This is a genomic window from Streptomyces sp. NPDC017936, assembly GCF_044328485.1.
Lineage (GTDB): Bacteria > Actinomycetota > Actinomycetes > Streptomycetales > Streptomycetaceae > Streptomyces.
The window spans coordinates 61,346-117,886 of the sequence record NZ_JBIRHK010000002.1; the positions used below are offsets into that span (position 1 = coordinate 61,346).

General features: G+C 75.1%; 50 protein-coding genes and 1 pseudogene (1 of these 51 running past the window's edge). 29 read left to right on the forward strand and 22 right to left on the reverse strand.

All coding sequences use genetic code 11. From position 1 onward, the window contains the following. Nucleotides 1-156 precede the first annotated feature (156 nt). The 3 genes from ACH4F6_RS03855 to ACH4F6_RS03865 form a co-directional block, all read right to left on the reverse strand. Complete coding sequence (locus ACH4F6_RS03855) at nt 157-948, reverse strand: S1 family peptidase (protein ID WP_397958269.1); 792 nt, start codon at nt 946-948, stop codon at nt 157-159. 261 nt (nt 949-1,209) lie between these two features. After that, nucleotides 1,210-4,029, reverse strand: coding sequence for an AAA family ATPase (locus ACH4F6_RS03860; protein ID WP_397958270.1), 2,820 nt, complete (start codon nt 4,027-4,029; stop codon nt 1,210-1,212). Between the two features lie 185 nt (nt 4,030-4,214). Continuing rightward, nucleotides 4,215-5,012 (reverse strand): response regulator transcription factor, encoded by a 798-nt coding sequence (locus ACH4F6_RS03865; protein ID WP_397958774.1) that lies wholly within the window; start codon nt 5,010-5,012, stop codon nt 4,215-4,217. Nucleotides 5,013-5,169: 157 nt separating this feature from the next. On the opposite strand from ACH4F6_RS03865, the gene ACH4F6_RS03870 reads away from it, so the two are divergent. After that, a complete protein-coding gene (locus ACH4F6_RS03870; RefSeq protein ID WP_397958271.1) occupies nt 5,170-6,840 on the forward strand; it encodes an AMP-binding protein in 1,671 nt (556 codons plus the stop codon). Between the two features lie 334 nt (nt 6,841-7,174). On the opposite strand, the pseudogene ACH4F6_RS03875 reads toward ACH4F6_RS03870, so the two are convergent. The 3 genes and pseudogenes from ACH4F6_RS03875 to ACH4F6_RS03885 form a co-directional block, all read right to left on the reverse strand. Beyond that, nucleotides 7,175-7,327 (reverse strand): annotated as a pseudogene (locus ACH4F6_RS03875) (S26 family signal peptidase); the annotation flags it as partial. A gap of 25 nt (nt 7,328-7,352) precedes the next feature. Beyond that, on the reverse strand, nt 7,353-7,982 hold the full coding sequence (locus ACH4F6_RS03880) for a TIGR04222 domain-containing membrane protein (RefSeq protein WP_397958272.1): 630 nt from the start codon (nt 7,980-7,982) through the stop codon (nt 7,353-7,355). Between the two features lie 134 nt (nt 7,983-8,116). Beyond that, nucleotides 8,117-8,362, reverse strand: a complete 246-nt coding sequence (locus ACH4F6_RS03885; RefSeq protein ID WP_397958273.1) for a hypothetical protein — start codon at nt 8,360-8,362, stop codon at nt 8,117-8,119. 540 nt (nt 8,363-8,902) lie between these two features. On the opposite strand from ACH4F6_RS03885, the gene ACH4F6_RS03890 reads away from it, so the two are divergent. The 6 genes from ACH4F6_RS03890 (at nt 8,903) to ACH4F6_RS03915 (ending at nt 12,955) form a co-directional block, all read left to right on the forward strand. Further along, complete coding sequence (locus ACH4F6_RS03890) at nt 8,903-9,154, forward strand: hypothetical protein (RefSeq protein WP_397958274.1); 252 nt, start codon at nt 8,903-8,905, stop codon at nt 9,152-9,154. Next, nucleotides 9,151-9,519 (forward strand): helix-turn-helix domain-containing protein, encoded by a 369-nt coding sequence (locus tag ACH4F6_RS03895; RefSeq protein ID WP_397958275.1) that lies wholly within the window; start codon nt 9,151-9,153, stop codon nt 9,517-9,519. Before ACH4F6_RS03890 ends, ACH4F6_RS03895 begins: the two co-directional genes overlap by 4 nt. 134 nt (nt 9,520-9,653) lie before the next feature. Next, nucleotides 9,654-10,163, forward strand: a complete 510-nt coding sequence (gene uraD, locus ACH4F6_RS03900) for a 2-oxo-4-hydroxy-4-carboxy-5-ureidoimidazoline decarboxylase (protein WP_397958276.1) — start codon at nt 9,654-9,656, stop codon at nt 10,161-10,163. A gap of 16 nt (nt 10,164-10,179) precedes the next feature. Continuing rightward, nucleotides 10,180-10,620 carry a hydroxyisourate hydrolase gene (gene uraH / locus ACH4F6_RS03905; RefSeq protein ID WP_397958277.1) on the forward strand — a complete coding sequence of 147 codons (441 nt, stop codon included), beginning with the start codon at nt 10,180-10,182 and terminating at the stop codon, nt 10,618-10,620. A 4-nt stretch (nt 10,621-10,624) separates the two neighbouring features. Further along, a complete protein-coding gene (pucL, locus tag ACH4F6_RS03910) occupies nt 10,625-11,554 on the forward strand; it encodes a factor-independent urate hydroxylase (protein ID WP_397958278.1) in 930 nt (309 codons plus the stop codon). A 27-nt stretch (nt 11,555-11,581) separates the two neighbouring features. Then, the gene (locus ACH4F6_RS03915) at nt 11,582-12,955 is read left to right on the forward strand and encodes an 8-oxoguanine deaminase (RefSeq protein WP_397958279.1); all 1,374 of its coding nucleotides are present in this window, start codon (nt 11,582-11,584) and stop codon (nt 12,953-12,955) included. A gap of 27 nt (nt 12,956-12,982) precedes the next feature. On the opposite strand, the gene ACH4F6_RS03920 is transcribed toward ACH4F6_RS03915, so the two are convergent. Continuing rightward, nucleotides 12,983-13,585: an exonuclease gene (locus tag ACH4F6_RS03920; RefSeq protein WP_397958280.1), complete on the reverse strand. Its 603-nt coding sequence runs from the start codon at nt 13,583-13,585 to the stop codon at nt 12,983-12,985. Nucleotides 13,586-13,692: 107 nt separating this feature from the next. Between ACH4F6_RS03920 and ACH4F6_RS03925 the strand changes: the two genes are divergently transcribed. Next, a complete protein-coding gene (locus ACH4F6_RS03925) occupies nt 13,693-15,330 on the forward strand; it encodes a serine/threonine-protein kinase (protein ID WP_397958281.1) in 1,638 nt (545 codons plus the stop codon). 259 nt (nt 15,331-15,589) lie between these two features. Here ACH4F6_RS03925 and ACH4F6_RS03930 read toward each other — a convergent pair whose 3' ends face one another. The 4 genes from ACH4F6_RS03930 to ACH4F6_RS03945 all read right to left on the reverse strand — a co-directional run bounded on the left by ACH4F6_RS03930 (nt 15,590) and on the right by ACH4F6_RS03945 (nt 18,828). After that, nucleotides 15,590-16,012 (reverse strand): acyl-CoA thioesterase, encoded by a 423-nt coding sequence (locus tag ACH4F6_RS03930; protein WP_397958775.1) that lies wholly within the window; start codon nt 16,010-16,012, stop codon nt 15,590-15,592. A 75-nt stretch (nt 16,013-16,087) separates the two neighbouring features. Next, nucleotides 16,088-16,717: a hypothetical protein gene (locus tag ACH4F6_RS03935; RefSeq protein WP_397958282.1), complete on the reverse strand. Its 630-nt coding sequence runs from the start codon at nt 16,715-16,717 to the stop codon at nt 16,088-16,090. 277 nt (nt 16,718-16,994) lie between these two features. Continuing rightward, nucleotides 16,995-17,600 carry a histidine phosphatase family protein gene (locus ACH4F6_RS03940; protein ID WP_397958283.1) on the reverse strand — a complete coding sequence of 202 codons (606 nt, stop codon included), beginning with the start codon at nt 17,598-17,600 and terminating at the stop codon, nt 16,995-16,997. Between the two features lie 19 nt (nt 17,601-17,619). Further along, entirely contained in the window at nt 17,620-18,828 is a 1,209-nt protein-coding gene (locus ACH4F6_RS03945; protein WP_397958284.1) for a pyridoxal phosphate-dependent aminotransferase, read from the reverse strand. Between the two features lie 81 nt (nt 18,829-18,909). Between ACH4F6_RS03945 and ACH4F6_RS03950 the strand changes: the two genes are divergently transcribed. Then, complete coding sequence (locus ACH4F6_RS03950) at nt 18,910-19,539, forward strand: winged helix-turn-helix transcriptional regulator (RefSeq protein WP_397958285.1); 630 nt, start codon at nt 18,910-18,912, stop codon at nt 19,537-19,539. 256 nt (nt 19,540-19,795) lie between these two features. Here the strand turns inward: ACH4F6_RS03950 and ACH4F6_RS03955 are convergent, their stop codons facing one another. From ACH4F6_RS03955 to ACH4F6_RS03965, 3 genes are read right to left on the reverse strand one after another with little or no spacing between them, the layout of a single operon-like run. Further along, nucleotides 19,796-20,602 (reverse strand): hypothetical protein, encoded by an 807-nt coding sequence (locus ACH4F6_RS03955; RefSeq protein WP_397958286.1) that lies wholly within the window; start codon nt 20,600-20,602, stop codon nt 19,796-19,798. Beyond that, nucleotides 20,602-21,864 (reverse strand): VWA domain-containing protein, encoded by a 1,263-nt coding sequence (locus ACH4F6_RS03960; protein ID WP_397958287.1) that lies wholly within the window; start codon nt 21,862-21,864, stop codon nt 20,602-20,604. Before ACH4F6_RS03960 ends, ACH4F6_RS03955 begins: the two co-directional genes overlap by 1 nt. Before the next feature lie 55 nt (nt 21,865-21,919). Then, on the reverse strand, nt 21,920-23,452 hold the full coding sequence (locus tag ACH4F6_RS03965) for an IucA/IucC family protein (RefSeq protein ID WP_397958288.1): 1,533 nt from the start codon (nt 23,450-23,452) through the stop codon (nt 21,920-21,922). 74 nt (nt 23,453-23,526) lie between these two features. Between ACH4F6_RS03965 and ACH4F6_RS03970 the strand changes: the two genes are divergently transcribed. From ACH4F6_RS03970 to ACH4F6_RS03985, 4 genes are all read left to right on the forward strand, one after another. After that, a complete protein-coding gene (locus tag ACH4F6_RS03970; protein ID WP_397958289.1) occupies nt 23,527-25,089 on the forward strand; it encodes an IucA/IucC family protein in 1,563 nt (520 codons plus the stop codon). A 366-nt stretch (nt 25,090-25,455) separates the two neighbouring features. Further along, a complete protein-coding gene (locus ACH4F6_RS03975) occupies nt 25,456-26,727 on the forward strand; it encodes a lycopene cyclase family protein (RefSeq protein WP_397958290.1) in 1,272 nt (423 codons plus the stop codon). Further along, complete coding sequence (locus tag ACH4F6_RS03980) at nt 26,724-27,455, forward strand: methyltransferase domain-containing protein (protein WP_397958291.1); 732 nt, start codon at nt 26,724-26,726, stop codon at nt 27,453-27,455. Before ACH4F6_RS03975 ends, ACH4F6_RS03980 begins: the two co-directional genes overlap by 4 nt. Beyond that, nucleotides 27,452-29,020, forward strand: coding sequence for an FAD-dependent oxidoreductase (locus tag ACH4F6_RS03985; protein WP_397958292.1), 1,569 nt, complete (start codon nt 27,452-27,454; stop codon nt 29,018-29,020). Before ACH4F6_RS03980 ends, ACH4F6_RS03985 begins: the two co-directional genes overlap by 4 nt. Nucleotides 29,021-29,023: 3 nt before the next feature. Here ACH4F6_RS03985 and ACH4F6_RS03990 read toward each other — a convergent pair whose 3' ends face one another. From ACH4F6_RS03990 to ACH4F6_RS04005, 4 genes are read right to left on the reverse strand one after another with little or no spacing between them, the layout of a single operon-like run. Further along, complete coding sequence (locus ACH4F6_RS03990; protein ID WP_397958293.1) at nt 29,024-30,037, reverse strand: DUF5914 domain-containing protein; 1,014 nt, start codon at nt 30,035-30,037, stop codon at nt 29,024-29,026. Continuing rightward, complete coding sequence (locus ACH4F6_RS03995) at nt 30,034-31,029, reverse strand: phytoene/squalene synthase family protein (protein ID WP_397958294.1); 996 nt, start codon at nt 31,027-31,029, stop codon at nt 30,034-30,036. The genes ACH4F6_RS03990 and ACH4F6_RS03995 overlap by 4 nt, the downstream gene beginning before the upstream one ends. Then, on the reverse strand, nt 31,016-32,578 hold the full coding sequence (locus tag ACH4F6_RS04000) for a phytoene desaturase (RefSeq protein ID WP_397958295.1): 1,563 nt from the start codon (nt 32,576-32,578) through the stop codon (nt 31,016-31,018). The genes ACH4F6_RS03995 and ACH4F6_RS04000 overlap by 14 nt, the downstream gene beginning before the upstream one ends. Next, nucleotides 32,575-33,717: a polyprenyl synthetase family protein gene (locus ACH4F6_RS04005; protein ID WP_397958296.1), complete on the reverse strand. Its 1,143-nt coding sequence runs from the start codon at nt 33,715-33,717 to the stop codon at nt 32,575-32,577. The genes ACH4F6_RS04000 and ACH4F6_RS04005 overlap by 4 nt, the downstream gene beginning before the upstream one ends. Nucleotides 33,718-34,263: 546 nt before the next feature. On the opposite strand from ACH4F6_RS04005, the gene ACH4F6_RS04010 reads away from it, so the two are divergent. Beyond that, the gene (locus tag ACH4F6_RS04010; protein WP_397958297.1) at nt 34,264-35,244 is read left to right on the forward strand and encodes an LLM class F420-dependent oxidoreductase; all 981 of its coding nucleotides are present in this window, start codon (nt 34,264-34,266) and stop codon (nt 35,242-35,244) included. A gap of 11 nt (nt 35,245-35,255) precedes the next feature. Here the strand turns inward: ACH4F6_RS04010 and ACH4F6_RS04015 are convergent, their stop codons facing one another. From ACH4F6_RS04015 to ACH4F6_RS04030, 4 genes are all read right to left on the reverse strand, one after another. Next, nucleotides 35,256-35,753: a MarR family winged helix-turn-helix transcriptional regulator gene (locus ACH4F6_RS04015; protein ID WP_397958298.1), complete on the reverse strand. Its 498-nt coding sequence runs from the start codon at nt 35,751-35,753 to the stop codon at nt 35,256-35,258. Between the two features lie 239 nt (nt 35,754-35,992). After that, the gene (locus tag ACH4F6_RS04020; protein ID WP_397958299.1) at nt 35,993-37,195 is read right to left on the reverse strand and encodes a cytochrome P450; all 1,203 of its coding nucleotides are present in this window, start codon (nt 37,193-37,195) and stop codon (nt 35,993-35,995) included. Between the two features lie 15 nt (nt 37,196-37,210). After that, nucleotides 37,211-38,374, reverse strand: coding sequence for an acyltransferase family protein (locus tag ACH4F6_RS04025; protein ID WP_397958300.1), 1,164 nt, complete (start codon nt 38,372-38,374; stop codon nt 37,211-37,213). A 166-nt stretch (nt 38,375-38,540) separates the two neighbouring features. Further along, entirely contained in the window at nt 38,541-39,239 is a 699-nt protein-coding gene (locus ACH4F6_RS04030) for a LuxR C-terminal-related transcriptional regulator (RefSeq protein WP_397958301.1), read from the reverse strand. A gap of 263 nt (nt 39,240-39,502) precedes the next feature. On the opposite strand from ACH4F6_RS04030, the gene hutH reads away from it, so the two are divergent. The 15 genes from hutH to ACH4F6_RS04105 all read left to right on the forward strand — a co-directional run. Then, nucleotides 39,503-41,158 (forward strand): histidine ammonia-lyase, encoded by a 1,656-nt coding sequence (gene hutH / locus ACH4F6_RS04035; RefSeq protein ID WP_397958302.1) that lies wholly within the window; start codon nt 39,503-39,505, stop codon nt 41,156-41,158. Next, a complete protein-coding gene (locus ACH4F6_RS04040) occupies nt 41,142-42,575 on the forward strand; it encodes a phenylacetate--CoA ligase family protein (protein ID WP_397958303.1) in 1,434 nt (477 codons plus the stop codon). The genes hutH and ACH4F6_RS04040 overlap by 17 nt, the downstream gene beginning before the upstream one ends. Nucleotides 42,576-42,588: 13 nt before the next feature. Beyond that, entirely contained in the window at nt 42,589-44,424 is a 1,836-nt protein-coding gene (gene asnB, locus ACH4F6_RS04045) for an asparagine synthase (glutamine-hydrolyzing) (RefSeq protein WP_397958304.1), read from the forward strand. 171 nt (nt 44,425-44,595) lie between these two features. After that, nucleotides 44,596-45,579: a carbohydrate kinase family protein gene (locus ACH4F6_RS04050; RefSeq protein ID WP_397958305.1), complete on the forward strand. Its 984-nt coding sequence runs from the start codon at nt 44,596-44,598 to the stop codon at nt 45,577-45,579. 155 nt (nt 45,580-45,734) lie between these two features. Then, nucleotides 45,735-46,778 (forward strand): carbohydrate kinase family protein, encoded by a 1,044-nt coding sequence (locus ACH4F6_RS04055; protein ID WP_397958306.1) that lies wholly within the window; start codon nt 45,735-45,737, stop codon nt 46,776-46,778. Between the two features lie 29 nt (nt 46,779-46,807). Then, nucleotides 46,808-48,175, forward strand: coding sequence for a class II 3-deoxy-7-phosphoheptulonate synthase (locus ACH4F6_RS04060; protein ID WP_397958307.1), 1,368 nt, complete (start codon nt 46,808-46,810; stop codon nt 48,173-48,175). Next, nucleotides 48,172-49,338 (forward strand): chorismate synthase, encoded by a 1,167-nt coding sequence (gene aroC, locus ACH4F6_RS04065; protein WP_397958308.1) that lies wholly within the window; start codon nt 48,172-48,174, stop codon nt 49,336-49,338. The genes ACH4F6_RS04060 and aroC overlap by 4 nt, the downstream gene beginning before the upstream one ends. Continuing rightward, a complete protein-coding gene (locus tag ACH4F6_RS04070; protein WP_397958309.1) occupies nt 49,335-49,847 on the forward strand; it encodes a shikimate kinase in 513 nt (170 codons plus the stop codon). The genes aroC and ACH4F6_RS04070 overlap by 4 nt, the downstream gene beginning before the upstream one ends. Next, nucleotides 49,844-50,473 carry a hypothetical protein gene (locus ACH4F6_RS04075; RefSeq protein WP_397958310.1) on the forward strand — a complete coding sequence of 210 codons (630 nt, stop codon included), beginning with the start codon at nt 49,844-49,846 and terminating at the stop codon, nt 50,471-50,473. The genes ACH4F6_RS04070 and ACH4F6_RS04075 overlap by 4 nt, the downstream gene beginning before the upstream one ends. Then, entirely contained in the window at nt 50,470-52,254 is a 1,785-nt protein-coding gene (locus tag ACH4F6_RS04080; RefSeq protein ID WP_397958311.1) for a GH3 auxin-responsive promoter family protein, read from the forward strand. The genes ACH4F6_RS04075 and ACH4F6_RS04080 overlap by 4 nt, the downstream gene beginning before the upstream one ends. Continuing rightward, complete coding sequence (locus ACH4F6_RS04085; RefSeq protein ID WP_397958312.1) at nt 52,251-53,117, forward strand: class I SAM-dependent methyltransferase; 867 nt, start codon at nt 52,251-52,253, stop codon at nt 53,115-53,117. Before ACH4F6_RS04080 ends, ACH4F6_RS04085 begins: the two co-directional genes overlap by 4 nt. After that, nucleotides 53,114-54,493: an NAD(P)/FAD-dependent oxidoreductase gene (locus ACH4F6_RS04090; protein WP_397958313.1), complete on the forward strand. Its 1,380-nt coding sequence runs from the start codon at nt 53,114-53,116 to the stop codon at nt 54,491-54,493. Before ACH4F6_RS04085 ends, ACH4F6_RS04090 begins: the two co-directional genes overlap by 4 nt. Then, a complete protein-coding gene (locus ACH4F6_RS04095) occupies nt 54,490-55,596 on the forward strand; it encodes a hypothetical protein (protein WP_397958314.1) in 1,107 nt (368 codons plus the stop codon). Before ACH4F6_RS04090 ends, ACH4F6_RS04095 begins: the two co-directional genes overlap by 4 nt. Then, complete coding sequence (locus ACH4F6_RS04100; RefSeq protein WP_397958315.1) at nt 55,593-56,306, forward strand: DUF6182 family protein; 714 nt, start codon at nt 55,593-55,595, stop codon at nt 56,304-56,306. The genes ACH4F6_RS04095 and ACH4F6_RS04100 overlap by 4 nt, the downstream gene beginning before the upstream one ends. Then, nucleotides 56,306-56,541: the beginning of a LysR substrate-binding domain-containing protein gene (locus ACH4F6_RS04105; protein WP_397958316.1), read on the forward strand. Its footprint extends 388 nt past the window's final position; 236 of the gene's 624 nt are visible here — the first part of the coding sequence; its start codon is at nt 56,306-56,308; the stop codon falls past the right edge of the window. Before ACH4F6_RS04100 ends, ACH4F6_RS04105 begins: the two co-directional genes overlap by 1 nt.

Consider the following 56,541-nt stretch of genomic DNA (forward strand, 5'->3'; position numbering starts at 1 on the left):
CGCCCCCGCGGGGGTGGGGGCCCGCGGCGCGCCGGGCCGGGGGGGGGGGGGGGGGGGGGGCCCGGGGGGGGGGGGGGGGGGGGGGGGGGCGGGGCGCGCCCCCCCCCCCCCCCCCCCCGGTATGTCACCTGAGGGATGCTCAGGAGAACTCTCTGGTCACGAGTTGACCTGTGCGGTCACGAGGCTGGAGAAGGTGGTCAGCCGGGTGTACACACCCGGGTACCCCGCTTCCGCGCAGCCCTCGCCCCAGGAAGTGATCCCTGCCAGGACGCCCCCGATGAGCAGGGGACCGCCGCTGTCGCCCTGGCAGGTGTCTACGCCGCCGGAGGTGTATCCGGCGCACACCATGTCGCTCGCGACGAAGTCGGAGCCGTACGAGCTGCTGCAGCTGGAGTTCGACACGATCGGGACGGTCGCCGTGCGCAGCTGGTTGGAGGAGTTGCCCCCCGCGGAGGTGGTGCCCCAGCCGAGGATGCGGGCGGTCGTGCCGGCCGCGTACACGCTCGTCTGGGAGGAGGAGACGTACGACGCCTTGGTGTACGGCATCGACGTCGACAGCGTCAGGACCGCCACGTCGTCGCCGTTGGTGGCGTCCGTGTAGCTCGGGTGGATCCAGATCCTGCTCACCCGGCTGACCGTGCCGTTCGTGCCGTTGAGGTAGGTGCGGCCGCCGACGACCCTGACGCTGCCGGTGGTCTCGCCGACCATGCAGTGGGCGGCGGTGACCACCTTGGTGGGCGCGACGAGGGTGCCGCCGCAGAACTGGTTCTGCGAGGCGTCCGTGATCTGCATCATGAACGGGTACGCCGTCGTGGTCGTCGTCGTACCGCCGACGATCGGCTGGGGCGCTGCGACAGCGGTGGGGGCGCTGAGCAGGGCCGACGTCACGGCGGCGGCGGTCGCCGCGACGAGGGCCGCGGTTCTCCTGGCACGGTCGAGCCCGAACATGGATCTCCTTGGGGAAGCTGCCGGTGGGGGGTTCGCACGGGCGTGGGGGGTGCACGGGGGTCGCGGGACCGACCCCCGTGTGCCCGGGCGAGCGGCACGTCCCTTAAGCTAGGGGCCGGGACCCTTGCCTCCCAATGAGGGAACCCCCTAGGGGAGTTGAGGCAGGGAAAACCCTCGGTCGGCCCTCGGCCGGCCCCGTGCGGGGGACTTGCGCCGCGCGCCGCGCCATGAGCCCGCGCGGGCAGTTAACCCGCGGAATCCCTACTTCGCGTGACGCCCCGCCGCCAGTCGGACGATGTCCACCCGCGAGCGGATCCCCAGCTTGCGGTAGACCCGGGTCAGGGTCGCCTCCACCGTCTTGACGCTGATGAACAGGCGCGCGGCGATCTCCCGGTTGGTCGCGCCCTCCATCACCAGCGCGGCGACCTGACGCTCCATCGAGGCCAGCCCCTCCAGCGCGTCCGACGCCGGGACCGGCGCCGGCGGCGCCGGCGGATCCGCCGGGACCCCCTCGGCCGCGGCCGCGTCGACCTGCCGCAGCCACGGCAGCGCCCGGCACCGCCTGAACAGCCGCGCCGCCTCGTCGTACGACGTCGGCCCCGGCCGCCGGGAGCGCAGCCGGGCCAGCGCGAACGCGGCCCGCGCCTCCTCCAGGCCGTACCCCAGCTCGGCGAGCCGGTCCTGGGCGGACGTCAGACGGGCCACCGCGCCCTCCTGGTCGCCCTGCGCGGCCCGCACCAGCGCCTCCGCCCGGTCCAGCACCGCCAGGACGCTCTCCCGGCCCAGCCGCAGCGCGTGCTCGCGGGCGACGTCGATGACGTCCTGCGCCTCGCCGGGCTCCCCGACGCGGACCAGCGCCTCGGCGAGGTCGCCCTGCCAGCGGCCGCGCGCCGGGTCGGTGATGCCCAGGCCCTGCTCCAGCTCCCGCACCTGGCGCAGCGAACCCACCGCGCCCGCCGCGTCCCCCGCCACCAGCTGGGCGTAGCCCAGCGCGGCCAGAGCCCGGGAGAGGTACATCTGGTCGCCGTCCTCCTCGGCGCGGTCCACGGCCTCCCGGGCCAGCGCCAGCGCCCGGTCCACGTCGCCGCCGGAGGCCTCCGCGAGCGCGGTGAGCATGGCGGAGGCGCCCAGGCCGATGCCGGAGTCGCGGGCCAGCCGCAGGCTCTCGCGGGCCAGGTCGAGGGCGCGCCCGCAGTGCCCGGAGCGCAGTTCGGTGTCGGCCAGGAACCGCTGGAAGTGCACCTCGCTCTCGACCATGCCGCGCCGGCGCACCTCGCGCAGCAGCGCCGTGATGGTCGAACGCGCCTCGGGCAGCTGGTCGCTCATCAGCAGCCAGCGGAAGCGGGCCATGCCGGCGCCGTTGTGGTGGCAGGCCACGTACGGGTCCTGAGGCTCCTTCAGCGCCCGCTTGATGGTGGCGGGGGCGTCCGGGTGCCCCATCAGGATCTCCGTCGACGCCTGGAAGGAGAGCGCCATGAGCTCGGCGCGCCGGTCCTCGCCGCGCGCGGCCAGCTCCGCCGCGTGCGCGGCCTGCTGGCGGGCCTCGGCGAAGTCGCCCTCGACGACCAGGCCGCGCCAGGCCAGCTGGTAGTGGACCCGGGCGAGCAGCCCGGGGTCGTCGCCGGCGTCGGCGAGCACCTGCGGGTAGACGGTGTCCACGTCGCCGAGGGCCTGCCCGGCCGCCTCGATCACCACCATCCAGGCCCGCACCCGCTCGGCGGGCGCGGTGGCGCGGGTCAGCACCTCGCGGGCGACGTCCCTGGCGAGGTCCACCTCTCCCGCGGTGATCGCGTCCTCCGCCGCCTGCAGACGCCGTTCGTCGGGCGCCGGACCCTCGTCCGCCGGGGTGTGACGGGCCGCGAGCAGCCCGAGCGAGGCGGCCACCGACGGCGCGCCGCGGTCGCGGGCCAGCGCGGCGGCCTCGGCGAGCCGCGCGGCCACCTCCGGGTCCGTGCCGGTGGTCGACAGCGCGAGGTGCCGGGCCCGCTCGATCGGGTCGGAGGCGGCCGTGGACAGCGCGGCGTGCGCGGCCCGCCGTTCCCGCGCGGGCGCCTCCGCGTACAGCGCGGCCGAGATCAGCGGGTGCGCGAACCGTACGGCGGGTCCCTCCGGCTCCGTCGCCAGCAGGCCGAGGGCCGCCGCCTGGGCCGTCTCGGCCTCGGCGTTCTCCCGGCCGGCCGCGTGCAGCAGCGTCAGCGTGGGACGGGCTCCCGCACTGACCACGAGCAGGGTGCGGCGGGCCTCGTCGGAGAGCATGTCGAGGCGGCTGAGCACGAGGTCGCGCAGCGACGTCGGCACGGGCAGCGGCTCGCCGGGACGCGGCGCGGTCGGACGCTCGCCCAGGGCGCGGCCCAGTTCCAGGGCGAACAGGGGGTTGCCGCCGCTGGTCCGGTGGATCTCGCGGACCGTGGAGCGGGGCAGGTCGGTGTAGCCGCGGTGGTCGAGCAGGACGGAGACCTGGGCGCGGGAGAGGGGGTTGAGGCGGACGGCGAGGGTGTCGGGCGGGGACGCGCGTAGATGGCGGTCGTACTCCTGACCCTCGGTCCGGACCGCGCACAGCAGCTGGACGGGGGTGTCGCCGAGGCGGCGGGCGGCGAAGCCGAGGAGCTCGGCGCTGGCGGAGTCCAGCCACTGCAGGTCGTCGGCGACGACCAGGACGGGGCCCGCGGCGGCGAGGGCGCGCAGCGCGGAGAGCACGGCCAGCCGCAGGGCGAGGCCGTCGCGCTGCAGGGTCGATTCGCCGCGCCCGGTCAGGGCCGACTCCAGGGCGGTGCGCTGGGCGGCGGGCAGCCGGTCGGAGATCTCGTCGAGGACCAGACCGAACAGGTCGGCCAGGGCCAGGAAGGGGAGGTGGGATTCGGACTCGGTGGCCGAGCAGCGCAACACGGTGCGGGCCGACTCGCCGTAATCCGCGGCCAATGCCCGCAGCACGGTCGACTTTCCTATTCCGGCGGGGCCGTGGAGCAGCACGCTGCCGCCACGGGACAGCTGGTCACGGGCGGCCGTGAACAGCTCGTCCCGGCCGATGACCAGGTCGGGGCGGCATCGGGCAGACTCCTGGAAGTCCCGTCGCACGGTCACCGCTCCCCTCCGTGTGTCGTGTTCGGGCCAAATTCTAGGCAACGTCTCCGGGGAATTCGGAGGGACGGGGTGGTGAGGGAGATAACAGCGGGGGCACAGGGAAATTCATCGAGGTGGCCGGTGAATGGACGGTCGTCGCGCGCGGCCCGCCCTGGCTCGATCCGAGCGCTCCGCCGCCGCACGCCCTACGGCAGCAGCCCCGCCCTCCGCGCCGCGACCACCGCCTCCCCGCGCGTGCGGGCACCCAGCCTGCGCATCGCCGAGCGGAGGTAGCCCTTGACGGTCTCGGGGCGCAGCCCCAGCCGTTCGGCGGCCGCCGCGTTGGTCGCCCCCGACGCCACGCACGTCAGGACGTCCAGCTCGCGCGGGGCCAGGGCCAGCGCCGGCGTCCCGCGCCCCGCCGCCAGCAGCCCGCAGGCCGCGAGGAGTTCGGCGCGCAGGGCCGGGTCGGTGATGCGCGGGGCCAGGGCGCGCAGGGCCGCGTGCGCCTCCCGGACCTCCTCCCGGCCGGCCGCCGCCGCACCGGTGCCGGGCTCCGGGCGGGCCGCCGCCAGCAGGTCACGTGCCTCGTCCCCGACCACCAGGGTCTGCTCCACGTCCCGTGCCACGTCGACGGCGGCGTTCAGGGCGCGGTCGCCCAGCGGCTGGGCCGTGCGCAGGGCGCCGTACAGCACGCCGCGCACCCGGCGGCGCACGACGACGGGGACCGCGAGGACCGAGCGCAGGCCCTCCCGCGCGACCGCCGCGTCGTACTCGTGGCTGATCTGCCGGGAGAGCGAGTAGTCGGTCACGGCACACGGGCGGGCCAGCGCGACCGCCCTGCCGCCGAGGCCGGTGCCGGAGGTCACCGCGAGACCGCGCAGCGCGGGCGTGGCCGCGCCGCTCAGTTCGCTGATGCGCATCCGCTGCCGGCCCTCGACCAGCCCGCCGAAGGCGACCGGCAGCCCCGTCGCCCGGCGCAGCCGTGCCGGCGCGCCACGCATCTCCACCGGCCCGGCCGCGTCCGCTCGTGTCACCTGCCCGCCCTCCTTCGCGGCCCGTCGTCGCGGTGACCCCCCGTTCGGGGGTAGTGGGACCCGCATCACGGATTACACGATGGCAGAGAGCCGCCCGGCAATGGTCCGGCACCGAGGAGGACAGATGACGACGGCGACAGAGCTGTTCCGCAGGGCACGGGACTTCCTGCTGGAGCACCGCGAGGACTACGCCACGGCCTACGAGGGGTTCGCCTGGCCCCGGCCCGAGCACTTCAACTGGGCCCTCGACTGGTTCGACGTCATCGCGGACGGGAACGACCGCACGGCCCTGCACATCGTCGAGGAGGACGGCTCGGAGGTCCGGCTCTCGTTCGCCGAGCTGTCCGAGCGGTCCGACCGGGTCGCCAACCTGCTGCGCGAGCGCGGCGTCGAGGCCGGGGACCGGATCCTCGTCATGCTCGGCAACCAGGCCGAGCTGTGGGAGACCGCCCTGGCCGCGATGAAGCTGCGCGCCGTCGTCATCCCCGCCACCCCGCTGCTCGGGCCCGCCGACCTGCGCGACCGCGTGGAGCGCGGCGGGGTGCGGCACGTCGTCGTCCGCGCCGGGGACGCCGGCAAGTTCGACGAGGTCCCCGGCGACTACACGCGCTTCGCCGTCGGCGGGGTGCCGGAGGGGTGGCAGCCGTACGAGGACGCGTACGCCGCCCCCGCCGGGTTCCTTCCCGACGGGCCGACCCTCGCCGACGACCCGCTGATGCTGTACTTCACCTCCGGCACGACGGCCCGGCCCAAACTGGTCGAGCACACCCACGTGTCGTACCCGGTGGGGCACCTCGCCACCATGTACTGGGTCGGTCTGCGGCCCGGTGACGTGCACCTCAACATCTCCTCGCCCGGCTGGGCCAAGCACGCCTGGTCCAACCTCTTCGCCCCGTGGAACGCGGAGGCGACCGTCTTCCTGTACAACTACACGCGCTTCGACCCGGCCCGGCTGATGGAGCAGATGGACCGGGCGGGCGTGACGACCTTCTGCGCGCCGCCCACCGTCTGGCGCATGCTCATCCAGGCCGACCTGACCCGGCTGCGGACCCCGCCGCGCGAGGCCGTGGCCGCCGGGGAACCGCTGAACCCCGAGGTCATCGAGCAGGTGCGGCAGGCCTGGGGGGTGACGGTCCGCGACGGCTTCGGGCAGACGGAGACGGCCGTGCAGATCTCCAACAGCCCCGGACAGCCCCTGAAGACCGGCTCCATGGGCCGCCCCAGCCCCGGCTACCGGGTGGAGCTGCTGGACCCGGTGACGGGTGCGCCCGGCGCGACGGAGGGCGAGATCGCCCTGGACCTGTCGGCGCGGCCGGTCGGCCTGATGGCGGGGTACCACGGCGACGCCGGCCGGACGGCGGAGGCGATGGCGGACGGCTACTACCGCACCGGCGACATCGGCGAACGCGACGAGAACGGATACATCACCTATGTCGGGCGGAGCGACGACGTCTTCAAGGCCTCCGACTACAAGATCAGTCCCTTCGAGCTGGAGAGCGCGCTGCTGGAGCACGAGGCCGTCGCCGAGGCCGCCGTCGTCCCCGCCCCGGACGACCTGCGGCTGGCCGTGCCCAAGGCGTACGTCGTCCTCGCCGAGGGCTGGGAGCCCGGACCCGACACCGCGAAGGTGCTGTTCGAGCACTCGCGGAAGGTCCTCGCCCCCTACAAGCGCCTCCGCCGCCTGGAGTTCGCGCCGCTGCCCAAGACCGTCTCCGGCAAGATCCGCCGCATCGAGCTGCGCGAGGCCACGGCGGCGGGCTCGGCCGGCGAGTACCGCGAGGAGGACCTCCGGTGACCTCCTGCGCCCACGGCGCCGGCGCGAGCGCGCTCCCCGGCGACACCACCGGCGCCGGCCCGGCCCGGACGGCGGGGCGGCCGGACCCGTGCCGCCCGTGAGGCCGCCCCGCGGCGGCCGGCCGTGCCCTCGGCCCCGGCCGGCCCCGGCCCGGCGGGCGTGGCGGAACACGCGCACCAGCACGCGGCCGAGCAGGCCGGAGTCGGCGAAGCAGCCGGTGTGCCGGGAGTCCTGACTCCGCTCGGGGTCGTCCCCGAGCAGGACCGGTTCGCCGGGGCACTCGCCGCTCCGGGACGCGGGACAGCGCCGGGACGCGGTCCCGCGGCACCGGATCGCCGGGGACGGCGGGCACCCGCTTGATCGCGAAACCCCCGTCCCCGCGCGGGCCGGCGACCACGACCCGGTCGCGGAGGGCCGTGGTGCCACGCGCCACCAGAACCCGGTCCCGGTGGTGGTGGGTGGGCTCCGTGCTCCGGCCGTCCCGCAGGAGGGGCCGCTCCCTTCGCGCGCGGTCAGTCCGTGCCGCCGCCCCCGCCGCAGGAGTGGTGGTGCGCGGTGCCGCCGGTGCCGCCGCCCCGGGGCCGCCCGTGGAAGCCCTTGTCGGCCACCTCCGCCCGGGCGAGCAGGCCCGCCCGCAGGGCGAAGCGGGGGACGAGCGCGCGCAGGGCCGCCTCGCCGTGCAGCGCGACGAGGAGGAGCTTGTCGTCGTCCGTCAGGCCGTGCCGGCCGGCGGGGAGGGCGTGCCGCTCCCGCAGGGCCCGCACCCCGCGGCGGGCGGCGCGGGTCGGGCCGAGCAGCGGGTGGCGCAGCAGGCCGGCCTGCGCCAGCGGGATCCGCATCAGGGCCACCGCCAGGCGGACGTCCGGCCGTCTCACCAGCTTCCGCGGCCCACAGGGCTCGTGCAGGGAGGCGTGCACCGCGCTCTCCAGCGGTGGGAGGGAGGACGGGGGCGGGTGCCCCGGGAGCGCGTCGGCGACGGCCGCCTCCCGTGCGCGCAGCGTCCCCGGCCGGCCGGCCTCCACCGCACCCCGCAGGTGGAGGCCGACCACGGCCACCGTGACGGCGGCGCGGGGGCCGCCCCGCAGCAGCGCGATCTCGTGCGGCCGGAGCGGGTCGGTCGGGTCCTCGCTCGTGGCGCTCATGGCTCACCCCCCGGCGCGGGGTCCGCCGCCCCCGTGCCGGCGGGCCCCGCGTGACCACCATGCGCCTGCGGGCGGCGGTTGTTGAAGTCCGCCGAACCATGTTCAGAGGTTGATTTGAGGTTGACGTACCCGGTCTACGCCTCGTGCGGTGAGTGGTGCTCCGACAGCCCCGGCCAGTCCTCGGGGCCGCCGCCCTGCCATTCGACGAGGTCGCTCTCCTCCACCTCGATCTCGTCCAGGTCGGCGAGCCGGAGGATCTCGACGACGTCGTCGAGGTGCGTGGCGATCCCGAGCGGGACGTCACCCGCGGTGACCCGGCGGGAGCCGTCCAGGGCCGGGGGGTGGACCACGATGTGCGGGTACTGCGTCGGATTGCCCATGCCTTCAGGCTGCTGCGGGCGGGCCGGATCCGCACGCCGACGGGGAACGCGCCCGGGGCTCCCCGCCGGTGAGGTCCTGGCGGGGATGTCCCGGGAGGTCCCGGGCGGTCGGTCCGTCCGGCGGCGCCGGGCCGGGCGCGACGGGTCGTGCGCGCCGCCGGACGGGTTCCGGGTACGGCCGGGACCGCGGCGGGCGCGGCGGAACCGGGTGGGGGAGGTCCGGGAGGAACCGGGCGTTGCCGGGGCCGGGGCGGCGTCGCCCCGGCCGCCGTCGCCGTCGCCGACGGGAGCCCGGAGCCCGGACCGCCCGGGGGCGGGGCCGTCGGCCCGGGGGCGCCGCGGCTCGACCGCGGTGAGGCCGGTCGCGGCGGCGGCCGCCGGGCGTCGTGGGAAGCCGTGACGCCCTGCTGGCCGGGCGGGCGGTCCGTTAGGGTCGGGGTCCGGGGGCCGGGACGCCGGCTCGCGACGGCATCCTGTGCCCCGGACCCGCCTCCCCCCGGGGGGCGTCATGACGCGCAGGTCGGAGAGGCATGGGGCGCGATGCGACTGAGAGTTGAGTTCACCACCGAGCCCTTCGACCTCGACGAGGCGCCCGCGCACGCGCTGGTCGCCCGCGAGGTCGTCGAGGCCGCCGACCTGGACGCCGTCGACGTCGGCCCGTTCGGCAACACCGTGGAGGGCGGTTCCGACGCGGTCCTGAGCGCCGTGGACGTCCTGCTGCGCCGCACCCTGGCGGCCGGCGCCACCCGGGTCTCGCTCCAGGTCAACGTCCTCGCGGAGGGCGAGAAGTGACCGGCGCCGGGGACGAGCCGTTCATCACCGCCGTGAAGCCGCTGGTCGACGCCATGGGCGGCGAGATGCTCCCGCCGGACGAGGCCGGCCCCGACGACGTCGTCCTCGCCTGGGAGGGCGCCGACGTCGTCGCCGTCCGCCTGCCCCAGCTCGCCGACTCCCTCGACCACATCCTGGCCGCCATGGAGCGCAAGAAGGGCAAGCCCCTCGCCGACCTGGACCGCAAGGCCAAGCAGGAGGTCGTGCGGATGCTCGAGGCGCGCGGCGCCTTCTCCGTCCGGCACGGCGTGGAGACCGTGGCGAGCGCGCTCGGCGTGAGCCGCTTCACCGTCTACAACTACCTCAACCGCGAGAAGGGGAACTGAAGGGGCGGACGGGCCGCGTCGCCCGGGTTGTGTAACCCGGAATTTTCAACAAAGTGTTGACGGCCTGTCGCGGGAAGGCGTTAGCTGGCCGCAGTCCGCTCAGCACGACGGCCCTCGCGGCCACGGAGGCTCCCGTGACGTCGACTTCCCCGCCCGCCGGCCTGACCCGCCTCAACGCGCTCGAGGAGTCCGCGGCCCGCGCCGTCCTCCACGAGGCGTGCGCCTGCACGGCCTGGGTGGACCGGCTGCTCGCGGCCCGCCCCTACGCCACCGTCGACGCCCTGCACGCCGCCAGTGACGCCGCCGTGTCCGGGCTGACCGAGGCGGACCTCCGGGAGGCGATGGCCGGGCACCCGCCGATCGGCCGTCCCCGGCCCGGCGACCCGGCCTCCGCCCGCGAACAGCGCGGCATGGCCGGCGCCTCCGGGGAACTGAGGACGGACATGCTCGAACTGAACCTGGCCTACCAGGAGAAGTTCGGCCACGTCTTCCTGATCTGCGCCACCGGCCGCACCGGCGAGCAGATGCGCGACGCGGTCAGGGAGCGGATCGGGAACGCGCCGGAACGGGAGCGGGAGATCGTCCGCACCGAACTGGGCAAGATCAACCGTATCCGGCTCGCCCGGCTCGTCGAGGACGACTGAAGAGGACGCCCGCCCCATGAGCACCCGCACCACCGCCTCCGTGTCCACGCACGTCCTGGACACCAGCCGCGGCCGTCCCGCCGGCGGCGTCGCCGTCCGCCTGAGCGCCCGCTCCGGGCGGGAGGCGCACTGGCAGGCGCTCGGCGGCTCCACGACCGACGCGGACGGCCGGTGCAAGGACCTCCCGGCCCTGCCGGAGGGAACCACCCACGTACGGCTCGACTTCGCGGTGGAGCCGTACTTCGAGAGCACCGCGGACACCGAGAGCACCGCGGACACCGAGAGCACCGCGCAGAAGCGAGCCGAGGCGCAGCAGGACGCCCCCGCGAATCGGGACAGCGGACCCGGAGCGTTCTTCCCGGAGGTGGCGATCACGTTCGCCGTCGTGCCGGGCGAGCACTACCACGTACCGCTGCTGCTCAACCCGTTCGGCTACTCCGTATACCGAGGGAGCTAGCGAGATGACAGACACTTCCCGCCCTGCCCGCCCCGCCGTCCTGGGACAGAACCAGTACGGCAAGGCCGAGAACCGGGTCGTCAGGGTCACGCGGGACGGCGCCACCCACCACATCAAGGACCTGAACGTCTCCGTGTCGCTGAGCGGCGACATGGAGGAGGTCCACTACTCCGGCTCCAACGCCAACGTCCTGCCGACCGACACCACCAAGAACACGGTGTACGCGTTCGCCAAGGAGCACGGCATCGAGTCCGCCGAGCAGTTCGGCATCCACCTCGCCCGCCACTTCGTGTCGAGCCAGGAGCCGATCCACCGGGCCCGGATCCGCATCGAGGAGTACGCCTGGGAGCGCATCGAGCACTCCGGGAAGGGCGCGCACTCGTTCGCCCGCCAGGGCCGGGAGACCCGCCTCACCCAGATCACCTTCGACGGTACGTCGTGGGAGGTGGTCTCCGGCCTCAAGGACCTGGTCGTGATGAACACGACCGACTCCGAGTTCCGGGGCTACGTCAAGGACGCGTACACGACGCTGAAGGAGGCCCGCGACCGCATCCTGGCGACCCGGGTCTCCGGCCGCTGGCGGTTCGGCTGGACCGACGACGCGCAGCAGGCGCCCGACTGGGAGCGGTCCTACGAGCAGACGAGGAAGCACCTGCTCCAGGCCTTCGCCGAGACCTACTCCCTCTCGCTCCAGCAGACGCTGTACCAGATGGGCGCGCGGATCATCGACCACCGCGACGAGATCGACGAGGTCCGCCTCTCCCTCCCGAACCAGCACCACTTCCTGGTGGACCTGGAGCCGTTCGGGCTGGAGAACGACACCGCCGACGGAGCCGTGTACTTCGCCGCCGACCGCCCCTACGGCCTGATCGAGGCCACGATCCTGCGGGACGGCTGCCAGGCGAGGATCCCGGTCGACCTCAGCAACCTCTGACGCGGACACGAAAGCGAAGGACCCACCATGACCCAGCGCATCGTCATCGAGAACGCGGCGATCGCCACCGTGGACGCGCAGGACACCGAGTACGCCTGCGGGCACGTCGTCCTGGCCGGCCACCGCATCGAGTCGGTCGGCGCGGGCCGGGCCCCCGAGGACCTGGAGGACGTCACCCGCCGCATCGACGCCACCGGACACCTGGTCACCCCCGGCCTGGTCAGCACGCACCACCACTTCTACCAGTGGATCACCCGGGGCCTGGCCACGGACCACAACCTCTTCGACTGGCTCGTCGCGCTCTACCCCACCTGGGCCCGCATCGACGAGCCGATGGTCCGCGCGGCCGCGCAGGGCTCGCTCGCGATGATGGCCCGCGGCGGCGTCACCACCGCCATGGACCACCACTACGTCTTCCCCCGGGGCGCCGGCGACCTCTCCGGCGCGATCATCGGCGCCGCCCGCGACATGGGCGTCCGCTTCACCCTCGCCCGCGGCTCCATGGACCGCGGCGAGAAGGACGGCGGCCTGCCCCCGGACTTCGCCGTCGAGAGCCTGGAGGACGCCCTCACCGCCACCGAGGAGACCGTACGGCGTCACCACGACGCCTCCTTCGACGCGATGACCCAGGTCGCCGTCGCGCCCTGCTCCCCGTTCTCCGTCTCCACCGAACTGCTCCGCCGGGGCGCCGAACTGGCCCGCGGCCTCGGGGTGCGCCTGCACACCCACGGCTCGGAGACGGTCGAGGAGGAGAAGTTCTGCCACGAGCTGTTCGGCATGGGCCCGACCGACTACTTCGAGTCCACCGGCTGGCTCGGCGAGGACGTGTGGATGGCCCACTGCGTCCACATGAACGACTCCGACATCGAGGCCTTCGCCCGCACGCGGACGGGCGTCGCGCACTGCCCGTCCTCCAACGCCCGGCTCGCGGCCGGCATCGCCCGCGTCCCCGACATGCTCGCGGCCGGCGTCCCGGTCGGCCTCGGCGTCGACGGCACGGCCTCCAACGAGTCCGGCGAGCTCCACACCGAACTGCGCAACGCGCTCCTGATCAACCGTCTCGGGGCGCACCGCGAGGCCGCCCTGACCACCCGCCGGGCGCTGCGGCTGGGCACGTACGGGGGCGCCCGGGTCCTGGGCCGTGCCGCGGAGATCGGCTCCCTGGAGCCGGGCAAGCTGGCCGACCTGGTGCTGTGGCGGATGGACACCCTCGCCCACGCCTCCATCGCCGACCCGGTGACCGCGCTGGTCCTCGGTGCGGCCGCCCCGGTCACCGCCTCCTTCGTGAACGGCCGGCAGATCGTCGAGGACGGCCGCCTGCTCACCGCCGACGAGGACGCCATCGCCCGCGTCACCCGCGAGGAGGCCCAGCGGCTCGCCCGGATCGCCGCGCGGGGCTGAGCCACCCGGCGGAGGCGGGGGAGGAGGTCACCGGGACGTCCAGGGCCCCGGCCACTCCATGAGGTTCGCGAACAGCTCGGCCTGCTCGACGGCGTCGTCCAGCGCATGGTGGGTGTGACGGCGCCCCGGCAGCAGCTCGCGCGGCATCGTCCCCTTCGCCACGGCCCGCAGGGGCAGTCCGGCCTTCGTCGCGTACAGCGTCTTCATGTCCAGGCAGCCCGAGTGGCCGAAGGGGCTCGCGCCGGTGAAACGGATCAGGTACCAGTACAGGAACGTCCAGTCGTACGACGCCGGGTAGCCGCACATCACCGGCTGCGCGTCACCGCAGACCTCGCGCACCCAGCTGGTGAACTGCTCCATGGCCAGGGTGGGATCGAGGCCCTCCCTGCCGAGGCGCTCGCGGTCGAGTCCGCTCACCGCCAGTGCCTCGGGCACGAACTCCTCGCTGATCGGGCGCAGTTCCCGGTAGAAGGTGTGCCGTTCCGGGTCGGCCGCGGTGAACCCGCCGGCGTCCTGCACCCCGGCGACCGCCGCGCCGAGGCTGAGCATGGAGTACGGACCCGGGATCGGCCCGTCGGCCTCGATGTCCACGGAGAGGTAAAGACTGGGTTTGACGCGTCGTGCGGCCATGGAGCGGGAGCATCCCAGGTGACCGGAGCGTGCCGCATCCGAATTCCGCCTAGGCTTCTGCCCCGGTCGACTCACGGTCGGCCAGGGGACGAGGGGGAAGCGGGCCGATGAACAACGCGACAGAGGTGTTCCAGCCGTTGCAGGCGGACGATCCGCCCGTCGTGGCCGGTTACCGCCTCGTGGCCCGGCTCGGTGCGGGCGGCATGGGCCGGGTCTACTTGTCGTACACGCCGGGCGGCCGGCCGGTGGCGATCAAGGTGGTACGGCCGGAGCTGGCCGACGATCCGGCCTTCCGGCGGCGGTTCCGCCGGGAGGTGCAGGCGGCCCGGCGGGTCCGGGGCGCGTACACCGCCGAGCTGATCGACGCCGACGCGGACGGCGTACCGCCCTGGTCGGCCACGCTGTACGTGCCCGGGCCCTCCCTGACGGAGGCCGTCGCCCGGGGCGGCCCGCTGCCGGTGCCGGCGGTGCTGCGGCTGATCGCGGGGGTGGCCGAGGCACTGCAGGCCATCCACGGCGCGGGCATCGTGCACCGGGACCTGAAGCCGTCGAACGTGCTGCTGGCCGCCGACGGGCCACGGGTGATCGACTTCGGCATCTCGCTGGCCTCCGACCTCAGCTCCCACACCGCCACGGGCTCCACCGTCGGCACGCCCCACTTCATGGCTCCCGAGCAGGCGTCCGGAGGTGAGGTCACGGCGGCGACCGACGTCTTCGCGCTCGGCCAGACGGCGGCGTTCGCGGCGCTGGGCCGGCCGCTGTACGGGGACGGTTCCGCGGTGGGCGTGCTGTACCGGATCGTGCACGCGGAGCCCGACCTGTCCGGTCTGCCCGAGCAGCTCCGTCCGCTGATCGCCCGGTGCCTGGCCGCCGTCCCGGAGGAGCGGGCCACCCCGGCCGAGATCGTCGAACGGTGCCGGCAGCGGCTGGGCGCGGACGCGGGCGCGGGGCCGGCCGTCTGGCGGGAGGTCACGGGGCCGGAGGTGACGGTCCCGGCTCCGGTCCCCGACCCCACCCTGGTGCGTACGGCGCCGTCGACCGTCACGCGACCGCAGCCGACGGCGCCGGACGCGCGCCGGACGCGCGGACGGCGTGCCGCGCTGATCACGACCGCGGCCGTGACGGCGGGGGCGCTGGTCCTGACGGGCCTGACCTGGACGGTCACGGACGCGGGGGACCGCTTCCGCGACTGGGTCGCGGGCGCACCGTCGACGCCCGGTCCGGAGGAGTCCGCACGGTCGTCGACGGCGTCGCCCCCGCCGTCCGCGTCGGCTGCGGGGGCCGGTGGCGGGCGATCCGGGACCGACGGCGGGACACCGGGGGCGTCGCGGTCCTCCCCGGCCGCGTCCCGGTCACCGCAGACCGTCGCGCACCCCCTCCTGCAGCTGGACGCGAACACCTCGCTGAGCTTCGACGAGCCGGTCCAGCGCGAGGACCGCAAGGGGGACATCCGCTTCGGCTGCGAGGAGGCCGGCTGCGCCCTGGAGAGCGACACCAGCGTGTTCGTCCAGATGTTCGGCGAGCCGGGGACCACCCTCGACGACTGCCGTCTGTTCACCCGCTCCGCCGACAGCCACCGCCTGCCGCTGGCCGCGGCGGCGAACGGCAGCGAGATCTGCGTCAAGAACCCCGCCGGGGACATCGCGCTGCTCGTGCTCCAGACGAAGTCGACCGCGCTGCCGGAACTCGCCTTCCTGCAACTGGACATGACGGTCCGGCGGACGGCGGCCGGGGAACCGTCGTAGTCAACGGCGGTCGGGGACCCGACAGGGCTGCGCGACGGGCCGGTGACGAGGACCGTCCACCCGACGGCGCCGCCGGAGGCGGAGCACGAACCCACCCCGGTCGCCCGCGAGTCGCACGAGCCCCTGCGACGCCTCACCGACCGGGCCGAGCGCAACCGGGTCCACGTCGCCGCGTCGCGGGCGGCCCACGACACCGAGCACGCGCCGGAGCCGGCGGGCGCGTCGGCCGCGTCCCGCCGTCCCCGCGGTCCGAACGTCCCTACAGTCCGAACAGGCCGGGGTCCGTGGCCAGTTCCTTGAAGCGGTCCTGCGGGTTCGCCACCATCCGCCGCTCCTTGAGGTCCAGCAGCCCGCCGACCGCCGTCAGTTCGGCGGCCACCGTGCCGTCCGTCCTGCGGATGACCTGCTCGATGCGGAACGTCTTGCCGCCGCCCCACTCGAAGGCGCACGTCACGTCCACCTCGTCGCCGGCGAGCAGTTCGCGCCGGTAGCGGATGGTGGTCTCCAGGGCGACCGGTCCGATGCCCCGGCCGATCAGGCCGGCCTGGGTGATGCCCGCCGCCCGGAGCAGCGACCAGCGCGCGTGCTCGGCGTAGTTGATGTACACGCTCTGGTTCACGTGGCCCTGGACGTCGGTCTCGTAGCCGCGGACGGTGACCCGGACGGAGAACGGCTCGCTCATTGCTTCCTTCTTCTCGTCGACGGGAACCGATGCCATGGCCATCGATCCCTTCCTGCCCCGATCTTGGCACGTCCCTCACGCGCGGCGGGGGGAAGCCAGCAGATAGCGGTCCCTCCGGCGGGGATCGGTGTGCTCGCCGACCTGCCAGCCCGCCTTCTCCAGGGTCGCCGCGCAGGCCCGCAGCGTCCCGTCGTCCGGTCCGTGCACGGCGACGGCCTCCGGCTGCGGGGTCGCGCGCACCCGGTAGCCGTCGCCGTCCGGTCCGGCCGGGTGGTGCCCGGCGGCCTCCAGGGCGAGCGCGGCGGCCCGCACCAGATGCGTGCGCTCCCAGCCGCACGGCCGGTCCACGGCGCCGTCCGGGTTGGTCATCCGGCGCAGCTCGAGGAGCCCTTGCCAGGCGCTGCGCACCTCCCGCGCGCGGGACGGCCGGGTGTCCGGCCGTTCCTCGCCCCCGGTCCGCGCGGCGAACACGCCGGTGTCCGCCTCCGCCTCGGGGGCCCCGGCGGCGGCCGGTCCGGGCGCCGCCTCCCGTATGCGGTGCCCGGCCGGGGTCAGGAAGTGGTCGTGCGGCGGGCGCGGGTGCCGGAAGGCGAGTCCTCGCCCGACCAGCGCCGCGAGCTGTGCCTGCGTGCCCCTGAGGCGTCCGGTGGCGGGGTCGGCGGCGTCGATGACACGCCGCTGGGCGGCGGTCGGCGGTCGGGTCACGGCGTGCTCCTTCCCGGCGGTCCGGATCGGGTCGTCCCACCGCTTCGAAGGCTACGACGGGGGTCTGACAACTCCGGCCCGGCCGGACCCCGGGCGGGGGAAGCCGCCAGGAGCGTCACGCCGCCCGGCCGCGACGCCCTCGTGGGCCGTCGTGCCGCCGGGACCGTCACGGCCTCGGGGCCGTCGTACCGACAGGGGCGGCGGGCCCTCGGCGGGCGGCGGGCCGTGGGGGCCCGCGCGCCGCCAGGTCGCCGGGACCGCCGCGCCGCAGGGGGCGTCAGCCTTCCGGCCGGATGTTCCACCCGGCGATCACCGGCCGTCCGTGCTCCGTGCCCAGCCGGCACACCGTCCCGGTCGCCAGCTGGAACAGGGCGCCCGCGGCCGGCGGCAGCCCGAGCCGGCGTGCCGTGAGGACCCGCAGGAAGTGCCCGTGCGCCACCAGCACCACGCACCCCTCGGTGTTGGCGAGCGCCGCGTCCACCTTGGCCAGCATCCGGTCGGCCCGCTCGCCGACCTGCTCCGGCGTCTCCCCGGGATGCTCCGGCGGCCCCGGCGCCACCCCGTCCGTGAACAGGAACCAGCCCGGCCGCTCACGCTGGATCTCGACGGTGGTCACGCCCTCGTACCCGCCGTAGTCCCACTCCCGCAGGTCGGCGTCGACCCGTGTCCCGTGCGTCCCGAGCCCGATCAGGTCAGCCGTCTCCCGGGCCCGCTGCAGCGGGCTGACGAACGCGGCCCCGATCCGGTGCGAACGGATCAGCGGCACCAGCCGCCGCGCCTCGTCCCGGCCGTGCTCGGTGAGCGGGACGTCCGTGGATCCGGTGTGCCGGCCGGAGCGCGACCACTCGGTCTCGCCGTGCCGGACGAGGAAAAGATCACCCATGGTCCCAGGCTACGAGAGGTCACTGGCGGTACCCGCCCAGGAAGCGCCCGATCCGCCCGATCGCCGCCTCCAGGTCCTCCGCGTGCGGAAGGGTGAGGATGCGGAAGTGGTCCGGCGCGGGCCAGTTGAAGCCGGTGCCCTGGACCACCTGGATCTTCTCCCGCAGCAGCAGGTCCAGGACGAACTTCTCGTCGTCGTGGATCGGGTGCACCTCGGGGTCGATCCTCGGGAACGCGTACAGCGCGCCCTTGGGCTTCACGCACGACACGCCCGGGATCTCGTTGAGCTTCTCCCAGGCCACGTTCCGCTGCTCGTGGAGCCTGCCGCCCGGCGCGGTGAGGTCGCGGACGGACTGGCGGCCGCCGAGCGCGGCCTGGATGGCGTACTGGGCGGGCGCGTTGGCGCACAGCCGCATGGAGGCCAGCATGGTGAGGCCCTCCAGGTAGTCCCTGGCGTGCTGCTTGGGCCCGGTGACGACCAGCCAGCCCGAGCGGAAGCCCGCCACGCGGTACGTCTTCGACAGACCGCAGAAGGTCAGGACCACCAGGTCCGGCGCGAGCGCGGCGGCCGAGTGGTGCACGGCGTCGTCGTAGAGGATCTGGTCGTAGATCTCGTCGGCGAAGACCATCAGGCCGTGCCGGCGGGCGAGGTCGAGGATGCCCTCGACGATCTCCTTCGGGTAGACGGCCCCGGTGGGGTTGTTCGGGTTGATGATCACGACCGCCTTCGTGCGGTCGGTGATCTTCGACGCCATGTCGTCCAGGTCCGGGTACCAGTCGGCCTGTTCGTCGCAGAGGTAGTGCACCGCCTTGCCGCCGGCGAGCGTGGTGACGGCCGTCCACAGCGGGAAGTCCGGGGCGGGGATCAGGATCTCGTCGCCGTCCTCCACCAGGGCCTGTACGGCCATGGAGACCAGCTCGGAGACGCCGTTGCCGAGGAAGACGTCGTCGACGTCGACCTCCAGGCCCCGGTCCTGGTAGCGCTGGGCCACGGCGCGGCGGGCGGAGAGGACGCCGCGCGAGTCGGTGTAGCCGTGCGCCTTCGGCAGCATCCGGATCATGTCCTGGAGGATCTCCTCCGGCGCCTCGAAGCCGAAGAGGGCCGGGTTGCCGGTGTTCAGGCGCAGCACGCTGTGGCCCGCCTCCTCCAGCGCGTTGGCGTGCTCGATCACCGGGCCGCGGATCTCGTAACAGACCTCGCTGAGCTTGTTCGACTGCCGGAACTCCATGCGTCCCTCCGGTATCTGGTGGTGCTTGGTTTTACCAAGTTCCAGCTTGGAAAGTCCAACGACATGTCTAGACTGCCTCGCATGTCTCGTCGCCGAAGCTACGACCAGTACTGTTCCGCCGCCCGCGCGCTCGACGTCGTCGGCGACCGCTGGACCCTGCTGATCGTCCGGGAGTTGCTCGCCGGGCCGCGCCGCTACACGGACCTGCACGCCGACCTGCCGGGCGTCAGCACGGACGTACTCGCCTCGCGGCTGAAGGACATGGAGCGCGACGGGCTCGCCACCCGCCGACGGCTGCCCCCGCCCGGCGCGGCCTCCGTGTACGAGGTCACGGACCGCGGGCGGGAGCTGCTGCCCGTCCTCCAGGCGCTCGGGGAGTGGGGGCAGGCGGAGCTGGGGGAGCGGCGGCCCACCGACGCCGTCCGCGCGCACTGGTTCGCGCTGCCCCTGCTGCGCGCCCTCGAGGGCGAGGAGGGACTCGTCGAAGTCCGGCTGGACGAGGGCGTCTTCCACCTCTTCGTGGGCGCGGGGGACGGGCCCGTGTACGGCGACGGGGCCGCCCCGGCGGAGCCCGACGCACGGCTCGCCCTGGACGTCGCCACCTGTACCGCGCTGGCGCAGGGCGAGTGGGGGCTGCGGGACGCGGTGCGGGCCGGGCGGATCGACGTGACCGGCGACGGCACGCTCGCCAAGGCGCTGCGGGAGGCGTGAGGCCCGGGGCCGCGGGGCGGGGAACCGCGGGGCCGCGGGGCGGGGAACCGCGGGGCCGCGGGGGGCGGGTGGCCCCGGGAGGTGTGAGGCTGCCGGAGGCGGGGGCCGCGGCAGCCGCGGGGCGCGGGAACCGCGGGCGGCCGCGGGAGGCGCCGGGCGTGGAGGGGCGAGAAGGCCCACCGCGTCACCGCGGTGGGCCTTCCGACGGACCGTCGGAAGCCGTGAGCCGTCACGGTCTCCCGGCGAGGGGCCGGTGTCAGGCGCCCGGCGGCACCCGGGACGGCCGTCCCGCCCCGCGCGTCAGCGCGTATCCGCCGATCCCGGCGAGCGCGGCCAGCACACCGCCCACCGCCGTCCACACCCAGCGGTCCGACCACCAGCCGGACGACCAGCCGTCGTCCGGCTCGATGCTCGACAGCACGGCGGAAGCCGAGTCCTCGTCGTCCTCCTCGGTCGCCGACGCGACCGCGACGCCCGGCACCAGCGGCTCGGCGAGCGAGCCGTCCACCGCCGCCGACCCGCCGATGTCCTTGGAGGTCACCCGCAGTTCGGCCGCCACCGGCAGACCGAGGTCCGCCGTCTTCAGGCCGACGGCCGTGAGGCGCACGTAGTACGTGCCCGGCAGCGGGTCGTCGGCCCACGGCTCCGACCAGGCGCGGACCGTGCGCAGCACGCAGGCCAGCTCGACCGAGGCGGCGCCCGCGGCGGCGGTGCGCGTCTGGGCGCCGTACTGGCAGGCCTGCCGGCGGCGCAGGCCGTCGTACACGTCGACCTGCCAGGTCTGCCCGGTGTGTTCCTGCGGCAGCTTCACCTTCGCCGTGACGGTCGGGCGCTGCAGGGCGTCGGCCGGGAACGACCAGTACAGGTAGTCGCCGGCCGAGCCGCTCGCGGTGGCCGTCTGCCCCTGGTCGACCTCCGTCGCCGTACGGAACGACGTGCCCGCCTCGGTCGGCGCGGAGCCGTCACCCGACGGGCTCGCGGAGGGGGTCGAGTCGGCGGCGGCCGGGCCGGCCGCCACCCCGAGCGCCAGCAGGGCCGCGCCCATCACCCGTGTGATCCGCATCAGTTGGTCCTCCAGACCGCGACACGCCAGCGCGACAGCCAGCCCCACACCAGACCCGCGAGGAAGCCGGCCAGCACCAGGGCGCCGAGCAGCCACCAGCCGCGGCCGAGACCGAAGGAGGCCACGTCGCTCGCCTGCGACGGGCCGTCGACGACGTCCACGGTCAGCTCCAGCGGCATGCCGGGCGTGGTCTTCACGCCGGCGGCCGCCGAGAAGGAGTGGGTCACCTGGAGGCACACCGTCTCGGCCGGCGCCCCGTCGTCGTCGCTCTCCGCCTTCGGGTAGCGCAGACCGGTCGAGATGACGTCCGTACGGCCGAGGCCCGCCGCCTCGCCGCGCACGATCTCCCGGTCGTGCACGGTGACCGCCCGCAGCAGCACCCCGTAGTCGGGGTTCACGGTCCGGTCCGCCGACACGCTCACCGAGGCGCGCAGCTCCTGGCCCGGGTCGACGTCGACCCGGTACCAGCGCTCCTGGCCGAACTCCTCGCGGTCGGTGTACAGACCCGACTTCAGCGTCGGCGCCTTCGCGCAGGAGTCCGCGCCCTGCGTGGCGACCGGGGTCACCACCGGGTCGGCGGCGCGGTCCACCAACTGGTTGACCTTGTCGGTGAGTTCGTCGGCGTGCTCCACCGAGGTGTACGTGCCGCCCGTGGCCTCGGCGATGCAGCTGAGCTGCTGGCGCATCTTGGTGTTGGGCACCAGGCCGAGGGTGTCGATGGTCAGGCCGATGCCCTTGGCCGCGATCTCCCGGGCCACCTCGCACGGGTCGAGCGGTGCGCAGGTGTCCTCGCCGTCGCTGATCAGCACGATGCGCTTGGAGCCGGTGCCGCCCTCGAGGTCGTCGGCCGCCTTCAGCAGCGCCGGGCCGATCGGCGTCCAGCCGGTCGGCGACAGGGTCGCCACCGCCGTCTTGGCCTCCGTGCGGTCCAGCGGGCCGACCGGGTAGAGCTGCGCGGTGTCCTTGCAGCCGGTCTTCCGGTCGTCCCCGGGGTAGTTCGCGCCGAGGGTGCGGATGCCGAGGAGGACGGTTTCGGGCGTGGCGTCCAGCACCTCGTTGAACGCCTGCTTGGCCGCGGCCATCCGCGTCCCGCCGTCGATGTCCTTCGTCCGCATCGAGCCGCTGACGTCGAGGACCAGGTCGACCTTCGGCGCGCTGGCTGTGGTCTCGTCGGCGACCGCCCCGGACGGGAACGCGATCCCGGCCGCGAGCGCGGCGAGCAGGGCGCACGCACCCGCCGCCAGCCGTTGTGTTCTGATCATCGGCGGATCCTATTGATCAGAGGTGTCCCGCCACAAAGCGGGGTCCCACCGCTCGTCATCCCGCTTCGGACACCAGGGGGTTGGGCAGTTCCGTCCACCGGTCACCGGCGCCCCCGGGCGACAGGCGCATCAGCGTCAGCGCCTTCACCGGCAGCGGCTCCTCGCACAGCGCCGTCAGGTCCGCCGTGCCCGGCACCTCCCGTACGGCCGCCTCCAACGCCGCCCGCAGCCCCTCCCGGCTCCCCGTGAGGCCCGCCAGCGCGCCCGCCACCAGCGAACCGAACAGCTTGCGCCGCAGCGCCCGCACGTCGTCGGTGAGGATCCGCTCCGGCAGCCGCGGCCGCGGCAGACCGTGCCGGGCCAGCCGGGCCGGGCTGACCCGGATGTCGGCGAGATCCCGGTAGACCAGCCGCAGCGGGTCCCCCGAGGCCGACAGCACGACCAGCAGGTTCTGCCCGTGCGCCTCCAGCGCCACGCCCAGCTCCAGCAGCCGCAGCCCGGCGGTGAGCGCGAGCCGCGCGAACCGCGCCGGCCAGCCGGCCGACGCGGGCAGTCCGGTGGCGGCGAGGGCGGCCACCGGGACGACGTGCTCACCCGGCCCCGCGTGGACGGCGGGCGACTCGCGCACCACGGCCGCGAGGTCGGGGGAGCGGGCGGTGACCGCGCCCAGCGTGCGGGTCGTGCGCAGCAGGCCGTCCGTGTGGTCCGCCAGCGCCTCCCCGAACGCCGACAGGGCCGCGGAGGAGGTGACCGACCCGACGGAGATGTCCCGCACCGAGGACGTCAGCCGGGCGCTCACCGCGGTCTTCACGTGCGGCCCGCCGGGCAGCGCGAGCGTGCGCAGCGACATCAGCGGATGCGCCGCGAGCCCCTCCTCGCACGACCGCTTCAGCACGTGCCGCGCCTGCCACGGGTGCACCGGGATCACCAGCCGCCCGGCGTCCCGCAGCGCGGACGGCCACACCCCCGAGACCAGGCACTCGCCGGCCGGCACCGGCAGCAGCCCCAGCCGCACCGCGGGCGGCCGGTGCTCCGGCGCGTACGCCAGCTGCTCGGCCACCGAGAAGCCCGGCCGGGAACGGCAGTTGGGATGGTACGGGTGCCCGTCGACCACCCGCTGCTCCCACTCCCAGTCGTGCGCGGGCCACTCGTCCGGGTGATCGCCGGCCGGTTCCTGCCCGGCCCGGGACAGCGCCAACGACGCCGTGCTGTGGTCGAGTTCGGCGGCGAAGCCCTCACCGTGCGGCACCGCGAGGTCCGTCATCAGCCGCGCGGGATCGTCGTGCACCCGTCCGGCGCCGGCCGCCCCGTCCAGCCGCACGGCGCCCACGTACGCGTCGGTCGCGTACGGGTCGGGCCGCGGGCCGTGCAGGCGGCGGCCGTCGGCCAGGTGCAGCGTCAGGCCCTCCCGGCCCGGCTCGCGGCGCGTGATCCAGGGCAGCGGCTCGTGGGCGAGCGCCCGCCACAGCCGGGTCAGCACGGCCGCGCGGGCGCCGGGCAGGGCGGCCGCGAACCGCGGGCCGAGCGCGGGGCGCACGGTGGCGAGCTCGGCGGCCAGCTCGGCCGCGGCGGCGGGGGGACGGTGCACGGGCGGGCTCCTCGGGTGCGCACGGGTCGTCGTGGGGGGCCGCGACGACCGCGATACTGATCGTCTCCGCCCGAATGAACCGTAGGGAACGAGGACGACGCGTGGACCTCATCCCCCCGCCCGCCGGGGCCGTGGCGCCGACCGACCGCACCGTGCCCGGGGGCGTCGACGGCCTCGCCGACGCCCACGCGGCCGCGCCGCTGCTGAACTGCCTGCTGCGGGAGGTGGCCGAACCGCTGCCGGAGCGGGGCGGGCGGCCCGTGTACCGGCTGCCCTCCGGCCGCCCGCTGCGCGTCAGCGGCGTCCGCCGCCCCGCCGAGCCGGAGGTGCGCACGGCCGGCGCCTGGCACCGCCTCGACCACCGCGGTCTGGTCGCCCTGGTCGCCGAGGAACTGCGCCGGCACACCGGCCTCGCCAACCACGAGCTCCCCGCCGAGATGCTCGCGAGCAGGGACGCGGTGGCCGCCCTGCTCACCGCACGCGCGCGTGCCGTCCCGCCGGACGACCCGTACCTGCGCTCCGAGCAGTCCCTCGTCACCGGCCATCCCCACCACCCCGCCCCCAAGGCGCGCGGCGACGGCCCCGCCGCCGGCTGGCTGCCGTACGCCCCGGAGGCGCACGCCCGCTTCCCGCTCGTCCTCCTCGGCCTGCGCGCGGACCTGGCCGTCGAGGAGGGCGACACCTCCGCGCTGGACGCCCTCGGCGAGGCCCCGGCCGGCTACCGGCTGCTGCCCGCCCACCCCTGGCAGCTCGACCTGGCGCGCCGCGCCCTCGCGCCGGCCTTCGCGGACGGGCGCCTGGTCCGGCTCGGCGCCACCGCGTTCGAGGCCTGGCCCACGGCCGCCGTGCGCACGGTGTACGCCCCCGAACGGGACCTGTTCCTGAAGTTCAGCCTCGACGTGCGCATCACCAACGACATCCGCCGGCTGTGGCGCCACGACCTGCTGAGGCTCCGCCGGACCGACGCGGCGGTCACGCGCGCCTTCGCACGGGCCGGCGGCCGCGCCGCCTGGCTCGGCGACCGCGGCTGGCGGACCGCCGCGTTCGCCTTCGAGGAGCTGGCCGTCGTGGTCCGCGACGGCCTGCGCGGCCACCTCCTGCCCGGCGCCACCCCGCTGCTCGCCGCGAGCCTCGTGGAGGGCCGCCCCGACGGGTCGGCCGGCCCCCTGTCCGGCGTGGCGGACCCGGCGGCCTGGTGGGAGGCGTACCTCGCCGCCGTCGTGCCGCCGGCGCTGGCGGCCTTCGCCGGCCACGGCGTCGTCCTGGAGGCCCACCTCCAGAACACGCTGGTCGCCGTGGACGCCGGCGGCACGCCGGTGCAGGCCCTGTTCCGGGACGCGGAGGGCGTCAAGCTGCTGCCGGACGTGCCCCGCGCCGCCGGCTGGGAGCGGCTCGTGTACTGCCTGGTCGTCAACCACCTCGCCGAGGTCGCCGCCGCCCTGGCCGAACGGCGCCCCGGCTGGGACCCGTGGCCCGCCGTCCGCCGCGAGCTGGCCCGCCACGACCTCCCCGAGGCCCGCGCCCTGCTCACCGCGCCCACGCTGCCCGGCAAGACGAACCTCCTGCTGCGCTGGACCGGTGCGGACGGCGCCGACGCCCGCTACCTGCCCCTGCCCAACCCCCTGGCCCGCCCCTGAACCACCCCGCCCGGGCCGAGACACGGCCGGGGAGCCCGCACCCCCGGAGAGGCGGCACCGGATCGCCCCGGCGCACGGCGCACTGTGCGCGGTGCGGAAGGACGACGGCCACCGGCACACCTGCGCACGCACGTGTGCACGCACGCCGCGCGCCTCCGGGGGCGTCCCGCCCCGCGGCCCCCGGGCGGTGCAGGGCCCCCGGGTGACGGCCCGCGCTCGTGAACCGGGGGCACGATCCGCCGGCGTGACCCGCGGACCGTCCGGCCGACACGGCGTCGACCGGACCGGGCGCATCCATGACCGCCCGGCGCCCGGAAGAGATGCTGAAGACAGCAGACTCGTCGACCTCGTGGGCCCGGAGTGAGCATGGACATCGGCGGTGCGCGGACCGGACACGTCCGCCGTCGGACGGCGGGCGCGGCGAACCGGCGCCCCGCACACCCCGCCACCGACCCCGAGGTGGTCGTCCTCGGCGGCGGCGCGGCCGGCCTCGGCCTCGCCCACCGGCTGACGGAGACCGGCTCCACCACGGTGACCGTCGTGGAACCGCCCGACGGCCCGGCACGCCCGCCCGAGCGCACCTGGTGCTACTGGGAACGGGGCGCCGGCGACTTCGACGAGGCGGTCACCGCCTCCTGGTCCCGGCTGCGCGTCCACGGCGCCGACGGCGAGGAGATCACCGTCGACCCGGCGCCGCTGCGCTACCGCATGCTGCGCTCCACGGCCTTCGAACGGCTGGTGCACTCCCGGCTGGCCGCGTCCCCCGGCGGGCGGATCCTGCGCGCGACGGCGGACACGGTGCGCGACGTGCCCGGCGGAGCGGAGGTCCGCTGCACGACGCCGGACGGACGGACGCTGACGCTGCGCGCCCGCCACGTGTTCGACTCCCGCCCGCTGCCCGCGCTGCCCCCGGCCCGGACCCACCTGGTGCAGCACTTCCGCGGCTGGTTCGTGCGCACGGACACGGACCGCTTCGATCCCGCGGTCGCCGACCTGATGGACTTCCGGGTGCCGCAGCCGGACCACGGGCTCGCCTTCGGCTACGTCCTGCCGCTGGCCCCCGACCGGGCGCTCGTGGAGTACACCCGGTTCTCCCGGACGCCGCTGACCACCGCCGCCTACGAGGCGGCGCTCGCCCACTACAGCCGCGAGATCCTGCGCCTCGGCGCGTTCACCGTGGAAGCCGCGGAGCAGGGCGCGATCCCCATGACCGACGCGCGCTTCCCCCGGCGGGCCGGCCCCGCCGTCTTCCGCATCGGGACGGCGGGCGGCGCCACCCGCCCGGCCACCGGCTACACCTTCGCCGCCGCGCAGCGGCAGAGCAGGGCCATCGCCGCCGCCCTGCGGGACGGGCGGGGCACGGTGCCCGCACCCCACGGGCGGCGGGCCCTGGCCATGGACGCCGTCCTGCTGCGGGCCCTGGACACCGGACGTGTCGACGGCCCCGACTTCTTCACCCGCCTGTTCCGGCACACGCCCCCGGAACGCCTGCTGCGCTTCCTCGACGGCGCCACCTCGCCCCGGGAGGAGTGGGGCATCGGACGGCGCACCCCCGTCGGGCCCATGCTGCGCACCGCGATCGAACTCCCCTTCCTGCCCCGCCGCCCCGCCCCAGCCATCGGAGAGAACCCCTCATGACCCTGCTGCGCGACCACGAACTGGCACGCGCCTTCGACCACGCCTCGCACACCTACGACCGCCTCACGGCCCTCAACCCCGGCTACCGCACCGACCTGCTCCGCTCGGCCCGCCGGCTGCGGCTGCCCGCCGACGGAGCCGGACTGCACGTCCTCGACCTCGGCTGCGGCACCGGCGCCTCCACCCGGGCCCTGCTGCGGGCCGTGCCACGCGCCAGGATCACCGCCGTCGACGCCTCCGCGGGCATGCTGCGGCGTGCCCGGGCCAAACGGTGGCCCGCGCAGGTGCGCTTCCTGCACCGGACCGCCGAGGACGCGGCCACGGCCGGCGACGGCCCGTACGACGCGGTGTTCGCCGCCTACCTGCTGCGCAACGTCACCGACCCGGACCGGCTCCTCGCGGCCGTCCGGGGCCTGCTGCGGCCGGGCGGACGCCTCGCCGTCCACGAGTACAGCCTCAGCGGCTCGCCGGTGCACCGCGCCCTGTGGACGGCCGTCTGCCGGGGGATCGTCGTCCCGGCGGGCACGCTCGGCGGCGACCGCGCCCTGTACCACCACCTGTGGCGCAGCGTCCTCGCCTTCGACACCGCCCCCGCCTTCACCGGCCGCCTCGCGCGCGCGGGCTTCACCGGGGTGCGGGCCGTCCCCGTCGCCGGCTGGCAGACCGGCATCGTGCACACCTTCCTCGCCTCCAACGGCGCCGTCGCCGCGGGGGAGGGAGCCCGGTGAACGCCCGCGCGCGCACGGCGCACCGGCGGGGCCGCGACCGCAAGGCCGAGGTGGTGGTGCCCGCGCCGGGCCGGGACCGGTTCGGGCGGGCGGACGCGCCGCGCGTCGCCGTCGTCGGCGGCGGGATCGCCGGTCTCGCCGCGGCCACCCTGCTGGCCGAACGCGGCGCCCGCGTGACCCTCTACGAGGCGCAGGACACGCTCGGCGGCCGCCTCGCCGGCCACCGCACCCGCCTGGCCGACGGCTCCGTGGTGACCATGAGCCGCGGATTCCACGCCTTCTTCCGCCAGTACTACAACCTGCGCGGCCTGCTGCGGCGGACCGACCCCGGCCTCGAACGGCTCACCCCGCTCCCCGACTACCCCCTGCGGCACAGCGGCGGCCTGACCGACAGCTTCGCCCGGGTGCCGCGGACCCCGCCGTTCAGCGCGCTCGGATTCGTCGCCCTGAGCCCCACCTTCGGCTGGCGGGACCTGGCGGCCATGGACGCCCGGGCGGCGCTCCCGCTGCTCGACGTCCGGGTGCCCGAGGTCTACGCACGCCACGACGGCGTCAGCGCCGCCCGTTTCCTGGAACGCGTCCGCTTCCCCGAGGCCGCCCACCACCTGGCGTTCGAGGTCTTCTCGCGCAGCTTCTTCGCCGACCCGCGCGAACTGTCCGCCGCGGAACTGCTGCTGATGTTCCACATCTACTTCCTCGGTTCCGCCGAGGGCCTGCTCTTCGACGTGCCGAACGACCCCTTCCCGCAGGCGCTCTGGGAGCCGCTCGGCGACTACCTCCGGCGTCACGGCACGGTCGTGCGCACCGGCACCCCCGTGCACGGCGTCCGTCCGCACGACGGCACGGGAGCGGAGGTGCGCACCGACGCCGGCGCGGACCGCCACGACGCGGCCGTGCTCGCCCTCGACCCCGGGGCCCTGCGCGAGGTCGTCGCCGCGTCGCCCGGCCTGGGCACCGCCGCCTGGCGCGAGGACGTCGCCGCCCTGCGCACCGCCCCGCCGTTCCTCGTCTCCCGGCTCTGGCTGGACCGCCCGGTCCGCGCCGACCGCGCCGGATTCCTCGGCACCAGCGGGTACGGCGGACTGGACAACGTCAGCGTCCTGGAGCGCTATGAGGGCGAGGCCGCCCGCTGGGCCGCCCGCCACCACGGCTCGGTGGTGGAACTGCACGCCTACGCCGTCGACCCCGGCGCGCGCCGGCGGGAGGTGCAGGACATGCTCGTCGACCGGCTGCACCAGGTGTACCCGGAGACGAGCCGGGCGCGCGTGGTCGACGCCCGGCACGAATGGCGGGCGGACTGCCCGCTGTTCCCGGTCGGCTCCCACCACCGGCGCCCCGGGGTGCGCACGCCCCACCCGCGGATCACCCTGGCCGGCGACGCGATCCGCTGCGACCTCCCGGTCGCCCTCATGGAACGCGCCGCCACCACCGGCTTCCTGGCGGCCGGGGCCCTGCTCGCCGCGTGGGGCGTCCGCGGCCAGGTGCTGTGGACGGTCCCCCGGGCCGGCCGCAGCGCCGTACTGCGGGCACTCGGCGCCCTCGCGGGACGCCGCGCGCACCCTTAGCGCTCAGCCGGGGAACCGTCCGGTGCTGCGCAGCGCCCAGCGGCGTTCGGCGTAGGCGAGGTCGTCGCGCCACAGGCGTCCCGCCGTACGCCGCATCAGCGGGCGCAGCACCGGGGCGGCGGCCCGGGCCACCGCGAAGCCGCGCCGGTCCGACGTGGCGACGACCGCCTCGACCACGGCGGTCCGGGGCTGCCGCGACGCCTCACCGGTCAGCGGCGTGGCGTGCGTCTCCACCACGGACGTCACCCCCTCGCCGTCGGTGATGCGCATGACGACCGTGCGCGGCTCCGGAGCGGTGAACTCGGCCCGCACCGGCACCACCAGACGCCTCGTCGCCCGGAAGGAGACGTCGACGACGAAGGCGTCGTCGTCCTCGCCGCGCGGCTCCCGCGCCACCGTCAGGTCGACGAACGAGTACGGGTGGAACCACGAGCCGTGCCACGGGTCGAGCCGGTTGGCGACGACGTCCTGCGGCTCGCACCGCCCCACCGCCGTGAACACGGCGTCCACCCCGCTGCCCGCCGCCGGACGCGCCGGCACCACGGGGCGCTCCGAGGGCGCCTCGCCGCCGACCGCGTCCAGCCGCACCCACACCAGGACCCCGTCGTCGTGGACGGGGTACGGACTCCAGCCGGCGGCCGGCGCGTCGCCGTCCAGCGCCAGCCCGTGCCAGTGGCACACCAGCGTGCCGCACACCACCCGGCTCTCGCGCAGGGGGGCGCCGAGGTGCGGGCAGGCGCCCGGACCCGCGCGCAGTTCCCCGTCCCCCGAGCGCCACAGCACGACCTCGACGCCGCCCACGGTCCTGCCGTACGGGCGCGTGCCGGTGCGGACGTCCCGGGAGGCGCCGACGACGAACCAGTTGCCGGAGGGACGCGCGACGGCCCGCTTCAGGGCGTCGGCGACGAGCGCCGGCCGCGCCTGCCGCCAGGTCGGCTCCTGCGCCGCCCACCGGGGGCCGCGGCGCCGCCGCCGCAGCGGCGGTGTCCAGCGCGCCCCGTCCGCACGTCCGCTCACCGTCCGGCTCCCTTCGGTTCGAGCGCCGCGCCGTCCGGGACGGGATCGGCGGGCAGACGGCGGGCACGCCACCGGGCGGCCACGACCTGCGCGACTCCGGCCGCCGCCGTGGCCGCCCGCCGGCCGCGGGGGACCACCGCGCGGCGGTGCAGCACCGCGTAGTCGTCGTGCGCGATCGCGTCGAGGATGCCGCCGTACAGCAGGAACGCGGTGCGGATGCAGGGCCGCACCCGCGGGTCGAGCATGGCGACGCCCGGCTCCGCCGCGCGGTACACGTCCCTGGTCATGGCCTCGGCGGCGACGAGCGCCGCGCGGATCCGCGGGTCGCGGCGTCCGGTGCGGCGGCTCCACTCCAGCAGGGGCCGGTCCACGCCGTGGGCGGCGAGCAGGTCCGCGGGGAGGTAGATCCGGCCGCGGTCCAGGTCCTCGCCCACGTCCCGCAGGAAGTTGGTGAGCTGGAAGGCCACCCCGAGGGCCGCCGCGCACGGCGCCGCCTCCGCGCGGGGCACGACCGTCCCGAGGACCGGCAGCATCTGCAGGCCGATCACCGCCGCCGAACCGTGCATGTAGGCCCGCAGGTCGGCGTAGGTCGGATAGTCGGTGACGGTCAGGTCGGCGCGCATCGAGGCCAGGAAGTCGGCGAACAGCGCGGGCTCGATGCCGTACCGGTCGGCGGTGTCGGCCACGGCGCGGACCACGGGTTCCTCCCCGCCGCCCGTGCGCAGCCCGTGCGCGAGGTCGTCCTCCAGGCGTTTCAGCAGCCGGTCGCGCTCGCCGGGCGCGCCGCGCCGGCCGAGGTCGTCGACGATGTCGTCCGCCCAGCGGGCGAAGCCGTACAGGGCGTGCACGGCCGAGCGGCGTTCCAGGGGCAGCAGCCGGGTGGCCAGGAAGTAGGTCCGGCCGTGGCGGGCGTTGAGCCGCCGGCACAGGGCGTAGGCGGCGCGCAGCGCGGGATCGGTGATCCGGGCGGCGTCCAGTTCACGACGGGTCATCGGCACCTGCCCCGGCCGGGGTGGACGCGGCACGGGCGGCGGCCGGCGCCGGCCGCCGGCGGGGGGCGCGGCCGCCGGTGATCCGGGCGGCGGCGAGTTTGCCGCTGATGAGCACCGTCGGGACGCCGACGCCCGGGGTGGTCCCGCAGCCGGCCAGCACGGCGTTCTCCAGCCCCCGGACCAGGTTGCGGGGGCGGAAGGGCCCGGTCTGGGCGAACGTGTGGGAGACCGAGAAGGGGGTGCCCGCCGCGTGACCTCGTGCCGCCCAGTCCAGCGGGGTCACCAGCAACTCGGTCTCGACGCTGTCCGCGAACCCGTCGAGGCCCCGCCGTTCCAGCTCGGCGACGAGGCGGTCGCGGTAGCGGGGGCCCAGGTCCCGCCAGGCGGCCGCGGACGGCCCGACGGTGGTGTTCGGACAGGGGGCCAGGACGTAGTGCAGGTGGCGGCCCGGCGGCGCCAGGGTGGTGTCGTGGGCCGTCGGGCGGGTGATCAGCAGCGACGGGTCGCTCATCAGCGCCCCCGTGCGGGTCAGCTCGTCGAACGTGTCCTCCCAGGCCGTCCCGAAGGACAGGGTGTGGTGCGCGAGGGCGGGCCAGGTGCGGTCGGTGCCGGCGTGCAGGACCACCGCCGACGGCGAGTGGCGCAGCGGCACGGGGCGCCGGGGGGCCCGCCCCAGGAGCCGGTGGGCGGCCGGCAGGTCGCACGTCAGCACGACCGCGTCGCAGGCGATCCGCTCGCCCGACGCCAGCCGTACGGCCCGCACCCGGCCGGCCGAGCGCTCCAGCGCGCTCACCTCGGCCGACCAGCGCAGCTCGGCGCCGGCGCCGGACGCCGCGTCCGCCATGGCGCGGGGCAGCGCGTGCATCCCGCCCTTGGGGAACCAGACGCCGGCCACCGTGTCCATGTAGGCGATCACCGCGTAGGCCGCGAGGGCCCGGGCGGGGGCGACCCCGGCGTACAGGGCCTGGAAGGAGAAGACACGGCGCAGGCGCGGGTCGGAGAGGAAGCGGCCGATGCGGTCGTCGAGCCGACCGAAGCCGCCCAGCGCCGCCAGCCGCGCCAGGTCCGGGTGCAGCAGCTGCAGGGGCGAGTCGAAGTTGGCGTCGATGAAGCGGCGCATCTGCGCCCGGTACAGCCGCTCCAGCCAGCTGCGCAGCTCGCGGTAGCCCGCGGCCTGGGCCGGACCGGCGAAGCGCCGCACCTCCGCCTCCATCGCCTCGCCGTCGGTGTGCACGTCGAGCGAGGTGCCGTCCGCGAAGCACGCCCGGTAGGCGGGGTGCAGGGCCACCAGCTCGACGCGCCGGGCGAGGCTGTCGCCGACGGCCGCGAACGCCTCGTCGGCCAGGTGCGGCATGGTCAGGACCGTGGGACCGGTGTCCAGCCGGTAGCCGCCGAGCCGGACCGTGCCGGCCCGGCCGCCCGGACCGTCGTCCCGTTCGACGACCGTGACCCGGCGGCCGGCGCCCAGCAGGTGGAGGGCACAGGCGAGACCGGACAGGCCGGCGCCGACCACGACGACATGGTCGGTCGGCCCGGCCACCGTCCTCACGCGTCCTCCTTCGCGCGGTCCGCGCGGACGCCCGACGCCCGTTCGACGAGCGAGGCGAACTCCCGCCGTACGGCGGGAGCCGCGCCGGTCCGCGCGAAGTGCCGCACGCTGCCGGCGGCCAGCTCAGCGATCTTCGACTCGACCAGCGGGCGGGCCCCGGTCCGCTCCAGGGCCGCCCGCATCCGCTCCACGGCGTCGTCCGACCGGGGGGCGGCGCCGGGGGAGAGCGCCGCGACGGCCTCCTCGTCCCCGGAGGCGCCGGCGAGCCGCAGGGCGACGGCGAGCAGGTAGGTGAGCTTGCGGGTCCGCAGGTCGTCGCCGACGGGTTTGCCGGTCAGCGCCGGTTCGCCGAAGACCCCGAGGAGGTCGTCGCGGAGCTGGAAGGCCAGCCCCGCGCACCGGCCGGCGCGGCGCAGCGCGGCGGTCGTGCACGCGTCGGCGCCGGCCAGCGACGCGCCCAGGGCCAGGGGCCGCTCGACCGTGTACAGGGCGCTCTTCAGCGTGGCGATGGCCAGCGCCTCGTCGACGCCGGACGCGCCGGTCGCCTGCGCGTGGATGTCGCGGTACTGTCCGGCGACCATCTCGCCGCGCATCGCCCGCCACTCCTGGTACAGCCGCGGGCCGTGCGGCGAGCCGAGCGCCGTCTCCGTCAGCAGGTCGTCCGCCCACGCCAGGGCCAGGTCGCCGGCCAGCACCGCGACGGAGGTCGCGAACGACCGCGGTGAGCCGGTCATCCCCGCGGCCCGGTGCATCCGGGCCAGGTCCACGTGCATCGCCGGCCCGCCCCTGCGCAGCGCGGACCCGTCCATGACGTCGTCGTGCGTCAGGGCACAGGCCTGGACGAGCTCCAGGGCGGCTCCGGTGCGCAGGACGGCCGTGGCGTCGCCCGAGCCGCCCGCGGCCCGCCATCCGCACCACGCGAACGCGGTGCGCAGTCGCTTGCCGCCGCGCCGGACGAAGGCGGTGACGCGGCCGGCCACGTCGCGGGCGAACACCGGGTCCACCTCACGGGCCCGCGACAGCTGTGCGTCGAGGACCTCCTCGAGCACCGTCTCGACGGCCCTGTCGGCGCCGGGAGCGGTGAGCGGCTGGTCGACGAGTTCGGCCGGTTCGGCCACCGCCGGCCTCGATCCAGGCATGCGCAACCCTTTCTCCCTCTCGGACACCTGTACACCGGTGCTTCCGCGGAACCGCTCGGTGCGGATGCGCTGATTCCTGCCCGGCGGCGGGGGTTTCCGGCGCACCGTTCACTCCTGTGCGCCACGGCGGGTGCGCCCGACGGCGCCGTGTCACCGCGGGCGCGCGCTCGTCGGCGGCCTTCCGCGGGCCCGGTGGGGCGCCCGGGCCACCGGGCGAAGCGCGGACCGCGCCGCCCGGCGCAGCCGGACGAGGCGCTCTGCCCGGCCGGGCGGCGGGTGAGGGTCCGAGGGGGGACCCCGGCCGGCGCGCGTGCCTCCGGGCGGAAGGGGCGCGGGGACGACCCCGGCGGGGACGGCGCGCACCCCGCCGGACGTGCGGCGGGCCACCGTGGCGCAGCACGTCCGGGTCGTCGGCGCCGTCCGCCCCGGCGACCGTGCCGAGCGTCGTGCGGGACGGTCTTGACGTGATCGGGGAGGGCCCATAGTTTGATGTTTTGCGAACCATCGAATTCACTTGCCCGACACGTCAGTTGCCGAGGAGAGACGTTGGACCGCTACGGAGTGACGATCCCGCTCGGCACCGTCCCGCTGTCCGAGCTCCGGCCGGTCCTGGAGGAGTTGCCCGACCTCGGCTACACCGACGCCTGGACCGGCGAGGCCGCCGGGTACGACGGGTTCACCCCGCTCGCGCTCGCCGCCGCCTGGGCGCCGGGGCTACGGCTGGGCACGGGGGTGGTGCCGGTGCAGACGCGCGGCCCCGCGCTGCTCGCCATGACCGTCGCCACGCTCGCCGAGGCCGCGCCCGGCCGGGTCGTCGTCGGCGTCGGCTCCTCCGGCCCCCCGTTCGTCACCCGCATCAACGGCATCCCCTTCGAACGGCCGTACCGCCGGGTGCAGGACACCGTGCGCTTCCTGCGGGCCGCGCTGGCGGGAGAGTTCGTCTCCGGGCGCTTCGACTCCTACGACATCGAGGGGTTCCGGCTCGCCTCCGCGCCCCGGCCCGCGCCCCCGGTGATGATCGGCGCCCTCGGACCGCGGATGCTGCGGCTGGCCGGACGCGAGACGGACGGGCTCGTCACCAACTTCCTCACGGTGGACGACGTGCCACGCGTGATCGACGCGATGGGACCCGAGGGCAAGGCCAAGGAGGTCGTGGCGCGGCTCTTCGTCTGCCCCACCCGGGACACCGCGTACGCCCGCGAGCAGGGCCGCGCGATGCTGGCCGGGATCCTCAACGCCCGCACCTACTCCGCGTTCCACGACTGGCTCGGCCGGGGCGACGAGCTCGCCGCCACGCACCGCGCCTGGGCGGCGGGCGACTTCCGGGGCGCCGGAGCGGCCGTACCGGAGTGGCTGGTGGACGAACTCCTCGTCCACGGCGACCCGCAGGAGTGCAGGGAACACATCGCGCGCTACCGGGACGCCGGGGTGACCACGCCGCTGCTCGCCGTCGTCCCCGCCCCCGAGTTCGGCGCCGGACCCGAGGGCATGGCCCGCGCGCTGCGGGCGCTGGCGCCCCGCTCCTGAGCCGGCCCGGCTCACTTCACGTCGAGGATCTTCGCCACCAGCCGGGCCAGGGTCTTGCGCTCGGCCGGGGTGAGGGCCTGGAACGCGTGGTCCAGGAGCTGCGGCACGCCGCTCTCCACCTCGGCGAGCGCCACCAGACCCTCCGGGGTCAGCGTGATCGCGTTGGCCCGGCGGTCCTTGGGGTGCCGCTCGCGGCGGACGAGCCCCGAGTCCTCCAGGCCGTCGATGCAGCCCACCATGACACTGCGGTCGATGCGCAGCTGCTCGCTCAGCTCCTGTTGCGAACACGGGCCCACATCGCTCAGCATCTTCAGCACCAGGTGCTGGGCCGCCGTGACGTTGTACTCCGTGAACTCGGCGTCGACGGCCCGCGCCACGACCGTGGTGGCCCGGCACAGGGCGATGTCCGGACGCGCCATGGCCAGTGTGGCGAAGTACCGCTGGCGGGCGGTGTCCTCGACATCCCGGCTCGGTGAGGTGCGGCGGGTACGCGGCGGGTTGGTGGTCATCGGCTCCCTCGTCCCTAGCACATCCTGGACGCCGTAGGACGAGCCAAGAATGTTTTTCCCACTACTTTCCTTGAACCAACTGTAACGGGTTCATGTGACCGACACATACCGGAAGGTTCACGGGGTGCCGGCGCGCCAGGATCCGCGGACGGAACCGGAGCCGGCGCGGGCCGCGAGCACGGCGGGCCGGGGCACGCCCGATCCGCGCCCCGACCCGTCCGGTCACCGCCTCGCGGCCGTCACCACTCCACGGGCAGCGCCCTCGGGCGCAGGGTCAGCAGTCCGCCCAGCCACTCCACCTGCTCCGGCGCCACGGCGAGCCGCAGCGAGGGCAGCCGCCGGGCGAGCGTGCCGAACGCGGCCTGGAGCTCCACGCGCGCGACCCCGGCTCCCGGGCAGTAGTGGTGGCCCTGCCCGAAGGCGAGGTGGGCGACGTCGGTACGGGCGAGATCCAGCGTCTCGGGGTCGGAGACGTGGCGCACGTCCCGGCCGGCCGCGTGCATCACCGGGATGACGCCTTCGCCCTTGGCGACCTTGGTGCCCGCCAGCTCCACCTCCTCGGTGGCGATCCGCATGAAGCCGATCTCGGACGGGGGCGCGTAGCGCAGCAGTTCCTCGGTGGCGCCCGGCAGCAGTTCGGGCTCGTCGACGAGGCGCTGCCACTGCTCGGGGTGGCGCAGCAGCTGGAACAGGGCGCGCGAGATGGCGCTGACGGTGGTGTCGTGGCCCGCGACCAGCAGGTTGATGCCGAGCCACACCAGCTCGCGCTCGTTGAGCCGGTCGTCGTCGTCCCGGGCGCTGATCAGGGTGCTCAGCAGATCGTCGCCGGGCTGCTCGCGGTGTCTGGCGACGAGTCCCGCGACGTACGCGGCGGACTCCTCGCGCGCGGAGAGCCGTTCCTCGGGGGTGTGCGCGGTGATGCTGACCAGCCGGTCGGTCCAGGTCTGGAGCTTCTCGCGGTCCTCGACGGGGGCGCCGACCATCTCGCAGATGACCCAGACCGGCAGCACGGCCGCGAAGTCGTGGTGCAGGTCCGCCGGGCGCGGGCCTTCGATCAGCCGGTCGATCAGTTCGTCGGCGATCTCGACGATCCTGGCCCGCCACAGCTCGGCCTTGCGCGGGGTGAAGGCGGGGGAGATCAGCCGGCGCAGCCGGGAGTGGTCGGGGCCCTCCTGGTTGAGGAGGTTGTAGGGGTTGTCCGAGAAGTCCTCCCCGCTGACGGTGCGCACGGCCCCGGGGTCGCGCAGCGCGGCCCGCGACAGGCGGCGGTCGGACATCGCGGCGACCACCTCGTCGTAGCCGGTCACCATCCACGCGGTGTCGCCGCTGGGCAGCCTCACGCGGGTGACCGGGCACTTGGCGCGCAGCTCGGAGTACTCCTCGGGGGGCTCGCCGAGCGGACCGAGGGGGAACGGGTACTGGGGGAGCGTGTCGTCGGCCATGGCGGCGGTTCCCTTTCAGACGGTCGGGGTGGACGTGGCCTTCGAGGCCGGGGGAGCCGGGAGGGGCGCGGGTGCGGACCGGGAGCGGCCGAAGCGGCGCATCGCGGGGCGTTCGACCAGGACGTGCAGGGCCCACGACAGCAGCAGGGACAGCGCGAACGCGGCCACGAGCAGACCGATCGCGCTCGGTGCGGACCAGGCGCGGCCGGAGCCGAGCAGACGGTGGCCGTGCTGGAGGAGCAGCCGGTGGACGAGGTAGAAGGCGAAGGACCACTCGCCGAGGCGGACGGCGGCCGGGTGGGCGAGCAGCGATCCCTCGCCCCGTGCGTCGCGCTGGGCGACGGCCGCGATGAGCAGGCCGAGGGGGAGCACGGTCACGCTGGTCAGGCCGTACAGGAAGGGCAGCCGCAACGAGACGGCGTACGCGATGAGGACCAGTGCGGCGGCGGGCAGCACGGGGACCGGGATCCTGCGGCCGGACAGCAGGATGCGGGCCAGCAGGACGCCGAGGAGGAATTCGAGCAGGCGGCCCACCGGAAGGACGTAGACGAACCAGAACTGCCGGACGGAGCCGGAGCCGAACGGCAGCGGCGGGGTGGACGGCAGCAGCTCCGAGACGACCGGGAGCAGCGGGACGAGCAGGGCCGTGACCAGCGCCCACACCCACAGGCGGGCGGGGTCGACGCGCCGTACGAGGCGCAGCAGGAACGGGAAGAGGAGGTAGAAGAAGACCTCGCAGGACAGCGACCAGCTGACGTCGTTGAGGTTCGAGAAGACCGCGCGGTCGGGGAACCAGGTGTGCACCAGGAGGAGGTTGGGGACCGCCTGGTAGGCGGTGGCGGGGGTGCCGGCGGCGGCCAGCAGGAGCAGGGCGGCGGCCCAGGTGACGACGTGCAGCGGGTAGACCTTGGCGGCGCGTCGGCGCCAGAAGGCGGGCGCGGTGTCCTGCGGGCGGGCGGACCAGGTCAGGACGAAGCCGCTGAGGACGAAGAAGAAGCTCACGCCGAGCCAGCCGGCGTTGGCCACGGCGTCCGCGTAGTTCTTCCGGAGGCCGGCGTCGGCGAAGGGGGCCTCCAGGGAGGCGTGGAAGGCGAAGACGAACAGAACGGCGACGAAGCGCAGGCCCGTCAGCGACGGGAGCCGGGAGAGGCCGGGTGACCTGCGCGGATCCGTGGTCATGAAGGCGCTCCGGATCTAGAAGCCAATATTCCAATGTTCGCTAATAATCGAATCATAGGTCGAACTGGTCCCTCCCGTGAACGAGTCGGCCCTTCCGGGGGCGGGGTGAGGGGGGTACCGGAGCCGCCGCGGCGGCGGGCCCCGGCGGCCCGTTCCCAGGGATGTCTCACGCCGCGTTCTCGAGGGTCTGGCGGGCGTGGGCGACCGCCTGCAGGCGGCTCTTCACCCCGAGTTTCCGCAGGATGTTGGAAACGTGGAACTTGACCGTCTTCTGGCTCAGGCAACAGGCCTCGGCTATCTCCGCGTTGGAGCGTCCCGCCGTGATGTGGGAGAAGATCTCCCGCTCGCGGGCGGTGAGGCGCTCCAGCGGCGAGGCGGTTCCGGGGGTGAAGAACGGCAGGTGCGGCAGGATGCCGTCGATGATGCGGACCGCGATGCCGTGCGGCAGGAAGACCTCGTCCCGCGCGGTCGACTGCACCGCGCCCACCAGGTCGTCCAGCGGTGCGTCGTGGCAGACGAAGGCGCGCACGCCGAGCTGGAGATAGGCGACGATCCGCTCGATCAGCGGGTCGCGCATGACCAGCACCACCCCGGCCGGCTGCCGGGCGGGGGCCGCGACCCGGCGCGGGCTCACGGCCGCCAGCACGTCCTCGGGTGCTAAGTGGGGTCGGTCCTCGGCGAGCAGGACGTCGGCCTGCGGCCGGGCGTCGCGCCCGTCCGGCCCGGGTCGCGGCCGGCCGACCAGGCGGATGCCCGGCGCCGAGTCGAGGGCCGCGGCGATCCCGGCGGTGAGGATCGACTGGGTTTTCGGAGTGGCCACGTGGATGGCTGTGGTGATGTGGTTGCTCGTGTCGCAGTCGATCATGATTCCCCCTGTGGATGACTACATGGAGCGTCGACGACTACATGGGGCCGCGCACCGGGCGGCAACCGCCCGATGCTATCCCGATAACCGTTTGCGCTTCAATGATTTCCAGCCAGACATATTTCTGTAACAAGCGCATCCACAGCCCCACACCTCCTGGACTTTGGTCGGGGTGGAGAACTGGTCGGGCGGCAGAAGCCCGGGGCGCGGCCGATCACCGAGGCTGGGTGTATGCCGAATCGAATCACGCCGGAGGTTCTCCCGTGACTGCCCCGACCGTGACCGCCCCGGCTCACGGCGCGGAAATCCCGCTCGACGGCCGCTCCCTCACCCTCCCCGACGTCGTCCGCCTCGCCCGCCCGCCGCAGGGCGGCGCCCCCACGGTCGCCGTCCTCGGTCCCGAGGCCCGCGCCGCGGCCGAGGCCAGCGTGGCGCTGCGGGACCGGCTCATCGCCGACCGCAAACCCGTCTACGGCGTCACCACCGGCTTCGGGGACAGCGTCACCAGCCAGATCAGCCCCGAGCGCGCCGCCCACCTGCAACGCAACCTCATCCGCTACCACCTCAACGGCACCGGCCCCGACGCCGCGCCCGACGTCGTCCGCGCCACCCTCCTGATCCGCGCCAACGCCCTCGCCCGCGGCAACTCCGGGATCCGCCCCGAGGTCATCGACAGCCTGCTGGCCCACCTCGCCTCCGACCTCCTGCCCCGCGTCCCCGAACGCGGCTCGCTCGGCGCCAGCGGCGACCTCGTCCCGCTGTGCTACGTCGCCTCCGTGCTCCTCGGCGACGGCGACGTCCGCTGGGGCAAGCGGACCCTGCCCGCGGCCGAGGCACAGGCCGAGGCCGGGCTCACCCCCCTCACCCTCCAGGCCAAGGAGGGCCTCGCCCTCATCAACGGCACCTCCTTCACCTCGGCGTTCGCCGTCCTCGCCGCGCACGACGCGGCCACCCTCGCCGGCGCCGCCGAGATCGTCACCGCGTTCGTCAGCGAGGCCCTCCGCGGCAACGCCTCCCACTTCGCCGCGTTCCTCCACGAGGCCAAGCCGCACCCCGGCCAGCTCGCCGTCGCCGAGCGCCTGCGCCGTCTCACCGCGGGCTCCCGCCTCTCCACGACGTACGAGGAGATCCTCGCCGCCACCGACCCCCTCACCGGCGACCACCGCCACCTCGAACGCCGCATCCAGGACCACTACTCGGTGCGCTGCGCCCCGCACGTCATCGGCGTCCTGCACGACACCCTCGACTGGGCCGGACGCTGGCTCACCACCGAGATCAACGCCTCCACCGACAACCCCCTCTTCTCCGTCGACGACGAACAGGCCCACCACGGCGGCAACTTCTACGCCGGACACGTCGCCCAGGCCATGGACAGCGTCAAGGTCGCCACCGCGAGCGTCGCCGACCTCCTCGACCGGCAGCTCGCGCTCCTCGTCGACCCCAAGTTCAGCGCCGGCCTGCCCGCCAACCTCGTCCCGCCCTCCCTCGACGGCGAGGCCGGACTCCACCACGGCTTCAAGGGCATGCAGATCGCCGCGTCCGCGATCACCGCCGAAGCCCTGAAGACCGCCAACCCGGCGAGCGTGTTCTCCCGCTCCACCGAGGCGCACAACCAGGACAAGGTGAGCATGGGCACCATCGCCGCCCGGGACGCGCGCACCGTCAACGAACTCACCGGCCAGGTCGCCGCGATCGCCCTCCTCGCCGGCGCCCAGGCCCTCGACCTGCGCGGCGTCGAGCACGCCGCCCCCGCCGTCCGCCGCGTCCACCGCCTGCTGCGCGCCCACGTCCCCTTCACCGACGGCGACCGGCGCATGGACGGCGACATCGCGGCCGTCCACGACCTCATCCTCGACGGCAGTCTGGCCCGCGCGGCCGACCACCCCACCGACAAGGACCCCGATGCTGCTGCTCCGTGAGACCACCGCCGAAGAAGCGCTGCGCGCCGCCGCCCGCGACCACGCCGGACTCGTCCGCGACAGCCACACCGGCGTCGTGGAACCCGCCGCACTCGGCCGGAAGTTCACCGCGACCGTCGAAGCGGCCCTCGGCTCGGGACTCTACGGCCGGGACACCCTCACCGCGGTCGCCGAGAAGGCGCGGCAGGCCGACCCCGAGACCGTCGTCGCCGACCTGCTGCCCCGACTGCCGTTCCTGCCCAAGCAGAGCCTCAGCACCGGCGGCCACAAGGCGTTCACCCGGGACCTGTCGGAGTTCCTGCACTACTACGAGTCCTCCGGCACCACCGGCAACCCCGTCGCCGCGCCCAAGGCCCTCGACGACCTCGTCGTCAACACCATCAACATCGGCGAGCAGTGGGCCCGCATCCTCGACCGCGCCGACCGCGCCCTCATCCTCATCAACGCCCCCTTCGCCCCGGCCGCCTACCAGTTCGAGAAGGTCCTCGAATACCTCCAGGTCCTCTCGCTGCGGCCCTGGGTCGACAACATCACCGGCGACTACACCCGCGTCCTGCGCCTGACCCGGGAACTCGGCGTCAACGTCTTCGTCGGACCGCCCTCCCGGCTCCTGGAGATGGTCCAGTTCGCCTACCGCAACGACGAGCCCGTCCCCGCCTTCGACAAGCTCCTGCTGATGGCCGAACAGACCGGCCCCGGCTTCGTCCGCCACCTCGAACGCCTCACCGGCGCCACCGCCTACGTCGCCGCCTACGGCTCCTCCGAGACCGGCACCACCGCCGTCACCTGCGAGGAGGGCAACCTCCACCTCCAGACGCAGAGCTACGTCCTGGAACTCACCGACGACACCGGCACCCGCTTCGTCGACGGCGGCCCCGACCGGGGCGAACTCGTCGTCACCACCCTCGACATGAGCGCCCGCCCCCTGCTGCGCTACCGCACCGGAGACCTCGTCGAGATCCCCGGCACCCCCTGCCCGTGCGGCGTCGCCACCCCGCTGCTGCGCACCCTCGGCCGCTCCCAGGACCTCATCGCCCTGGAGGGCAACGGCATCCGGCAGAACGACTTCGAGGCCGCCCTGTGGCCCGAGGAGCACACCGGGCCCACCGTCCTCAACTACATGCTCGTCATCCGCGGCCGGGCCGTCGTCTGCCTCGCCACCACCGACGTCACCGTCGACGACGCCTGGACCCGGGCCACCGCCGACCGCGTCGCCCCGCTCTTCGGCGGCTACGAACTCGCCCTGCGGCCCGTGGAGAAGCTGCCCCCGCTCGCCTCCCTCGGCCAGTACCTCGGCTGGAAGCTCTCCCGCGTCCTCGACCTCAACGACGCCCGTAACCGGGACCGCCTCCCCGACCCCATCCGGGGCGTGGTCGAGACCACCCTCGCCGACATCGACGCCACCCCCGGACAGTGAGGAGTCCACGACCATGTGCGGCATCACCGGCTGGCTGGACTGGGAACGCGACCTGACCGCCGAGGTCGCCGTCCTCTCCCGGATGACACAGACCCTCACACCGCGCGGCCCCGACGACGCCGGCGTGTGGACCGCGCCCCGCATCGGCCTCGGCCACCGCAGACTCGCCGTCATCGACGTCGACCACGGCCGGCAGCCCATGAGCCTGCGCGGCGCCGACGACGACCGCGAACTCGCCGTGGTCTCCTTCAGCGGCGAGATCCACAACTTCCGCGAACTGCGCGCCGACCTCGCCGCCGAGGGCCACCGCTTCCGCACCGGCACCGACACCGAGGTGCTGCTCGCCGCCCACCACCGGTGGGGCGAGGACGCCGTCACCCGCTTCGCCGGCATGTTCGCCTACGCCCTCTGGGACGTCGTCCGGCAGACGCTGTGGCTGGTGCGCGACCCGCTCGGCGTGAAGCCCCTCTACTACGCCGAGCACGCCACCGGCGTCATCTTCGGCTCCGAGCCCAAGGCCCTGTTCGCCAGCGGGCAGGTCGCCGCCGAGGTCGACGCCGAAGGGCTCGTCGACGTCTTCACCGTCGCCGCCAAGCGCCCCGGCGACGCCGTGTTCCGCACCATGAGCGAGGTCGGACCCGGCCACGTCGTCCGCTTCGACCGCGCCGGACGCCACGACCACCGGTACTGGCAGGTGCGCAGCGCCCCCCACGAGGACGACGTCCCCACCACCGTCGCCCGGGTCCGCGAACTCCTCGGCCGCGCCGTCACCGAACAGATCCTCGCCGACGTGCCGCTCGGCTCCCTGCTCTCCGGCGGCATCGACTCCAGTGCCATCACCGCCCTCGGCGCGGACGCCCTCGCCGACGCCGGACTCGGTCCGCTCGCCACCTACTCCGTCGACTTCGCGGGCAGCGAGGAGGAGTTCACCGCCGACGCCCTGCACGACTCCCGCGACGCCCCCTTCGTCAAAGCCGTCGTCGGACACCTCGGCACCGCCCACACCGAGGTCCTCGTCGAGCCCGCCGCGCTCCTCGAGGAGTCCCGCACCACCCTGCGCGCCCGCGACATCCCCGGCGTCGGCGACCTCGACGTCTCCCTGTACCTCCTCTTCCGCGAGGTCCGCCGCCACCTCACCGTCGCCCTGTCCGGCGAGGGCGCCGACGACGCCTTCGGCGGCTACCCCTGGTTCGTCTCCGAGACCCGGCAGCCCACCGACTCCTTCCCCTGGTCGGCAGGCGTCCAGAACCGCAACGCCGTCCTGTCCGCGCAGCTCAAACCCCACCTCGACCTGCACGCGCGCCTCGACGACCGCTACCGCGAGGCCCTCGCCGAAGTCCCCCGCCTCGACGGCGAGACCGGCACCGACCGGCGGATGCGCGAGGTCTACTACCTCCAGCTCACCCGGTTCCTGCCGTTCCTCCTCGACCGCAAGGACCGCATGAGCATGGCCAACGGTCTCGAAGTGCGCGTCCCGTTCTGCGACCACCGCCTCGTCGACTACGTGTGGAACGTGCCCTGGCAGGTCAAACGCCTCGGCGACCAGGAGAAGGGCCTGCTGCGCGCCGCCGTCGAGGACCTGCTGCCCCACGAGGTCGTCCACCGGCCCAAGAGCGGCTTCCCCGTCGGCAAGGGCGACGCCTACCTCCAGTCCGTGCGCGACGCCGTCTCCGCCATGGTCGCCGACCCCGCCTCGCCCGCCATGGAGCTCCTCGACGCGGGCACCCTGCGCGCCATGGTCGACAACAAGGACTGGTTCAACGGCGCCTTCACCCCGCCGCCCGTCCTGCCCCGCGCCCTCCAGCTCGACGCCTGGCTGCGCGACTACAAGGTGCGCGTGGTCCTGTGAACGACGCTGCGAACCGACCTGCGCACGGTGCCGCGAACCGACCGCAAGGAGCCGAACGCCCCGTGAAGAAAAGCCTGTTCACCTCGGAGTCCGTCACCGGGGGCCACGCCGGCCCCACCGGGGAGCGCACCGACCGGGTCGCCGCCCTGCGGACCGCAGCGGGGGTGTGAGGTGCGCATCGCGGTCACCGGCTCGATCGCCACCGACCACCTCACCCACTTCCCCGGCCGCTTCACCGACCAGCTCGTCCCCGACCGGCTGGACCGCGTCTCCCTCTCCTTCCTCGTCGACGAGCTCCACGTCCGGCGCGGCGGCGTCGCCGCCAACATCGCCTTCGGCCTGGGGCAACTGGGCCTGCGCCCGCTCCTCGTCGGCGCGGTCGGCCAGGACTTCGACGAGTACGACGCGCTGCTCACCCGGCACGGCGTCGACACCGGCGCCGTCCACCGCTCCCGCACCCGGCACACCGCACGCTTCCAGTGCGTCACGGACGACGCGGGCAACCAGATCGCCTCCTTCTACGCCGGCGCCATGAGCGAGGCCGCCACGATCGACATCGCCGGCGTCGCCCGCCGCGCCGGCGGCCTCGGCCTCGTCCTCGTCGGCGCCGACGACCCCGACGCCATGCTCCGGCACACCGAGGGGTGCCGCCGCGCCGGACTCACCTTCGCCGCCGACCCCTCCCAGCAGCTCGCCCGCCTCACCGGCGACGCCGTCCGCACCCTGGTGACCGGCTCCTCGTACCTCTTCACCAACGAGTACGAGAGCGGGCTGCTGCTGCACAAGACCGGCTGGAGCGCCGCCGACGTCCTCGCCCGCACCGGCACCTGGATCACCACCCTCGGCGAGAAGGGCGTCCTCGTCCGGCGGCGCGGCGAACCCGACACCGAGATCGCCGCCCTCACCGTCGCCGAGCCCCGCGACCCCACCGGCGTCGGCGACGGCTTCCGCGCCGGGTTCCTCGCCGCCCTCGGCCACGGCCTGCCCCCGGCCCGCGCGGCCCAGCTCGGCTGCGCGGTCGCCGCGCACGTCCTCGAAGCGGTCGGCGCCCAGGAGTACCGGCTCGACCTGCCCGGCCTGCTCGCCCGCTGCGCCGCCGCCTACGGGACCGAAGCGCGCGAGGACCTCGCCGGACGCCTCGGAGGGACCCCGTGACCGCACCGGACGGGGTACGCCGCCTCCTCGGCCGGGGCGCACCCGGCCCGCGTTCATCACCCTCGACCGCGCCCCCGCCGCCCTCGACGTCCACCGCGCCCTCGGCCCGCCCGAACCCCGCCGCGCCCCCGCGGCCGCAGGCGAAGGAGCCCGCCATGGCACCGCCCGAACCCGACTGCGACGTCTACGTCGTCGGCACCGTCTTCCAGGACATCGTCTTCACCGGCCTCGACGGCGCCCCCGTCACCGGCGCCGAGTCCTGGGCCCGGGGCATGGCGTGCAGCCCCGGCGGCGTCGCCAGCACCGCGACCGCGCTCGCCCGCCTCGGCCTGCGCACCGCTCTGCGCGCCGCCTTCGGCGACGACGCCTACGGCGACCGCTGCTGGGCCGACCTCGAGAGCGAAGGCGTCGACCTCTCCCGCTCCCGCAGGCCCCCCGGCTGGCACTCCCCGGTCACCGTCTCCCTCGCCTACGACGGCGAACGCACCCTCGTCACCCACGGCCACGACGCCCCCGCCGAGGACCACCGGCCCGCCCCGCCCCGCAGCCGCGCCTGCGTCACCGGACTCTCCCCCGGCCAGGACACCTCCTGGATCCGCTCCGCCGCCGGCCACGGCAGCCTCGTCCTCGCCGACGCCGGCTGGGACCCCACCGGCCGCTGGACCCTCGCCGACCTCGACGGACTCGACCACTGCCACGCCTTCGTGCCCAACGCCGCCGAAGCCCTCCGCTGGACCCGCACCGACAGCCCCCGCGCCGCCGCCCGTGCCCTCGCCGAGGTCGTCCCGGTCGCCGTCGTCACCACGGGCGCGCACGGCGCCGTCGCCTGCGACGCCCGCACCGGTACCGAGGCGACCGCACCCGCCGTGACCGTCGACGCCCTCGACCCGACCGGCGCCGGCGACGTCTTCCTCGCCGGATTCGTCTTCGCGACGCTCGCCGACTGGCCGCTCGCCGACCGGCTCGCCTTCGCCAACCTGTGCGCCGCGCTCTCCGTCGCCGGGTTCGGCGGCGCCCACGCGGCACCCGGCTGGCCCGACCTCGTCCGCTGGCACGGCGCGCTCGACGACCCCGGACTGCTGCGCCGCTACGGCTTCCTGACCGCCCCGGCCACGAGCGCCCCGCCGGCCTCGCCGCGCCGCGCGGTCCCCACCATCGGATTCCGGGGAGCCGGACCCACACCCGCCGGCCGACGCTGACCCCCTCTCGCGTCCCAGGAGACCCCGCCATGTTTGCCCACCCACCGGACCAGGCGCCCGACCGGCCGGCCTGGCGTGACCTGCCCGCGGCGCAGCAGCCGGATTACCCGGACACCGAGGCCGTGCGCAAGGTCGTCGAGGAGCTGGAGTCGTATCCGCCGCTGGTGTTCGCCGGCGAGTGCGATCAGTTGCGTGCCCGTCTGGCGGCCGTGGCGAAGGGGGAGGCGTTCCTCCTTCAGGGCGGTGACTGCGCGGAGGCGTTCGACGCCGTGGGCGCGGAGCAGATCCGGGCGAAGCTGAAGACGCTGCTGCAGATGGGCGCGGTGCTGACGTACGCGGCGTCGGTGCCGGTGGTGAAGGTGGGACGGATCGCGGGGCAGTACTCCAAGCCGCGGTCGAAGCCGACCGAGACCCGCGACGGGGTGACGCTGCCGACGTACAGGGGGGACGGGGTCAACGGCTTCGACTTCACCGAGGCGGCGCGGGTGCCGGACCCGGAGCGGCTGAAGCGCATGTACCACGCCTCGGCGTCGACGCTGAACCTGGTGCGGGCGTTCACCACGGGCGGCTACGCGGGCCTGCGCCAGGTGCACGCCTGGAACCAGGACTTCGTGAAGTCGTCCCCGTCCGGCCAGCGCTACGAGCAGCTCGCCCGCGAGATCGACAACGCGCTGAACTTCATGCGGGCGTGCGGGACGGACCCGGAGGAGTTCAAGACGGTCGAGTTCTACTCCTCGCACGAGGCGCTGCTGCTCGACTACGAGTCGGCGCTCACCCGTGTCGACTCGCGCACCGGGCAGCTGTACGACGTGTCGGGGCACATGGTGTGGATCGGCGAGCGCACGCGGCAGCTGGACCACGCGCACATCGAGTTCGCGTCGAAGATCCGCAACCCGGTCGGCGTCAAGCTCGGCCCGGCGGCCACGGCCGAGGAGGCGCTCCGGTACGTCGAGCGCCTCGACCCCGACCGGGAGCCGGGCCGGCTGACCTTCATCGTCCGCATGGGCGCCGACAAGGTGCGGGACAAGCTGCCCGAGCTGGTCGAGAAGGTCACCGCGTCGGGTGCGGTGGTGGCGTGGGTGACGGACCCGATGCACGGCAACACCTTCGAGGCCGCCTCCGGTCACAAGACCCGCCGCTTCGACGACGTGCTCGACGAGGTCAAGGGCTTCTTCGAGGTCCACAAGGCCCTCGGCACCCACCCGGGCGGCATCCACGTCGAGCTCACCGGTGACGACGTCACCGAGTGCGTGGGCGGCGGCGACGAGATCCTCGTCGACCACCTCCACCAGCGCTACGAGACGGCCTGCGATCCCCGCCTCAACCACAGCCAGTCCCTCGACCTCGCCTTCCTGGTGGCCGAGTTGTACCGCACTCAGGAAGGAGGCCTCCGATGAGCAGGCTGCGCTGGCTGACGGCGGGGGAGTCGCACGGTCCGGCCCTCGTCGCGACCCTGGAGGGACTGCCCGCGGGGGTGCCGATCACGACGGAGGCCGTCACCGGCCATCTGGCGCGGCGGCGGCTGGGGTACGGCCGGGGCGCGCGGATGCGGTTCGAGCGGGACGAGGTCACGTTCCTGGGCGGGGTCCGGCACGGGCTCACCCTCGGCTCCCCGGTCGTGGTGATGGTCGCCAACACCGAGTGGCCGAAGTGGGAGCAGGTGATGTCGGCCGACCCGGTCGAGGCCGAAGCCTCCGCGCGCAGTGCGCCGTTGACCCGCCCGCGTCCCGGGCACGCGGACCTCGCGGGGATGCAGAAGTACGGGTTCGACGAGGCACGGCCGGTGCTGGAGCGGGCGTCGGCCCGGGAGACCGCCGCCCGGGTGGCGCTCGGCGCGGTCGCCCGGTCGTACCTGAAGGAGACCGCCGGGATCGACGTGGTCAGCCACGTCGTGGAACTGGCGTCCGCGAAGGCGCCCCGCGGAACGCGCCCGACGCCGCAGGACGTGGAGGCGCTGGACGCGGACCCGGTGCGCTGCCTGGACGCGGACGCGTCGAAGACGATGGTCGCGGAGATCGACCGGGCCCACAAGGACGGCGACACCCTCGGCGGCGTGGTCGAGGTCCTGGCGTACGGCGTGCCGGTGGGCCTCGGCTCCCACGTGCACTGGGACCGCCGCCTCGACGCCCGTCTCGCCGCCGCGCTGATGAGCATCCAGGCGATCAAGGGCGTGGAGGTGGGCGACGGGTTCGACCTCGCCCGCGTCCCCGGCTCCCGGGCCCACGACGAGATCCTGCCGTCCCTGAGCCGTGCGAGCGGACGCGCGGGTGGCACCGAAGGCGGCCTGTCCACCGGGGAGCTGCTGCGTGTCCGCGCGGCGATGAAACCCATCGCGACCGTCCCCCGCGCCCTGAGGACCGTGGACGTGACGACCGGCGAGGCCGCCCGGGCCCACCACCAGCGCTCCGACGTGTGCGCCGTCCCGGCGGCCGGGATCGTCGCGGAGGCGATGGTCGCGCTCGTCCTCGCGGACGCGGTCGCCGAGAAGTTCGGCGGGGACAGCGTCCCGGAGACCCGCCGCAACGTCCGCTCGTACCTGGAGAATCGGGTCGTCCGGTGAACGGGCCGAGGGTCGTGCTGGTCGGGCCGACGGGCGTCGGGAAGTCCACCGTGGGCCGGCTGCTGGCCGCGTGGTGGGGGGTGGCGTACCGGGACACGGACGACGACGTCGTCGCCGCGGACGGCCGCAGCATCCCGGAGATCTTCACGGCGGACGGCGAGTCCGCGTTCCGCGTGGCCGAGACGTGCGCGGTGCGCAGCGCGCTCGCCGGACACCGGGGTGTCCTCGCGCTCGGCGGCGGCGCGGTCCTCGACGCCGGCACCCGCGCCCTGCTCGCCGCGCACCCGGTGGTCTGCCTCGCGATGGGCGCCGAGGAGGCGGCCCGGCGGGCCGGGCTCGACCGGTCCAGACCGCTGCTCGCCGCCGACCCCGGCAGGCGCTGGCGCGAGCTGATGGAGGCGCGCCGCCACCTGTACGAGGAGGTCGCCTCGATCACCGTCCACACCGATGGCCGCACCCCCGAAGAGATCGCCCAAGAGGTGTCCTACGCACTGGAGTCGAGGATATGAGAGACCGTCGGTTCTATGTCCTGCTCGGGCCGGACGGGGCCGGGAAGTCCTCCGTGATGGCGGAGCTGGCGCGGGCGCTGCCCGGCTGGCGGACGCTGTCGACGGACGACGACCTGGTGGCCGGGGCCCACGGGCTGATCACCCGGCTGCGCCGGGACGTCGTCGGGGAGGTGCTGCCGGAGCTGGGGCGGGCGTACTCCGCCGACTTCCTCGCGCAGCTGCTGGGGGCGGCGGTCGTGCACCTGCGGGACCAGCTGGAGCGGCAGGAGCCGGGGACGCCGGTGCTGATGGACTCGTACTACTACAAGATCCTCGCGAAGTGCCGGCTCGCCGGGCTCGCCGCGCACCCGCTGTACGCGTGGTGGCGGTCCTTCCCGCAGCCACGCGGCGTGATCTACCTGGAGGTGTCGCCGGAGACGGCCTGGCGGCGGTCGGGGGAAGGGGCACGGCTCAACCCGCTGGAGCACTTCGGGCCGAGGCCCGAGTGGTTCGGCTTCGAGGACTACCAGAAGAACCTGCGCAAGCTGATGCTGGAAGAGGTCGGAGGGCTGCCGGTCACGGTGGTCGAGGAGCGTTCGGGGGCCGCCGCGACGGCGGCGGCCGTACGGAAGGCGCTCGCCGCATGAGCTGGGGCGAGGAGGGACACGCCGAGCGCTACCGCAGCCGGGTCTTCGCCGAGCGGGCGCGGCTGAGCGGCGAGCTGGCCGACCTGGCGGGGCGGCAGACGGCCGTGCTGGCGGACATGGTGGAGTTCAACCGGGACACCGAGTTCGGCCGGCGGCACGGGTTCGGCTCGATCCGCACCCTCGAGGACCTGCGGGCCGCCGTGCCCGTGCAGGACTACGCGGCGCACGCGCCGTACATCGAGCGGACGGCGGCGGGGGAGGAGGGCGTGCTCACCGCCGACGCGCCGGTCGTCTACTTCACCAGCAGCGGGAGCACCGGCGCGCACAAGAAGATCCCGGTCACCCGGCGGTTCATGAGGACGGTGTTCTTCCCCTTCTACTACGCGGCCTGGGCGCCCCTGATCGGCGCGTTCCCGGAGCTGACCGGGCGGGCGGACGCCGTGCTGAACCTCAAGCACGACCCCCTGTCCGCGCCGCCGACCACCGCCGACGGCCGTCCCCATGTCGGCGCCAGCCAGGTCGACTTCGGCACGGCGTTCGGTGAACCGCTCGCCGCCGAGCTGGGCACGGCCGCGCCCTGGGCGGCCCTGCCGGTGGACGTGGCGCCCGACGACCACCTGGAGAAGACGTACCTGCGGCTGCGGCTGGCCGTGCAGAGCGACGTGCGGGGGCTGATCGGCATCAACCCGGCGATGTTCGCGGCCCTGCCGTACCAGCTGCGGCTGTGGTGGCCGCGCATCGTCAAGGAGATCCGCGACGGCACCCTGGGCGGGGTCCCGTACGGCGCCCCCGACGCCGCGCTCGCCGCCCGGCTGGAGTCGCTGGACGAGGTGAGCCCGGCCCGGGTCTGGCCCCGGGTGCGCGCGCTGTTCGGGTGGACGACCGGGGTGGCCTCGCTGTATCTGCCCGCGCTGCGGCGGACGTTCGGGACGGACGTGGTCGCGCTGCCCGCGCCGGTCGCCGCGTCGGAGGGACCCGTCGCGGTGCCGCTCGACCGGCATCCCACGGCCGGGAGCATCGTCCCCTCGGCCTGCGTGTACGAGTTCGCCGACGCGGACGAGGACCTCGGGCCCGGGACGGAGACGCTGCTGCCGCAGGCCGTCGAGGAGGGGCGTGACTACCACGTCGTGTTCAGCCACGTCGGCGGGCTGTACCGGTACGCGGTCGGCGACGTCGTCCGGGTCGTGGACCGGGTCGGGGGCGTGCCCCGGCTGATGTACGCGGGCCGGGCCGGGCGCTCGGACGCGGCGGGGGAGCGGCTGCGGGAGGCACAGGTCGTCCGGGCGGTGCGGGAGGCGCTGACGGGGGCGGGGGTGGAGCTGCGCAACGTGTCGTGCAGGGTGGAGGAGGCGGGCGCCGGGGCGGCGGAGACGACTCCCCGCCACGGCGGCGGGCTTTCCCGGTACGAGTCCGCCCGTGACAGGCCCGCCCACGAGGGGCCTTCCACCGGGGGGTCTTCCCCCGGCGCCCCGCCCCGCTACGTCTTCGCCGTCGCACCCGAGACCCCCTGGCCCCCCGGCGCCCCCGCCCGCTTCGCCACGCTGCTCGACGCCGGACTGGGCCGGGAGTCCCCCGGCTACGCGAAGGCCCGGCGGGAGGCACGGCTCGGCGCACCCGGCGTACGGCTGCTGCACCCGGACAGCTTCCGGTACGAGTGGCAGGAGCGGGTGGCCGCCGGGGTGCGGCCCACCCAGGTGAAGGACCGGCTGTTCCGGCCGGACGAGAGCCAGTGGCGGCGACTGACCGCCGCGTCCGACGCACTGCGAGGAGAAGGAACGTGACGCACGTCCTGGAACCCGCCGACCCCGTGGAGAAGACGGCCCTGCTCACCGCGGCCCTGCGCGCCGCCGAGACCCGCCGCGAGGACCGGCTCTACGCCGACCCCTACGCGGCGGCCCTGGTCGGCGACGCCGGGCCCCGGCTGCTCGCCGAGATCCGCGCCGCGACCTTCCCGGCGGACCGGCCCCGCTCGATCCCCAGCACGCCCGACTACAACGCGATCCGCACCCGGTTCTTCGACGACCTCCTCCAGCGGGCCGTCCGCGAGGACGGGGCGACCCAGCTGGTCGTCGCGCCCGCCGGCATGGACTCCCGCGCCTACCGGCTCGACTGGCCCGAAGGACTGCGGTACTTCGAGGTCGACCGGCCCGCCGTGCTCGCGTTCAAGGAGCAGCGCCTCGCCGGCGCCGTCCCCACCGTCGACCACGTCACCGTCGCCGTCGACCTCACCGCCCCCGACTGGGAGGACCGGCTGACCGACAGCGGTTACGACCCGAAGGCCCCGTCCGTGTGGCTGCTGGAGGGGCTGCTCTACTACATCCCCGAGCCGGACGCCCGGCGCATGCTCCAGCGGGTCGCCGCCTGCTGCGCGCCCGGCAGCCGGATCGCCGCCGACCTCGTCAACGCCGCCGCCCTGACGCTGCCCCACATGCGGCCGCTGCTCGACGTGTTCGCGGGCTGGGGCTGCCCCTGGCTGTTCGGCAGCGACGAGCCCGAGGAGCTGTTCACGCGCCACGGCTTCGACGTGCGCGCGGTCCAGCCCGGCGAGGACGGCGCCGACTTCGGGCGCTGGCCCGACCCGGTGCCGGAGCGGTCGGTGCAGAACGTGCGGCGGGTGTTCTTCGTGCACGGCAGGCGCCGGTGACCCGGCCCGTGGTGGTGGCCGGCGGCAGCGTCGCGGGGCTCGCCTGTGCGCTCGCCCTGGCCCGGCGCGGCTTCCGGGTGACGGTGCTGGAGCGCACGCCCGAGCCGCCGGAGGACGCGCGGGAGTGGCGCAGACCCGGCGTCGCGCAGCACGGCCACTCCCACCTCCTGACCTCGCTCGGCGTACGGGCCCTGCGCGAGCACGCGCCCGAGGTGCTGGCCGCCGCGCTCGACGCGGGCGCGGGCCTCCTCGACCTCGCCGACACCCTCCCCGGCGGCGAACGCCTCCCGCAGGACGCCGAGCTGACGGCGCTCGCCGTGCGCCGCCCGGTGTTCGAACTCGCCCTGCGCGGCGTGGTCCGTGCGCTGCCCGGCGTCGAGATCCGCCACCGCGTGACCGTGCGCGCACTGACCACGGCCCGCCGGGTGACCGGGGTCGTCACCGGCGCCGGCGAGCACCTCCCCGCGCACGCCGTCGTCGACGCCACCGGCCGCCGGGCCGCCTCGCGCGCGTGGCTGGCGGCCACCGGGACGGTCCCGCCCGCCGAGTCGACCGCGCCCACCGCGATCCGCGCCTTCACCCGCTTCTACCGGCTGACCTCCCCCGGCGCCCTGCCCGGCCCGCTGAACCGGGGCAACGCGGCCGGCGGCATCTGGGACCACTACGCGGCCGTCGCCCACCCCGCCGACAACGGCACCTACGCCCTCACCCTCGGAGCCCCCGCCCGCGACCGCGCCACGGCCGCGCTGCGCGACCCCGCCGCCTTCACCGCCGCCGCCCGGCTCTCCCCCCACCTCGCCGCCTGGACCGATCCCGACGCCGGACGTCCCATCAGCCCCGTCCGCCCGATCACCCTCCCGCCCAACAGCCTGCGCCCGGCCGCCCCCGTCGAGGGCCTGTACGCCGTGGGCGACGCCGCCTGCGTGACGAACCCCCTCTACGGACGCGGCATGTCGCTGGCCCTGTGCCACGCGTTCGCGCTCGCCGGGCACCTCGCCGGGACCGGGGAGGACGACGCGCGGGTCGCCGCGCGGCTCGCCGACCGCATCCACCGGCCCTGGTACGAGCACTCCGTCCGCGAGGACGCCCACCGCACCGCCCTGTGGCGGGCCCGCGTCACCGGCGGCCCGCCACCCGTGTGGGCGGCCCCGGACGGCCGTCCGGCCCTGGCCGAGATCGGGACGGCGGCCCGCACCGACCCGGTCGTGTGGCGCGGCCTCACCCGGGTCCTCATGGGTCTCGACGGCGTCCACGAGGTCTTCGACGACGAGGTGTTCCGCGAACGCGTCCGGGCCGCCCCCGTCCCGCGCGGCGGGCCCCGGCCCCCCACCCGGGACGAACTGGTCCGGGCCGTCGCGGCGGAGAACGCGCCGTGACCCGCCGGGTGCTGCTCGCACCGGTCACCGTCACCCCCGCCAAACCCCTGACCCCCAGCCACCTCAAGGGGCTGCTGTGGACCGACGTCATGTACCGGGCCACCAGCGCGCTCGCCGACGTCACCTACCGCTACAGCCCCACCACCTACCACCTCACCGAACAGACCCTCGGCTTCTGGGAGTTCCTCGACCGCACCCAGGGCGACCTGCCGTACGGCGCGCTCTCCGAGGAGGAGATCGGCGACCTGTACGTCCTGTTCCGCAAGGACGCGCCCGCGCCCGCCGGCGCGCTTCGGCCGTACGCCCTGGAGGCCGAGCGCAACGGGTGGGTGCATCCGGCGAGCGCGCGGGTGCTGGAGCTGTGGACCGGGCACTACGCCCGGCTCGGTCTGCACGACCCGGGACTGACCGTCCATCAGCCCCCGCGGCTCGGGTTCGAGGAGATGACCGAACGGCTCGTCGGCCTCGGCATGGGGCTGGACCAGCGGTCCGGCGGTGGGCCCGTCTACCTCGACGCCACCCGGTACGGGCTGCCCCTGCGGCAGATCACCACCCCGGACGGACACCCCAACTACCTCGCCTGCGCACTGCGGGAGCTGCTGCCGCTGGCGGCCGAGCACGACGAGGTCGTCCTGCTGTACGACACCGAACTCGCCGCCGACTACGCCCTGCTGCAGCGGGTGCTGGCCGGACTCGGGCCGCGGGTGCACCGCGTGCCGGTGGGACGCGTCCCCATCGACGGCGAGATCCGCTCCGCCCGGCACGGCGGCTGGCACGAGCACACGGCGGGCGCCCTCCTGCGGACCCTGGGAGCCGACCCCGACGTGCGGAGACTGGGCGTGCGGCTGTACTTCGTCGCGGCCCTCGGCCCCGGACGGGCCCAGTCGTTCCGCGCCGACCTCCTCCACAAGAGCCTGGACCGCGCCGCACGGCTGCTGCGCCGGGCGGACGGCGTCCGGCTCGGCGCCGAGGCGGTCCGCGAGGAACTGCGCCGGCACCGACGGGACCACACCCACGTCGACCCCTACCGGCTCACCTCCTCCCTCCTCGCCCGCGCCCGCCGCACCCTCGACCACGACCTGCTGACCACGGTGTACCTATGACCCTCTCCCCGGAACTGCTGCTGACCGTCGCCACCGAACGCCTCAGAGCCGCCCGCCCCGACCTCGCGGACCGCTCCGCCCGCTCGGTCGAGGACTCGGTGAAGGAGGGGGTCCGCGCCGAGGGGGTCGCGGCCGTCGTCGTCGTCCGGGACGTCCGGCTCCCCTCCTGGGTGCGCGAGACCTGCGCGTTCGCGCTCTCCCTCACCCCCGAGCGGGCCGACGCCTGGCGCCGCTCCCTCACCCGGACCCTCTACCTGGCGGGCCGCCCCGACAACCTGCGCGAACGCTTCGCCTTCACCCGCGTCGCCGCCGACGGCACCGCCGCGTGGGCGGGCCCCGACCCGGACGAAGCCACCACCGGGCTACGACGGCTGCTGAGGACGTTCAGCGGGCGCCGGCTCCTGACGGCCTGGCAGCCGGTGACGGTCGAACTCCCCTCCGCGCAGGGCCGCCCGGAGCGTGCACCCGTCCACCGCGACCTCTATCTGGCCACTGCCCACCTCACCCTCGCCGACGCGCTGGTCCACCTCGGCCACCTCCTCGCCGAGTCCGTCATCGACGGCACCCTCGGTCCCGGCGACCGGCTCACCCTGCGCTCCGTACCGCGCCTCACGGCCCTGCCCGCGCCGTACGCCGCGCTGCGCGTCGACACCGACCGGCTCCGGCCGGACCGCCTGCGGGCCTACGCCGCACTGACCCAGGAGACCTGATGCCCTCGACACCGTTGACTCCTCTGCGCATCGGAGTTCACGGCTCCGCCGCGCAGGCCGAACGGATCGTCGCCGCCTCCGGGTTCGACCCGGCGCGCGTGACCTACGTGCCGTACGACGTCCGGGAACCCTTCCGGCCGCTGCGGGCCGGTGAACTCGACGTCATGCTGGTCAAGTTCGCGCTGCGGGAACCGGACGTGGTCGCGGGCGAGCCGGTCGCCTCCGACGCGCGGGC

Bases quoted from the DNA above. Each gene is read 5' to 3' on its own strand.
- ACH4F6_RS03855 (WP_397958269.1), bottom strand. From the start codon at position 948: ATGTTCGGGCTCGACCGTGCCAGGAGAACCGCGGCCCTCGTCGCGGCG.
- ACH4F6_RS03865 (WP_397958774.1), bottom strand. From the start codon at position 5,012: ATGCGTGGCGCGCCGGCACGGCTGCGCCGGGCGACGGGGCTGCCGGTC.
- ACH4F6_RS03870 (WP_397958271.1), top strand. From the start codon at position 5,170: ATGACGACGGCGACAGAGCTGTTCCGCAGGGCACGGGACTTCCTGCTG.
- ACH4F6_RS03880 (WP_397958272.1), bottom strand. From the start codon at position 7,982: ATGAGCGCCACGAGCGAGGACCCGACCGACCCGCTCCGGCCGCACGAG.
- ACH4F6_RS03885 (WP_397958273.1), bottom strand. From the start codon at position 8,362: ATGGGCAATCCGACGCAGTACCCGCACATCGTGGTCCACCCCCCGGCC.
- ACH4F6_RS03890 (WP_397958274.1), top strand. From the start codon at position 8,903: ATGCGACTGAGAGTTGAGTTCACCACCGAGCCCTTCGACCTCGACGAG.
- uraH (WP_397958277.1), top strand. From the start codon at position 10,180: ATGAGCACCCGCACCACCGCCTCCGTGTCCACGCACGTCCTGGACACC.
- pucL (WP_397958278.1), top strand. From the start codon at position 10,625: ATGACAGACACTTCCCGCCCTGCCCGCCCCGCCGTCCTGGGACAGAAC.
- ACH4F6_RS03915 (WP_397958279.1), top strand. From the start codon at position 11,582: ATGACCCAGCGCATCGTCATCGAGAACGCGGCGATCGCCACCGTGGAC.
- ACH4F6_RS03920 (WP_397958280.1), bottom strand. From the start codon at position 13,585: ATGGCCGCACGACGCGTCAAACCCAGTCTTTACCTCTCCGTGGACATC.
- ACH4F6_RS03925 (WP_397958281.1), top strand. From the start codon at position 13,693: ATGAACAACGCGACAGAGGTGTTCCAGCCGTTGCAGGCGGACGATCCG.
- ACH4F6_RS03930 (WP_397958775.1), bottom strand. From the start codon at position 16,012: ATGAGCGAGCCGTTCTCCGTCCGGGTCACCGTCCGCGGCTACGAGACC.
- ACH4F6_RS03940 (WP_397958283.1), bottom strand. From the start codon at position 17,600: ATGGGTGATCTTTTCCTCGTCCGGCACGGCGAGACCGAGTGGTCGCGC.
- ACH4F6_RS03945 (WP_397958284.1), bottom strand. From the start codon at position 18,828: ATGGAGTTCCGGCAGTCGAACAAGCTCAGCGAGGTCTGTTACGAGATC.
- ACH4F6_RS03950 (WP_397958285.1), top strand. From the start codon at position 18,910: ATGTCTCGTCGCCGAAGCTACGACCAGTACTGTTCCGCCGCCCGCGCG.
- ACH4F6_RS03955 (WP_397958286.1), bottom strand. From the start codon at position 20,602: ATGCGGATCACACGGGTGATGGGCGCGGCCCTGCTGGCGCTCGGGGTG.
- ACH4F6_RS03960 (WP_397958287.1), bottom strand. From the start codon at position 21,864: ATGATCAGAACACAACGGCTGGCGGCGGGTGCGTGCGCCCTGCTCGCC.
- ACH4F6_RS03970 (WP_397958289.1), top strand. From the start codon at position 23,527: ATGAACCGTAGGGAACGAGGACGACGCGTGGACCTCATCCCCCCGCCC.
- ACH4F6_RS03975 (WP_397958290.1), top strand. From the start codon at position 25,456: ATGGACATCGGCGGTGCGCGGACCGGACACGTCCGCCGTCGGACGGCG.
- ACH4F6_RS03980 (WP_397958291.1), top strand. From the start codon at position 26,724: ATGACCCTGCTGCGCGACCACGAACTGGCACGCGCCTTCGACCACGCC.
- ACH4F6_RS03995 (WP_397958294.1), bottom strand. From the start codon at position 31,029: ATGACCCGTCGTGAACTGGACGCCGCCCGGATCACCGATCCCGCGCTG.
- ACH4F6_RS04005 (WP_397958296.1), bottom strand. From the start codon at position 33,717: ATGCCTGGATCGAGGCCGGCGGTGGCCGAACCGGCCGAACTCGTCGAC.
- ACH4F6_RS04015 (WP_397958298.1), bottom strand. From the start codon at position 35,753: ATGACCACCAACCCGCCGCGTACCCGCCGCACCTCACCGAGCCGGGAT.
- ACH4F6_RS04020 (WP_397958299.1), bottom strand. From the start codon at position 37,195: ATGGCCGACGACACGCTCCCCCAGTACCCGTTCCCCCTCGGTCCGCTC.
- ACH4F6_RS04025 (WP_397958300.1), bottom strand. From the start codon at position 38,374: ATGACCACGGATCCGCGCAGGTCACCCGGCCTCTCCCGGCTCCCGTCG.
- ACH4F6_RS04030 (WP_397958301.1), bottom strand. From the start codon at position 39,239: ATGATCGACTGCGACACGAGCAACCACATCACCACAGCCATCCACGTG.
- ACH4F6_RS04040 (WP_397958303.1), top strand. From the start codon at position 41,142: ATGCTGCTGCTCCGTGAGACCACCGCCGAAGAAGCGCTGCGCGCCGCC.
- asnB (WP_397958304.1), top strand. From the start codon at position 42,589: ATGTGCGGCATCACCGGCTGGCTGGACTGGGAACGCGACCTGACCGCC.
- ACH4F6_RS04055 (WP_397958306.1), top strand. From the start codon at position 45,735: ATGGCACCGCCCGAACCCGACTGCGACGTCTACGTCGTCGGCACCGTC.
- ACH4F6_RS04060 (WP_397958307.1), top strand. From the start codon at position 46,808: ATGTTTGCCCACCCACCGGACCAGGCGCCCGACCGGCCGGCCTGGCGT.
- aroC (WP_397958308.1), top strand. From the start codon at position 48,172: ATGAGCAGGCTGCGCTGGCTGACGGCGGGGGAGTCGCACGGTCCGGCC.
- ACH4F6_RS04075 (WP_397958310.1), top strand. From the start codon at position 49,844: ATGAGAGACCGTCGGTTCTATGTCCTGCTCGGGCCGGACGGGGCCGGG.
- ACH4F6_RS04080 (WP_397958311.1), top strand. From the start codon at position 50,470: ATGAGCTGGGGCGAGGAGGGACACGCCGAGCGCTACCGCAGCCGGGTC.
- ACH4F6_RS04100 (WP_397958315.1), top strand. From the start codon at position 55,593: ATGACCCTCTCCCCGGAACTGCTGCTGACCGTCGCCACCGAACGCCTC.